Here is a 55,500-nt window from a genome sequence, read left to right on the forward strand (position 1 = left end):
GGTCAACTCCTGCTCTCGCGCCAGCCGCACGGCTTGCTCCCGGAACTCCTTCGTATACTTCGGTCGCGGTAACCGTTCCATCCCACACCTCCAGACCTCAGATCATAGGTTGAAGGCGTCCACTTTTTCGAGCCTAGCTCAAACGACACCTCGTCTGCGACTTGCACGAAGGCGCATCTCTTAACCCTTCTCCCCCAAGGGGCTGGGGCTTAATGCGAACATTGCCGGAGGAGCGCGGACCCTTCGAGGTTCTGCTAAGAGGGAAAGCGGAAACTGACCGAGTCTGCGAGGGAATTTCCGAAGACTTCCGCTTAGCGGAGCCCGAATGGGTCGCTCCGGGAGGTGCGAGAGCAGTTGAGCCCCAGCCCCACATCCCCTCTCCTTGCCCTTCCGTATGGCCTTATGTAAGGATTACCTCCGTCGTTCGACTGACCATCACACTCCCTCTCTGATGCGATCGATAAAGGAGAAGCTCTATGCCTCCCAAAGTTGAAATCCCCGCCATTGTCAAAGTGACGAAGGCCGACGATGAATGGAAGAAGCTCTTGTCGCCGGCGGCCTATCAAGTCTTGCGCCATGAAGACACGGAACGGGCGTTTACGAGCCCGTTGCATGAGAATCACGCTTCCGGCATCTATTACTGCGCGGGCTGCGATCTCCCCGCCTATTCGTCGGAACATAAATTCGACAGCGGCACCGGCTGGCCCAGCTTCTGGCAGCCGATCGATCCGAAGGTGATCGAGACGCGCACCGATTCGAAATTCTTCATGACCCGCGTCGAAGTCCACTGCGCCCGCTGCGGCGGCCATCAGGGCCATGTCTTCGATGACGGTCCGAAGCCGACCGGACTCCGCTACTGCATCAACGGCGTCTCGCTGAAATTCATTGCAGGCTAATCGTCTGCTCCTTGTTCGTCATTGACGTGAACCTCCCTAGGTTGTTCCTCTCAGGCACTACCCGCTCCCCCCAATGGAGCGGGTAGCACATGCCCCGCGATCCATGTACAATCCCTTTCACATCTCTCTGGAGCCTGTATCTGTATGTCTCGCTGGTTCTCGTTCGGCAGTCTGTGCCTCTCTAGTCTGACCCTCATCTCCTGCGGGAACGGCATGTCGCCGTTCGCCTCGAACACCGACCCCTGTGCCCTAATTACGTCGGCAGAGGCCGAACGCGCGCTGGGCGAACCGGCCCAGGAAGGCCAGCGCACCGATGCGACCACCTGCATCTTCAAATCAACCCGCGACAGCGCCAATGCCGTGACGGTGCAAGTAGACGAAACCCCGGGCAAGGACCGGCGCGCCGGATTCAACAAGGACCGGCTCAGACGCGACAGCGTGCTCGTGGCGGGCCTGGGAGACGGCGCCATTCGAATCGACTCCCCGCCCTCGCTGTCGCGACTGACCTTTTTGAGCAGCGACAATCTCATCACCGTCATGGTCTCCTCCATTCATGCGACGAACCTTTCAGACTCCGTGATGACCATCGGCAGAAGCGCGGCGGAACGGTATGGGGCTGCCGTCGTGGCGTCCCGGATTCCACCGGCCTCTCCCGCGTCCTCCACGGATGCGGCCATGGCCGATCGCCAGACCGGATCCTCGTCGCTCTTGCGCACTTCGCCGGTGACGGTCACGCAGACACGACATGTGGGTGAAACGGACTCGACCGGCCCCACTAAAGCCTCGACGATCGACACCGGCACGCTGGTGGGCACCTGGCAGGCACATGCCCTCCAGGGCACGACGAAACATAATTACTTGCTGGTGATCGAGCAGAATCACTCCTGGGCGCTCTCGTCCCTGACGCAGTTCGATGGGGTGCTGGATGCCGAGTCCGGCCGGTGGTCGCTGGACCGGGCGAACACGTTCAAGGGCCAATCGTGGAAGGGCACCTACGTCACGGGGCAGCCTGATTCGTTTGTGACCACCGGCAGTCTCCACAGCACCTGGACCAGGCTGGACGGCGATCAGCCCCCCAGCAAAATCCCGGCTGAATTGTGGAGCCTGCGGAAGAACACCACGAGCGTGCCGGTGTTTCAACTCAAGAGCGTGGATCGCGCTCTGGTCGGAGTCTGGGAAAGCACCGGCACCTATGCCGGAGGGCCGGCCACCTTTGTCTGGACCATTAAACCCTCCGCGGCCACGGATCTGTTCATCATGGATCAAACCCGCGGCACGGTGGTGACGAAGGGCGGTCTCGTGCAGTTGCAGCCCACGCAAAAGCGGCAGCGGAGTTTGGGCATCGTCGCCACGCAGGAAGGCGGCTTCACCACCAGCGACGGAAAAACCAGCCTGCGCTGGACCCGCCTCGCGCCACCACCGGAAACCCCACAACCACTCTAGTCATACCGGGCACGCGAGATCCCCGTGCCCCTGTAGGGAGCTACTGCGATGTCCAACACGCATGAGACGATCGGATTTGTCGGCGTCGGTCGCATGGGCGCGAACATGGCGCGCCGCCTGAAAGACTTCGGCTTTCCCATCTCCGCCGTCTACGACCGGAATACTGCCGTCGCCACGGAACTGGCCAAGGAACTCGGCTGTCAGGTCGCCGCCAACCCGGCGGCCGTCGCCGAATCCTCGCAGACCGTCATCACGGTCGTCACCGACGATGCGGCGATGGATCAGATCTTTGCCGTGGGCGATGCCACCGGCCTTCTCGCCCACGCGAAGGACCGGCTCTTCATCAATTGCGCCACCGTCTCTCCGTCGATCCATCGCGACGTGGAACAGCGGGTGACCGCACTCGGCGGCGCCTCGCTCGAAGCCTGTATGGCGAGCAGTATTCCGCAAGCGCGGCAGGGCACGCTCTATCTGATGTGCGCGGGCCGGAAAATGACGTTCGAACGGGCGAAGCCCATGCTGCAGACGCTGGGGAAGACCGTCCGCTATGTCGGAGCGAGCGGGACGGCGGCGGAGGTGAAGGCGCTGGTGAATATGGTGATGAACTGCAACACGGCGGCGCTGGCGGAAGGATTGGGGTTAGGCCAGGCGCTCGGGCTGGATCTGACGATGCTCCGCGAGGTCTTCAGCCAGACCGGCGCGAACTCGCGCGTCCTGGAGACCGACGGAGAAGATATGCAGCAGCGGGCCCATGACTGCTACTTTTCTGCGGCCCACGCCGCGAAAGATTCCGGCATCGCCGTCGCGCTGGGACGCGCGGCCGGGCTCTCACTTCCCGTAGCGGACGCAACGCTGGCGCAATATCAACGGCTGGTGGCGAGCGGGAAAGGCGAGCTGGATAAATCGGCCATCGCCGAACTCACCTTCAAGGACCGGCTGGGCTAGGAGGCCATCTCGGACTTCGATCCAAATGTCGCCAACACATCGCGGACTTTCGACGCCAGCATCGAGGGAGAATAGGGCTTCTTCAGCATCCATCCACCCATGACACCCTCAAAATTCGAGTACGATACCAGACCCGACACAAACAGGACCGGCAACTCCGGCCGCTGGATGCGTAACAGATGGGCCAATTGCGGTCCGGACATCTTCGGCATCACGATATCCGCCACTAGAATGGATATCTCATCGCTATTTTCATCGAGCAACGCCATCGCCTGTTCGCCGTTTTCAGCATAGAGCACCCGATACCCGTGCATCTCTAACATCTGGCCGGTCACATGGCACACGGCTGCGTCGTCATCGACGACCAAGACCGTCCCCTGCGTGGTGGATTCTTCCGTCGCACTCGGCTGCACACAACCCGAACCGTTCATGGCACCTCCTTGAGTAAACCGCTCCAGATGTACCATGGAAGCCAGGAGGAACCAAGGACAAGATCGGTTATGACCGGCCCGGCTCTCGCTCTGCTGGATTCCGGCAAATCGGCTCCAGAGGCTGACCGCCACCCACAGCACGAAGGCGACAAGACCGAGGAGCAGCCCCACTGTCCCGGCGATGATTCCAACGACATAGGACCAATCGGCGTGGGTGCCCCTGGCTGCTTGCGTCGCCGCCTGACGCAGCAGATCCGCATTCCGGCTATTGCTGCGAAACCAGACGGAGAAGAGATCGCCGAGGATGGGAATCGCCCCGATGGCGCCGTTGATCAGCAGGTTCAGGCTCATTCGGGCGATGACGATACGCGGCACTTCCAGACGCGCGGCCATCCCTAGGATGACCGTCCCGATTAGATTCGCCAACACATCGCCGATGCCCGGAATGAGCCCGATGAGGGGATCGAGTCCGAGGTAGAGCGAGGTCCCGGGAATCTTAACCGTGGTATCCAACACTTTCGCCAATAATTCTGCTGCCTCGACCAACGCCTGGCGGTGGATGGCCTCTCCTGAGGGCTCTGGCGGAGGAATCGCTGAGGAATTATTCATGCGCTCGCCACGCCAGATGGTCCTTCAGCCAGCAGCGATCCATCACGACCGCGAGGCCGGCCTCCCGCGCGAGCTGCGCCGCGGCTTCGTTGATGACACCCTCCTGCATCCAGATGGCTTTCGCGCCACGCGTGATCGCTTCTTCGACAATCGGCAGGACGTCTTCGGACTTCCGAAAGATATCGACCAGCTTGATCGGACCCGGCACAGCCGTGAGCGACGGAAAGGCCGGCTCGCAGACGACGGTCTGTTCATTGGGATTCACTGGAATGACCCGGTAGCCTTGCGCCTTCATATAGGCCGCCACATGATTGGATGCGCGAGCGGGATTGGATGACGCGCCGACCACGGCAATCGTCCGGCAGTCCGCCAGAATCTGCCGAATGGTCTCGCCTTCTGACTTGTTCATGGCCCCCACCCTACCATGAGCTACGGGCTGCGGAAAACGGGTGAAAGGATCGGCCCCTTGACGACATATCCGGGATAGGTCATATCACCTACGCCCAGGATCGGATCGATCCAGGGTGACACTTTTGACGATGGAGGCTCCCATGCGACGTGGCTGGCGTGCAGTGTTCTCTTCGGTCGTGCTCTCCTGTGCCGGTTTCTCCGCCCTGCTGGCTCCTGCGCCAAGCCCGGCCGCAGACACGGCGGTTGCACTGCCCTTATCCAAGATCGTCCTCTACTTCAGCGGGGTCGGCTATTTCCAGCATGACGGCACGGTGACCGACCGAACGCAGTGGGAGCTGCGGCTCCAGACCAATCAGATCAACGATCTCTTGAAGAGCCTCGTGGCCCAGGATTTTGGCGGCGGGAAGGTTTCCACCGTCACCTACGGGTCGCGCGACCCGGTGACGAAAACCCTCGGCAGCTTCGGCATCAATCTCAACGGACACCCGACCCTGGGCCAGATTCTGACACAGGTGCGCGGCGAACGGGTCGAGGTGACGGCGCCCAATGCCCTGCTGGGCACTATCCTCGGCGTGGAGAAGAAAACGGAATCGCTGAGCGACGGCCAGACTCGTCGAACGATCGAGCAGGAATATCTCAACCTTCTGACGGACGAGGGCTTTCGCTCGCTCCCCTTCGCGCAGATCCAGCGGGTCAAATTATTGGATGCGGCCTTGAATGCCGAACTGCAGCAGGCGCTGGCCACCCTGGCGACCAACCACGATGCCCAACGTAAGACGGTCTCCATTGTGTTCGACGGCACGGGTAGCCGCCAGGCTCGCGTCGCCTATCTGACCGAAACACCGGTCTGGAAAACGACCTACCGTCTGGTGCTCGATGAGGAGAAAGCGCCGTACCTGCAAGGCTGGGCCATCGTGGAGAATCAGACGCATCAGGACTGGCAGAATGTGAAGCTCTCACTCATTTCCGGTCGGCCCATTTCCTTCACGATGGATCTCTATCAGCCGCTCTACAATCCCCGACCGGTCGTGCAACCGGAGCTCTATGCGAACCTGAAACCTCACACTTACGGGGACGCCATAGATGAGGCGAAATCCTCCTCCCCCGCTGCCGCCGCTCCGGCCAGAAGCGAGACGAAGAAGGATCGGTTACTGGGGAAGCTGGCCGAAGGCTTTGCCGGCGGCCGCGCCAACGCGCCGGCTGAACCGGCCATGGCCGCGGACATGGAGATGGGGCGCATCGACCAGGGCGTCGCCGCGATGGCGATGGCCGAAGACAAGGGGGAGCTGTTCGAATATCGCCTGGATCAACCGGTGACGCTGGGGAAACATCAGAGCGCGCTGCTGCCGATCATCGGCCAATCGCTCCAGGGCCAGAAACTCGCCGTCTATAACCAGTCCGTGAATGCCACACATCCGCTCAACGGCTACCGCCTCAAAAACAATTCCACCCTCCATCTCATGCAAGGCCCCATCACCGTATTCGATGGCGGCACCTACGCCGGGGATGCGCAGATCCACGATCTGGCGCCGGGACAAGATCGGCTGATCAGTTATGCGCTCGACCTGAAAACGGAAGTCGAGCCCAAGCTCGAAGGCGGCACCCAGGAGCTCGCGACCGTCTCGCTCAAGAAAGGCACGATGTTGGTCTCTCGCCGGCTGGTTGAGGATCGGACCTACCTCGTCAGGAATCGCGACCACAAAGCCAGAACGGTCTTGATCGAGCAACCCTATCGAGCCGATTGGAAACTGGTCGAGCCGAAAGAGGCGACGGAACGGACCAGGGATCTCTATCGTTTCAGCGTCGCGGTGGACGCCGGCAAAACCGCGACCCTGCGCGTGAAAGAGACGCTCCCGATCCAGGAATCGATTCTCTTGTTGGAAAGCGGCCTCGACCAGATCGTCTATTTCCAACAGGCCAAAGAGGTCAGCGCCAAAGTGAAAGAGGCCCTGCAACGGGTCGTGCACCTCCGCAGCAAACTCGATGACACCCGTGCGCAACGCACCAGACTCGAACAGCGGATCGGCGAGATCACCGCAGAGCACGGCCGCATTCGCGAGAACATGCAGCGGCTCCAGCAGAACTCCGATCTGTACAATCGCTATGTCAAAAAGCTGGATGGACAGGAAACGGAGCTGGAGAAACTCCGGAAAGAGATCGAGTCGCTGAAAGGAACGGAAGAGGAGCACCGGCGGGACTTGCAGAACTACGTCATGACGCTCGACATCGGGTGATGTCAGTCCGGCAAACTGAAGAACGCCTGAATCTGCTCGGTCGGCACACACCCGACCAGCAAAACGCCTCCCGGTGAAACCACCAGGGGAACTCCGGCCTGGCCAGTCTCGTGCCAGACCGCTTCCCACTCCCCCATCATCTGGTCGAGATCACTCCCGTCTGGAACCCCGAATTCATCTAGAACGAGGGGGTTCGAGATGTCTTGTCCTTTCACCCAGAATGCGTGGTACAAGGCGCGCACCATCTGCATTCCTGCCTCACGATCGCGCTGGAACCGCGATGCGGCCAGGGCAATTGCCGGCCCGGTGTTCGGTTTGCCGGGCGGCAGCGCGATCGGCAGTCCCGGTGCCAACCGCTGCACGACGGCCACCTCATGGCGCAATTCCGCCCCTAACGACCCTCCCCACGCCTTCATCGGGCGCGGCAGATGCGGCGCATGTTGCACGCCCCGCCACGCACAACGATCGAGCAACTGCAACTCATGCAGTCGTTCATGCAGCGCATAGCAGAAGGGGCAATTGAAGTCGCCATACAGCAGATAGTCGTGCGCCACCAGTCATCCCCCCATTCCGATGGGCAAACGTACCCGATGACGACGCGATGCGTCCAGTGGCCAGAGGAAGCGGGCCTGTCGGGGAAGATGCGAGCGAGACGATCCCTATTCGCGCCGAAGAATCCGGTCGAGGATCCCGCGCAGCGCCGGAAGCGTCACCGGCTTCGTGAGGACGCCATCCATCCCGGCATCCAAGCAGACTCGTTCGTCGTCTGCGGAGGCATGACCCGTCAGGGCGATGACAGGAATGTGTCGATCCTGGCCGGTCTCCCGCTGCCGGATCGCACGGGTGGCGTCATAGCCGTCCATCTCCGGCATCTCGCAGTCCATCAGGATCGCGTCGTAGGGTGTTCTCGACGCGGCTTGCAGCGCTTCACGACCATTCCGGGCGATTTCTACTTCGAAGCCCAGCTTCTGGAGAAACTTGCACGCCACCACCTGGTTGATCTCGTTATCGTCGGCGACCAGAATGCGCTTCGTACTCCCGGCTCGTAACTCCGGATTGGACACCGCTGTGACCACGGGTTGAACCTGTTCCCGCTGAATCGCCGGTAACACCAGAGTGGTGTACCGGAACGTGGTCCCCTTCCCGGCCTGGCTTTCGACTGCGATCTCGCCCCCCATCAGCTCGACAAGCTGGCGGCAGATCATCAGCCCGAGGCCCGTCCCGCCGAACTTCCTGGCGGTCGATGCCTCCGCCTGCGAGTAGGCCTGAAACAGTCTGGCCTGCTGTTCCTCTGTCATGCCAATGCCCGTGTCCGTGATGCTCCACGCCAGGAGGATGCTCTCCGGCAGATGGGAGGGCGCTTGCTGCAACGTCACCGCAACCGCCACGCGGCCACGCTCGGTAAATTTGATCGCATTGCCGACCAGATTGAAGAGAATCTGGCGCAGGCGCACCGGATCCCCTCGCAGGCTTTCCGGGACCTCCGGCGCAACCTCCACCGTCAATTCCAGGGATTTCTTCTTCGCCAGTTCAGAGACGAGGGTCAACACATCGTCGATGAGTGAACGAAGATGCACGTCCGCTGTTTCCAGAGACATCTTGCCGGCTTCGATCTTTGAGAAATCCAAGATGTCATTCACCAACACCAAGAGCGCTTCGGCAGACCGATGCATGGTTTGAAGCAATTGCCGTTGCGCATCGGTCAACGACGTGTCCTGTAACAACTGTGTGCAGCCCAACACGCCGTTCATCGGCGTCCGGAGTTCGTGACTCATGGTGGCGAGAAAGATCCCCTTGGCACGGGCAGATTCTTCGGCCACTTCCTTCGCTCGACGCAGCGCCACGTCGGCCGTCACATCCAACCCATAGGCTCGAATCTGATCAAGGTCACCCAGGGGGAAAAACGACCAGGCAAGGATTCGATCGGCGATCGCATGCTCAATTCGACAGGTCGCCGAGCGGGTGCGCAGACAATCCTTGAGAATGCCTTCAAGATCGGGAGGAAGCATTGCCTCGATCCCACGCTCCAGCGCCCCGCAGACGGTCAGGAGCTCGACCATCGCCGTGTTGGCATAGAGCATTCCGCCGGCGCCATCGAATTCGACAATCGGATTCGGTGAATCCTCGGCCAGTCGCGCTACGCGCTGCACATCCCGCTGCACTTCCATCGCAGAGGTCAGATCCCGCGTGACGATGACCGCTCCCACTCGCTCGGCCAGCTGCACTCGGGGCCAAAACGTCGTCGAGAGCTCAAACCGGGTCCCATCCCCTCGCGTCCACTGCTGGGATGGCACCATCGTAACTTCTCCGGTTTTCATCATCTGTTGGAACGGAATACCTCCCGATCCATTCGGCTCCGGCAACCGGCAATCCATCAGGTCCTGAAACGACTGGCCGATCACATCGCGGGTACGTCCGACCAGTTGCTGGGCCATCGGATTCACGGACAGGATCCGCCCGCTTCGGTCGGTGACGAAGACGGCGTCGCCCGACGCTTCCATCAAGAGAAAGGTATCTTCTCGCGTGGGCAACCAGGACATCTGTCCCGCCCCGCGCGCGTTCGGCTCCGGTTGAGGCTGGGCGCTCATGCGGCCACCTGCCTGAGAATCGCTTCCACATCGATTCCTTCCCGTCGTGGGTCCCGGATGTCATGAATGCTTCGGCCGCCCTCAGGTTCCTGGGCAAGATCCAATTCCTGGGGTGGGGCACAAGACACACCTCTCGCATCCCGACAGAGATACAGGATTGGAAGGTGCGCCTTGCCGGGGGTAATGGATCCCACGACGCCGACCTCCCCTGATTTCAACGCCACGAGACTGTAGAGAGGAAACACACCGATCGCTCTGATCAGATACGACACGTGATCGAGCAAATAGGGCTGATCACGGTAGCGTTGATACAACTGCATCATCGCTTGATTGGACGACAGCGGTGGCCCGCCCGTTTGGCCCGTCAGCAATTCGTCATACTGGTCGACAATCCCCACCAGCGCAGCATAGGCCCAGTCTTGTCCTGCCTCCCCTTCGGTACCGACCGGACCTGTCGGTGCGGCATGATGGTGCTTGACGATGGACAGGACCTCCGCATCGCGGACCCCGCTTTTCTCCAACAACACGAGGCCCTGCGCCGGATGGCTATCGTAGAGAGCTTGCTGGGCCGGCGGTATTGCCTTGGTGCGTTTCAGAAGGTTCTTGGGCAGACGGACAAGACCCACATCATGGAGCAGCGCGGCCACGCCCACGTGTTGCAGCACTTCGCGAGGATAGGATAACGCCTGCCCGATAATGACGGACAGCGTGCACACGGTGAGTCCATGCTCATGCAACGTCGGGTCTTGCTCCCGCAGGCCCATGACGGCGTAACAGGCGGCTTGGCGTTCGAAGATGAAACCGATCATCTCATCAACAAGCTGATTGGCTTCTGCGTATGACACCAGCCCTGTCGCCCGCGTGCCGTCAAATATGTGATTGAGCCGATTGATCCACTCCGTCCGCCGCTGCTTCGCCAGCGCAAGATTGTCCGCCAGCATCACCGCCGTACGTTCTAGAGAAACAGGATTTGTGGCCGGCTGACTGGGCGCCAAAGACTGAGCCTCACAAACAGGGGCAGGATCGGACGGTGTCACCTCAGGAACCGCCACATCGAGGCCCCGACCGGTATCGATGGTCACCTGAGCAATGCCCGATGCCCACAAGGTGTCGATTTCCGATTGCGCGCTGATTTCAAATTTATGCCGAAGAAAGGGCGTGTGAAGCCAAGAGCGGTCCACCCCGATCAGGTACATCCCGACTTTCAGGTCGGAGAGCGGAATTGTGCGATGCGCCATATCGAACAGTATCCTTCACGCGGACCACAAACGTTCAGCTCTCATGTTTCGGTTGATTCAGGCACAAACTTGAGGGTCTTCCCTTAGTGTTCATGGCCGTCTGTATCCGTCTTTGAAGAGTGCTGTGCGTTTTGTTGGATTCAGGGATTTACGCGTTCCCGACAGACACGTATGATGACCGACGCACATGCCTCACCAGCAGAGCTTCGTAATATCGGGAGAACGACGATGCATGGACATAGGCTGTCGGGGGACCGCTTTTCGGTCGAGTACCATCTCACGGGGACTGAGTCGCAGGGGCGGAACATGGCCGAGCGCCTGTGCGCCGATCAGACCATAGAAGCCCCGCTGTCCCTGCTGCGCACCTGCCCAATTCCCGAAGGACTCCTGGGCCGGGTCGAGGATTTCTCACGAGTGGAGGAAACGCGGCATCGGGCCCTGATCAGTTTTCCCGTTGAACTGTTTGGCCATTCGTTCGCGCAGATGCTGCACACCCTGTTCGGCACGGCCAGTCTCAGCCCCCAGGTCCAAGTCGCCGACATTCATCTCCCCACCCAGCTGCCGGAAAGCTGGCCCGGCCCTCGGCACGGTATCTCAGGCATCCGTACAATGACTGACGTGGCCCATCGTCCATTGGTCTGTGCCGTCTTGAAGCCACTAGGGCTCTCTCCTGAGGCGCTGGCGGAATTGGCCCACAGCTTCGCACTCGGCGGCGTGGACATCATCAAGGATGACCAAGGTCTTGGAGATCATGCCTTCTGCCCCTCCGAGGAACGCGTCCAGCGCTGCCTTGCCGCCATTCGTGATGCCAGCCGCTCCACTGGCCGCAGATGCCTCTACTTTACTCACGTCGTCGGATCGCTCGAAGACATATGGACACAAACACAATTCGCCAGGCAGGCAGGCGCGGATGGAATCCTCCTCTCACCGGGGCTGGTGGGATAGCAGGCGCTTCACGATCTGAATCGTCACGCGTCTGACGCGCTGCCCATCATGTCTCATCCGGCATTCCTCGGCACCTACGCCATGGCTCCGACACAGGGGCTCGCTCCAAGCGTGCTCTACGGTCGTCTTCCCCGACTCGCCGGCGCAGACATCACCATCTATCCAACCTACGGCCTCAATTGTCCGATCAGCCGCCGAGACTGCACGCAAATTGCGGCCGCCTGCACAGAGTCCTGGGGACCACTGCGGCCCATCTTCCCCACCGCCGCGGGTCGCATGGGAGAAGACCGCATCAGAGAGATGTGCGAGGTCTACGGCCGTGACTGTGTCTTCATTCTGGGAAGCCAGATACGGGAATCACCGGAAAGCATCGCTGCATCCTGCGAGCATTTCATGCAACGTCTCGATAAACTTTCCGCTGCTCATTGAGGCCGGTTGTTGCTGCTTCCTCGCCGGTCAGCTGCACTGCGGTCCCGCAGAATCTGCTACACTTAAACCAGTTGAAACAGAGGCCAGGTTGATCAATCCCGATCAATGCCGGCCACGTGACAAGGGCAAACCACTCGAGAGGGTGGGACGCAAAGCCAAGGGACCTAACGAGGGACGTATGTTCCAGGGTCAGCCTAGCCGCCACAACGCAGTCCTCTTCCAGCGCCACTGGCGTGCCAGCTCTCTCCCGGAACAGTATTCCCTCCGCAGGCACCGAGGCGGTTATCTCGGAACGGGACTGGGAGGTGCTTTATGATGTCCGCAATCGACACAGCCTTATCGGGCCTGACGAATTTCGCCAAGAAGCTCGATGTCTCCGCCCATAACGTGGCGAATGTGAATACCGACGGATTCCATAAATCAAGGGTTGAGTCCGTCGAGGTCGGAACCGGCGGCGTGTTGCCGGTCGTCCAAAAGGACGATTCCGCCGGACCGAGCGTGCTGAAAGACCGCGGATACGGTGCGGCCCAGGTCGAATTGTCCAATGTCGATCTCGGAGAAGAAGCCGTCAGCCAGATCGTCGCCCAGCGCGGATTCGAAGCCAATCTCCGCACGCTGAAAACCGCCGACGATATGCTGGGGAGCATTATCGACACGAAGCGGTAAGTTCCAGCGCCAGCCATCCGTGCCATCAGGCCCGGCGACATAGCATTCCCGCCTGACAGTATGCTATGTCGAGGTCATGACCGCGCCCCGAGTCCTGTTACTGATTCCCCCGCTGACCCAGCTCAATACCCCGTACCCGTCCACCGCCTATCTCTCCGGATTCTTGCAGTCTCAGGGAATCGCTTCTGAACAGGCCGATCTTGGGATCGAGATGGTCTTGCGGCTGTTCAGTCCCGATGGACTTCGGGAGGTCTTTCGTCTTGTGCGGCAACAATCAGACGATCTTCCCCCACAGGCCCTCGCCATGCTCGCGGACGAAGACGCTTACCTGAGTACGATCGACACAGTGGTGACGTTCCTGCAGGGCAAGACTCCAGGGGCAGCCAGTCTGCTCGTTCATCCTGGATTTCTTCCGCAAGGTCCGCGGTTCGACGGCAAGACGAGATTTCAGAAATCTGTTCCGATTGAAGATCGAGCGAAGCACTGGGGCACGCTGTATCTCGAAGACCTCGCCGACCTGGTCCAAGCCACGGTCAGCCCATCCTTCGCCCTCAGCCGCTACGCCGAACATCTGGCTCACTCCGCATCCTCATTCGACCGATTAGCCTCGGCTCTCGCCGAGCCGCTCAGCCTGACGGATGAATTCCTGCTGGATGCCCTGTGGCCACACCTCGACCGTGTGGATCCGACCCTCGTGGGTCTGTCAGTCCCCTTTCCCGGCAATCTCTATGGCGCATTTCGGATTGCCCAGGCGATGAAGCAGCGGAGGCCGAATCTCCCGATTGTGCTCGGCGGCGGCTATGCGAATACGGAGTTGCGTCGTGTCCGCGATCCTCGAGTGTTCGACTACGTGGACTTCATCACCTTGGACGACGGGGAGCGACCGCTTCTCTCGCTCCTCGAACATCTCACGGGCCAACGCCCGAAAACCGGGCTCTGCCGAACGTTTTACAGAGACGAGCATCGCGTCCGCTTCGCCGACGATCGGTCCGTATCTAATTACAGCATGAATGACGTCGGATGTCCGACCTATCGAGGATTGCCGCTGGATCGCTACCTGACAATCCTCGACAGCACGAATCCCATGCATCGCCTCTGGTCCGAAGGTCATTGGAACAAACTGACCGTCGCGCACGGCTGTTATTGGAAGCAGTGCACGTTTTGCGATGTCGGGCTCGACTACATCAGCCGGTATGAAATGACGCCGACTGAACGGCTGATCCAACAAATCGAGCACCTGATCGCCGAAACCGGGCAACGCGGATTCCACTTTGTGGATGAAGCCGCCCCGCCTGCGGCGCTGAAGGCGCTGGCACTGGGATTACTGGAACGGAAGCTCGCGATCACCTGGTGGGGAAACATCCGGTTCGAAGAGGCTTTTTCACCGGATCTATGCAAACTCTTAGCCGCCTCCGGCTGTATCGCCGTGACCGCAGGACTGGAAGCGGCCTCGGATCGTCTGCTCGACAAGATGAAAAAAGGGATTACCGTCGATCAGACCGCACTCGTCGCGGCCGCCTTCAAAGAGGCCGGCATTATGATTCATGCGTATCTCATGTACGGATTCCCCTCGGAAACGATCCAAGAGGCAGTGGATGCTCTCGAACGCGTGCGGCAACTCTTCAAAGCAGACCTGATGCAATCGGCCTTCTGGCACCGCTTTACCACGACGGCCCACAGCCCGGTCGGCCTCAATCCCAAAGCCAACGGACTGCGCATCCTTGGACCGACATTTGAAGGTTTTGCTGACAACGATCTGATTCACCGCGACCCTGTCGGGAAAACCCCAGCCTGGCTGGGCGAAGGCTTACGTCGCTCCATGCTGAACTTTCTGGAGGGGCGAGGGCTCACGATGGATGTTCGTCAGTGGTTCGACCATGACGTGCCTGAGCCGCACGTCCCCAAGACCTGGGTACGGAGCCTTCTCCGCAAACGACTAGGGGCCGATCAGCTACCACTTGAACGCCGGCTGGTATGGCTCGGCGCTCAGCCAATCGCAGTAGCACAAACCAGACGGGTGAAACTGACACTGCAGGGACAATTTGCCAAGGCGGTCATCCAGCTCCCTCACTCACAGGGGCAGTGGCTTCACACCGTCATCAAGCAAGCGACCCCGCGCAAAAATAAAGCAACACCTTATCCATGGGTTCGAGACATACAAGCCAGCTTTCCAGGTACAGCGAACGATTTCGTCACGTTTTTAGAAAGTCCCGGCTGGAGAAACGCCCGTACCGCTGGTCTGTTATTGGTCTAGCGTTTCACCAGACTTATTGTCCCCAGACAAAAAGGGCGGGAGATGCTCAGCACCTCCCGCCCCTTGCATCACATATGGACGCTCGTTACTTATTCGGCTGCGGCGTATAGCGCAGGTACGGCTTCACCGTCTTAAACCCCTTCGGGAAGAGCGTCTTGGCTTCCGCGTCATTGACGGCCGGAGTGATGATGCAATCTTCGCCATCTTTCCAGTTCGCCGGAGTGGCGACTTTGAACTTTGAGGTCAACTGGAGCGAATCGATTACGCGCAACAACTCATCGAAGTTACGGCCACATGAAGCCGGATAGGTCAAGGTCAGCTTGACCTTCTTGTCGGGTCCGACAATGAACACCGAACGGACAGTCATGTTATCGATCGCATTCGGATGGATCATGTCGTAGAGGGTCGCCACCTTCTTATCCGGATCGGCGATGATGGGATAATTCATCGTGGTGTGCTGAGTTTCGTTGATGTCGTTGATCCAGCCCTTATGGGAGTCCAACGGATCGACACTGACCGCAATGACTTTCACTCCCCGCTTCTTGAACTCAGGAGTGATCTTGGCCACGGTCCCTAATTCAGTCGTACAGACCGGCGTATAGTCTTTCGGGTGCGAGAACAAGATCCCCCATCCACCGCCAAGCCATTCATGAAAGTTGATCGGGCCTTCGGTCGTATCGGCTGTAAAATTCGGGGCTTCATCTCCTAAACGGATCGGCATATGACACTCCTTTCATTAACTTAGAGACCTACAAGTTCGTTTATTGAACCACACACCTAAGGCTCTACATTACTGAGTTCGGACCAAAGAGTTCAACCCCTCCCCCGTCAGGCAGACCAACAGGCCTTCCCCGCTTAAGCATTCACCTGCCGCATCCGATATAGGCCAGAGCCCACCGGCATAGGAGGATGTATGGAGCAGGCAAAGCCTAGTCCGATCGCACTGCGGATCTCAAACGATCCGATGTACAAATTGCTCCGCGAAGGCTGCATTAAGGAGTTCAACGTCAAGAAAGCCGCAGGCGACAAGTGCGACTTGAAAAGCTGCGATCTGCGAGGCCTGGATCTCCGCGGCCTGGATGCCACCGGGCTGGATTTCAGTGATTGCTATTTCCGCCAATCCGATCTTCGCGGCATCGATTTCAGCCAATCCAACTTGCGGGGCGCCTCCATCAACGCCTGCAAGATCTCCGGTGTCCTCTTTCCTGAAGAGCTCTCCGCCTCAGAGATCGAGCTCTCGCTCTTGCAGGGCATCCGGATGCGCTACTCGAAGTAGCCACTTGCCTGGATGTGGCCACTCCAGTGCTAACAAGGCGCGGCTCCGCCGAGCCTAGTGCGCGGCCATCGCGAGGGGCGTTGGCACGGTGGCTCCGCTCCCGTCCTTGAACCCTGCCTCCAGGATGAAGACTCGCGCCTCTTCGACCTGCCCCTGCTGCGTGAGCCACTCCCTGATCCGTTCCGCTCGGCGTTGGGCTAGAAGGCGGAGCGCCCCCTCTTCAATCGCGATCGTCTGGAGTAAGCGCGTTTTCATCACAGCAACAGAAGGCGGCGGGGCGTCCGGCTGACCTGCCGCCGGAGGGAATTGATGGGCATACCAGGCAATCGTCAGCCGTGATTCTTCCTCCGGTGAGAACGCAGGCGCAGGAACCGGCTCATTGCCTGCCGGCTTGCCGGCCTCCTCGAGCTTGAGCTGCCGCAACCGCTCAAGGAACTGCTCTTCGGCCAGCGCCCGCCCATCGACCTGCTTATCGGCCATGCCTGCCACATCCAAGGACAGAGCCGGACGTTCCGTGAGCACCGTCACCAGCGTCGTCAGCTTTTTCGTTTCGGCTTCCGCAAGCTCATTGCGGCCGGGCGCAAATTCGATCGCGTGCAACTCTTCACCGCTGCCTCCGACAAGCGACCCAATCAGGGCAAACGGCGAAGCCACGGCCTTGCCCAGCAGATTCAGCACCGTATTCAACAGGAGCTTCCCGTACTTGAAGTCCGGATCCTTCAGATCTCCGCGCACCGACAGATCGATCGCAATCTGGCCTTTTCGATCCTTGAGCAGCGCGACGACCAGGGGAACCGGCAGTGAGGTGGCATCGGGACTCTCGGTCTTCTCACCAAAGCCCAATTGATCGATGAGCACCTTGTTCTCCGCCTCCAGCTCATGCTGCGACAGCTTGTACGCCAAATCCAGGAAGAGCTTGCCCTTCCTGATGGAATAGCCCACATACTTCCCGCTATAGGGACCAGCCGTGGTCAGATCGATATTGTCGAACTTCACTGAGATGTCAGTGTACGCGTCCTCGCTGAGCGGATTGATCTTGCCCACAATCCGTAGTGGGGCCACCCGGCCGAGCTTGCCCGACAAGTCGACGTCCGCCTTCGCCACCTGCTTCGAGGACAACCCTTTCACCGTCCCGGCCAATTCTTCGAGCCCCGTCCGCACCGACGGTACGATGGAGTCATCTTGAAACGTGACGGCCCCCTTCATCAGCTTCACCGTTTTAATCGTGATCTCTGGCGCCGGCTTTGACTTGCCCGGAGACGGTTCAGGCGCTGGCGCCGGATTCGCCTCAGTCTCCTTTTTGGCTTTGACCAGGTGCGCCAGATTCATCGTGCCATCCGACTGCACCACCAGTTGAACACGGAGCTGGTCGAGACCGACTTCGTCCAACGCCACCGTCGTCGGATCGACGGTCAGCGCGATCTGCTTCAGCAGAAGATGCTTCCAGGAGGCAAACGGGAGCCCCTCCTCCCGGTTCACCAGCGCCAACGCTTTCACACCAAGATTTCCCCGAAAGGTCATCAGCGGAGCCTTCGGATGTTCGACCGCCAGATGAAGGGAGCCATCGATATCCAACGCCCCGTCGTCGATTCCGACGCGGGTCGCCTGCTCCAGATAGGGTTCGAACGGCGCCAATCCCAGGTTCTTCAATGCCAGCGTAAAGTCCGCCTGAAAGGGCGACGCCACTATCTGGCCGTCGAGCGTGAAGGTGCCGGTGTCATTGATGGTCTGGTCGACGGTGAGCGGAATCGGTCCTGTGATCGGCCAGGCCAGATCATGCGACCGTGCAGATTTCACGACGACCTTGGCCTGCATGGTGGAAGGAAGAGAGCGATCCTCAAACCGAATCGTATGATTCTTGATTTGCACTTCTTTGACGGCCACCGACCAGGGAGGAGTTTCCTTAGCCCGCTCTTTAGGCAAGGCTGCCGGAGCAGGCTTCTCGGCCGCCGGCGCGGTCTCCACTGGCGCGAAGAGCGCTTGCAGATTCAGACTCTTATCGGGATTCAGCCAAACCCGGTCCGAAGCGTTCGCCACGCTGATCGATGCAATTGACACCTTGCGCTGCCGCAGATCCACCTGAATGCCGTCGATTCCAAACGCTGGGACGGAGATCACCGGATCCACATCGCCTTTTTCAACCAGGTTGACATCCGCAAGGCGCAGAAACCCTTCCGAGACGGTAAAGTCCATCGGAGCCGTCCCCATATCAAACCGGTACGGCACCTTCGCATCGATCGTGCCGGTGGGAATGTCGAAATTGAATTGGCCCTCCACAGACTGAAAGACGGTGGGGATCTTGACTCCGCTCAAGGCCAACGTGCCCTCAGAGCGAATCGGCTCCAAGGTGATGGTGCCTTTCCAGTCCAGCACTTCTCCTTTGCCCAATTCCGCGGCAAACGAATAGGTATTGTCTCCACCCGGCTTCGTATGAAAATTCCTCAGCACGATGCCGATCGGCACAATATCGATCGCCACCGGCCTGGGTTTGGATTCATCTCGGAATTCCACGATGCCCTGGGCAATCTCAAACACCCCGATCTGTACCGCAGGAATCCCTCCCGGCTGCTCCGGCGTCTTGGCAGAAGGCGGTTGGTCCGCCGGCGCATCCGGAGGAACCAGGTCGAGCAAATTCAGGTGGCCGTTCGGCGCCACCTTCACCGCCACATAGGGCATCGTCAGACGGATGGCATCGAATACATAGGCCAGACGGAACAACGAGACCGCCTGGAAATTCACGAAGAACTCCTCAAACCCGACCATGGGCGTCTGATCGGGCTCACGAATTTCCAATCCGGCGATCCGCAAAGACAATTCAAAGGGATTCACCGCCACCTCTCTCACGACCACCGGGTGGCGAATCGTCTCGGCGACCTTCGGCACAGCGTAGGTCGTGATGAGGTACGGCAACAGGAAAAAGCCGAGCAGTGTATAGAGCAGCAGTGCGACGCCACCGATGACAGCGAGCGGAAGAGGACGGAAGATTCTACGCATGAATGGCTGACCAACGTGGTGCGCCCGGCTGGAATCGAACCAGCGACCTACGGCTTAGAAGGCCGTTGCTCTATCCAACTGAGCTACGGGCGCGCAGAAAATCTGAGTGGCTCACGTACCGCGCACAATAGAAAAATAGAAATGAACATGCGGCACGCACGAAGTGCGGTTTGGTCGGGGCGAGAGGATTTGAACCTCCGACATCCTGCTCCCAAAGCAGGCGCGCTACCGGGCTGCGCTACGCCCCGACGATGCTCTCAGACTGCCGTGCGCGAAGGAGTTCCTTGGCTTGCAGAAACGCCTTTGCGCGATGACTGATACGATTTTTCTGCTCAGCAGAAATCTCTGCTAGCGTCGCCTTCAAGTCCGGCACATAGAAGACCGGATCGTATCCGAATCCTTTTGACCCGCTGGCCTTGTCCGTAATATACCCGGTTAAAACCCCCTGCGTCACCTGAACGGGTTCGCCCGGTACGGCGATGGCCGCTACCGTAATGAATCGAGCGGTCCGTCGCTCGTGCGGAACGCCCTCGAGCTCCTGAACCAACTTGCGACAATTATCTTCGTAGGTGGCGTGCTCCCCCGCATAGCGGGCTGCATAGACGCCAGGCCTGCCATCCAGTGCGTCCACTTCCAGCCCGGTATCATCGGCCACGGCCGTCAACCCCGTTGCCCTCGCAATCTCGCAAGCCTTCTTGATGGCATTGGCCTCACAGGTCGCACCGTCTTCTTCAACTTCAGGTGCGTGCGGAAAATCAGCCAGCGTGCGGATCCGAATGCCCAAATCGCCAAGCAAGGCCGCCAATTCTTCGACTTTGTGCCTGTTTCTCGTCGCGAGGACGACTTCTGAAATCACAGCGACCTGCTAGTCTAAGGAACCGATAAGTTCTTTTTGAATGGCCGTGAGCCGCTGAATGGCCTGCCATCCAAGATTCAAAAACTCGTCCATATCCTGCTTGGCAAAGGGAGTCTTTTCCGCAGTTCCTTGAACCTCGACATACCGACCTCGGCCGGTCATCACAAGATTCATATCCACTTCGGCCATGGAGTCTTCGGTATAGGCCAAATCCACCATGACTTCCCCGCCGACTTTACCGACACTAATCGCCGCCAAATAGTCAGTCAGCGGAAGGCGCCTGATCATATCTTTCTTCTTCAGCACCATGAACGCGTCTGCCAAGGCAATAAACGCCCCGGTAATCGACGCGGTCCTGGTTCCCCCGTCGGCTTGAATCACGTCGCAGTCGATCCAGATGCTCCGCTCACCCATTTGCGTCATGTCGGTCACGGACCGCAACGCGCGGCCAACCAGCCGTTGGATTTCCAGCGTTCTTCCGCCCTGCTTTCCTTTGACGGCTTCCCGGGAAGTCCGCTCATGGGTCGCACGGGGAAGCATGGAATATTCGGCCGTCACCCATCCGCTGCCTTTTCCTTTGAGAAACGGGGGCACTTTCTCTTCGATCGACGCCGTGCAAATGACCTTGGTATCCCCCATTTCAATGAGGACCGATCCTTCGGCGTGTTTGGTAAAATTCCTCGTCACTTTGACCGGCCGATGCTGGTCCTTCCGTCTGCCATCAAATCGTACTAATCCGGCTGCCGCACTCATCGCATACTCCCCTTCTCGTCTTCAAAAGTAAGAGCGGGATTATAGTGGAGCCCTATCCAAAGCGCAAACCAACACCCACCGACTGCTTCCGAGCAATTTCTACTCCGCCAGTCCCTCTCTATGTACGAAATACGCCTACGCCGCAGACACATTCTGTACATATCGCTGTTGAGTCGACCGCCTGGATCCTCGTCACACAACGAACAGAAGATTTCGTCTGAAAGACACGAACGGCTTGCTGGTAAAGACATTTCATGCGACGCTCAGTCCCATGGATCACAGTCTGCAGAGGGTCGAAACATCCGGCGCGTCGACGCCATTGATTGGCACAAAAGGTGCAGAATATCGGGCAGTTCACGTGACTCTCAAGAGTCCACAAAACAAGCCGATAATGATTCTACACAACAGCCTTCGCTCAACCTCAATGCCGCAATAACTCCATGCCTACTTCGCCTGATCGGGATACACAACAAGCTCTCCTTGAAAACCGGAATATTCTGGTCGTCGACGATGAGGAACCGATTCGCCGCCTACTGGGCTACATGCTCCAAACCCATGGCTATACCGTCACACTTGCCGCCGATGCGCGTGAAGCCCGCCAGAAGATTGAGGAACAGCCCTTCGCCTTGATGCTGTGCGACGTGAACATGCCCGGAGAATCCGGCATGGATCTCGTCCGTAACCTGCTTGTGGACCGTCCCCACATTGCCGCCATCATGGTCACCGGACTCGATAGCTCCGTGCTGGCAAACGCCGCTCTCGACATGGGAGCGTTCGGGTATATCGTCAAGCCATTCGAATCAAACGAAGTGCTTATCGATGTCGCCAATGCCTTGCGCCGTCGCCGCTTGGAAATGGAAAACCGCTTACATCGAGACAATCTTGAAGACATCGTCAGAACCAGAACGATGGCTTTGCAACAGGCCCTTGAGTGGCTGGAACGCAGCGAGAAAGAACTCCGCCTCTCCCGGGAAGAAACCATCGAACGATTGGCGATCGCCGCTGAGTTCCGTGATAGCTCGACCGCCCAGCATATCCAGCGGATGAGCCACTATTGCGAATTGCTGGCACGCAAGGTAGGTCTGGCGCCTGAGCGGGTTGACCTGATTCGGACCGCCAGCCCGATGCATGATATCGGCAAGATAGGAACTCCGGATCACGTGCTTCTTAAGCCGGGGAAATTCACCGCGGCGGAGTTTGACGTCATCTCCCAGCACGCAGAGATCGGTTATAAGATTCTCTCTGGATCTGACTCGGAGCTCCTGAAAGTCGCCGCAATCATTGCATGGACACATCACGAACGGTATGACGGAACCGGATACCCCCGCAAGTTGAAAGGCGAGGAGATCCCCATCGAGGGACGCATTGCCTCTATCGCTGATAACTTCGATGCCATGACCACGGCCCGAGTCTACAAACCGGCCTTTGACTTCGAACACGCCCGCGACTTGATGATCAAAGAACGCGGCAGACACTTCGACCCGCAATTACTCGATCTCTTCCTGTCATCCCCCGAGGATCTCCGCCGCATTCACGAGCAATACGCTGACCATTCACGGCAAGATCCCACAGCCGCTTAGCGCATTCTTCGCAATTCGTTGACCCCTTTTCACCTCACCGATATACTTTTTTCATTCCACCGGAACCACGCACCACTACGTTCCGAAAGCTGTCCGATACCGACATCCGTGATGAGATGAAAGGGTCGCCGATCATGGCCAAGAAGACCACTGCGGTCCAGAAGCGGACTGCGAACAGAAATTGGATTGCCTACCTTTGTGAAGCGTTGGTGACATCCGGTGTCATGCCGACGTGGGAAGCCGCCACGTATCTCACCGAAAACCTCTTCGGAGAAAAGCCCAACCCTCGACTCTTGAGTCCCTCCCATGCGCATGAGATGACCGCCCAGTTTCTGCGTCGACTCTACGCACCGATTGCCGAAGCGGCCATGCGAGACAGCCATCTTCCGGCATCAGAGAAGCTCCACGTATTCACCGACATTAGCCTAACCGGGAACTCGGCCGTTCTCGTGGTCCATCTCTCAAGGGCCGACCACACTCAGCACCTGTTGCTCCTGGATCCCGCAAAAGCGTGGGACCTCGTGTTTGCCGACGCAGAATCGTTCAACTCGTGGGCTGAGGCCCGCTACCGTTCGATCTTCCAAGCGCTCCAAACAGCCCGTCTGAATGCATCCAAGGATGTGCTTGAGACAGCCGTCTAGCCTCTGCCCCAACCACACTCCTCACGCCTTGCGCGCGATCCAACAGGATTTTCAGGACTTAGGAACCGGAAACCGCTAGGAGGATTCGTAGTTGAGATTCGGCGAGAGCCAGCGCTCGACTGTGCGCAAGTCCATCCCTTTTCGGCTGGCATAGTCTTCGACTTGATCCTTTCCGATCTTCCCCACCGCAAAATATTTCGCCTCCGGATGAGCGAAGTAGAACCCGCTGACGGCCGCAGCCGGCAACATGGCAAAGCTCTCGGTCAGCGTGATGGCGGCGTTCTGTTCGACCTGAAGCAGATCAAACAAGAGCCGCTTCTCCGTATGGTCGGGGCAGGCTGGATAGCCTGGCGCCGGTCGGATGCCGCGATATTTTTCGCGAATCAGCTCTTCGGTAGATAGCGTCTCCTGTGTTCCATACCCCCACTCTTCGCGGACACGTTTATGGAGATACTCCGCAAACGCCTCGGCCAGTCGATCCGCCAGAGCTTTTGCCATAATCGAGTTATAGTCGTCATGATCCTTATCGAAACGACGACACAATGCATCCAGGCCGATGCCCGCCGTCACCGCAAATGCCCCGAGATGATCCTTCCGGCCTGATTCCCGGGGTGCCACATAGTCGGCCAGTGCGAGATTCGGTTGCCCCTGAGGCTTTTCCGACTGCTGTCTGAGCGTATGGATAGTTGTGACTCCCTGGCTCTGCGCACCATCGTGATAGAGTTCAATGTCATCGCCCGCACTTGCTGCGGGGAAAAATCCGTACACGCCCTTCGCGGTCAGCAGCTTCTTCTCTATAATCTCATCCAGCAGTCGACGTGCATCATCATAGAGTTCTTTTGCCTTCGGACCGACCGTGGCGTCCTCGAAGATCCCCGGATACCGGCCCTTTAACTCCCACGTATGAAAGAACGGCGACCAATCGATAAAAGGCAGCAATTCCCTCAACGGTTGGTCATTGATTGTCCGCACGCCCAGGAAGGACGGCACAGGAATCTCCACGGTCGTCCAGTCGGTACTGAGGCTATTGGCGCGTGCTTTCGCGATCGGCAAGACCGGCTTGGTCCCGCGATCTTGATGCGCCTGCCGCATCCGATCGTAATCATCTCGGACTTGTTGCACAAACGCGGCCTTCTGCGACGGACTAATCAGACTGCCCACGACACCGACCGCCCGTGAGGCATCCAACACATGGACCACCGATGGCGTATAGGACGGGGCGATCTTCACCGCCGTGTGAGCCTTGCTGGTTGTTGCGCCGCCAATGAGAAGCGGCACGGTAAACCCTTCGCGGGTCATTTCCTTGGCGACATGCACCATTTCGTCCAGTGAAGGCGTAATGAGCCCACTCAACCCGATCACATCGACCTGAAGCTCCTTGGCCGTTGCCAGAATTTTCTCACAGGACACCATCACGCCAAGATCGATCACCTCATAATTATTGCAACCCAACACCACTCCGACGATGTTCTTCCCGATGTCGTGCACATCGCCCTTCACCGTGGCGAGCAAGACCTTCCCTTGCGCCTGATAGCCTCCCGCTCGCTTCTTTTCTTCTTCCATATAAGGCATGAGGTAGGCGACGGATTTTTTCATGACCCGGGCGCTCTTCACGACTTGCGGCAGGAACATTTTTCCGGAACCAAACAGATCCCCGACGACGTTCATCCCGGCCATCAACGGCCCCTCGATCACCGACAAGGGCTTCGGATACTTCTGCCGTGCCTCTTCCGTATCCTGATCGATGTAGTCCGTAATGCCTTTGACGAGGGCGTGCGAAAGGCGCTCCTCAACCGTCCCTTTGCGCCACTCGTCATCTTTGACGACCGCCTTTCCCTTTTGCTTCACCGTCTCGGCAAAATTCACGAGCCGTTCGGTGGCATCCGGACGCCGGTTCAGCAGCACATCTTCTACAAGTCCTAGCAGGTCTTTGGGAATCTCTTCATACACGGCCAATTGACCGGCATTGACAATCCCCATATCGAGGCCGGCCTTGATGGCATGATAGAGAAAGGCCGCATGCATCGCTTCACGGACCACGTTGTTCCCGCGAAATGAGAACGAGATATTACTGATGCCGCCGCTCACTTTCGCACCAGGCAGATGCTGCTTAATCCACCGGGTGGCCTCGATAAAATTCACCGCATAGTTGTTGTGCTCTTCGATACCGGTCGCAACGGTTAAAATGTTGGGATCGAAAATAATATCGGTCGCAGGCAAGCCTACCCGTTCCGTTAAAATCTTATAGGAGCGCGCGCAGATTTCTTTCTTTCGCTCCAATGTATCGGCTTGCCCCTGTTCGTCGAATGCCATGACGACGACGGCAGCCCCATACCGATGGACCAGCGTCGCCTGCTGGACAAACTTTTCCTCGCCCTCTTTGAGGCTGATGCTGTTGACAATGGCCTTCCCCTGAATATTCTTCAGACCCGTCTCCAGCACCTCCCACTTGGAGCTGTCGACCATGATCGGCACTTTGCAAATATCCGGTTCCGAGGCGATGAGACGGAGAAACTTCTCCATCGCCGCCTTGGAATCCAACATGCCTTCATCCATATTGATGTCGATGATCTGCGCGCCACCTTCGACCTGTTGTCGCGCCACAGAAAGGGCCGCTTCGTAGTCGCCGGCCAGGATCAGCTTTGAAAAGGCCGGCGAGCCGGTCACGTTGGTCCGCTCACCGATATTCACGAAGTTCGAATCCGGGCGGAGCGTGACGGCTTCCAGCCCGCTCAAACGCGTATAGGGGGCGATCGTGGGAATCGGCCGTGGCTTCAGGCCTCGCACGACTTCAGCAATCTTCTTGATATGGTCCGGTGTCGTCCCGCAACAGCCGCCCACGATATTGAGCCAGCCGTTCTGCGCCCAGTCCCGCAACTGGGGCGCCAGCGTGTCCGGTGTCTCGGGAAATCCCGTGGGCAGGAGCGGATTGGGCAATCCGGCATTGGGATGCGAGCTGATATAGATCGGGGCGATCTGCGACAGCTCTTCGATCAACGGCCGCATTTCCTTCGGCCCCAAAGCGCAGTTCATTCCGACGCTCAGTAACGGCACATGGGAAATTGAGTTCCAGAAGGCTTCAACCGTTTGACCTGTCACACCCCGATTGCTGCCGGCTTGGATGAATGTCACGGAAGCCATGACAGGCACCCGGCGGCCACCCTGGTCGAAGACCTGTTGGATGGCAAAGAATGCCGCCTTGGCGTTGAGTGTGTCGAAGATCGTTTCGACGAGCAGCAGATCAGCCCCGCCGTCGAGCAGGCCACGCACCTGGTCACTGTAGGCCGCGACAAGCTCTTCGTAGGTCGTTCCCCGAGCCGCCGAGTTGTTGACGTCCGTCGAGATCGATGATGTTTTGGTCGTTGGCCCGATAGCCCCGGCCACGAAGCATTGCCGACCGGGCTGAGCCGCCTGCACCTTGAGGACCGCCTGCTTGGCGCATTTGGCCCCGGCCTTAGACAGTTCGTAGCCCAACGTCCCCATGTGATAGTCCGCCAGGGAGATCGCTTGAGAATTGAACGTGTTCGTTTCAACAATATCGGCTCCGGCTTCGAGATACTGCCGGTGAATATCTTCAATAATGGCCGGCTGCGTGATATTCAATAAATCATTGTGGCCCTTGAGGTCCTGCTTCCAGTCTTTGAACCGCTCGCCGCGAAAGGCCGCTTCATCCAGCCTCCGCTGTTGAATCATGGTCCCCATCGCTCCATCGAGGATCAGGATTCGGCTCTTGATGAGCTGCTCGATCGACGTCTGTGAAGAATTGCCCACTGGTGCATGTCTCCCGTGACAAATATTACAAGAATACCATGATACTGAAAGGGTATCGGACCAGCAAGCCAGGCCGCTTTCTTGACAGACCTTCAACCCTGTCGATACGATACCCGCACTAGACGGAGGATACCATTGCCGACTCGACCATCTAGGTACCGCCTCACGTGGTTGCTCCTACTCGGCGCTCTGCTGTGCATCCCGTACACCCTCACGGCCGCACCCTACTTTGAAGACGGTTTCCTGGGCCTGACCCAACGTGAACTTCACGAACGGCTGGGGATGCCGCAGGCGGTACGGGATAGGAAGTCGGCCCTTCGGGTCTTCAGCTATTACCCTATCACCGACTGGCAAAAGTACTTCAGCAAACTGGTGTCGCCCGAAAATGGCGAAGACGTCTACACGTTCACCAGAAGCGGCATCGACGTCCGGTACTCCTTCGCCTACGCCGTCGACCCCAACGATTCGAGCGAGACTCGCCCCCTGTATGTCCGGCTTGTAGATATTGAATTCACACCGCCGGTTCCCATTGCGCAAGTCCCCTCGCTCGTTCCCGAGTTCAGCCCTTCCAACGATTCCCAGGCACCGGCCTTTCGATCGAACATCTGGGTCCTGCTTTTTAAGGGGCCCCCGTCAGACGCCGCGCGCTTTTTGATTAAAGAGAAAGGAAAGGAGCAACTGGACTGGACACTGACCTATCAGCTCTTTTCGCTGCAAGGCCTGCCTGATCGCTTGACCACGAAGGCAACGATCGACCGCATGGAAATCAGCACGCAAAGCCTCCAATTGGTCAAACAGCGCCAGCGTCATACCCACGAGGCCATCGTGAACCCCTACTCGCCTGAATTTTCAGAACGGATGACTCCTTCGCCCGCTCCCCAACCCAAGAAGATTCCGGTGCCCCACTACGCTGAATAGAACGCCTCATTAAGAGAGACTGGCAGGGCGTGTCCGCCTACGGCCCGACCTGTTTGAGACGATCTTGTTGAGCTTGTCCCACTGCCGTCACGCGTCCCTTCATACTCGTCATTGGACCATTGTCACTTACATAGAGCAGAACCGGTGTCGCCACGCCAAGCGTCACCAGTAGGCAGAGAGCCAGCAGACGCATCAATTGGCTCTTGCTAAAATACATCAGCAGCAAAAGCACAACCGCTGCCGCACCGGCATAGTTCACAATCTGCGATTGCGATGAGTTCATGTCTGATGATGGGGCCGTTGATGGTACCGAGACTGTTTTCGTGGAAGCAGAGGGAAATGCGATACCGAACCCCTGAAGGAGTTCCGTCACTTTCTGCTTCATTGCCGCAATCGGCGGCAATGCGATGGCCTTCACGGAATCAAATGCTGACGGGGGACGCTCCTGGGGCGCCGCCTGCTCATGGGTCTTCACTTTGGCCCGGTACTTCTCCGGAATGTTTTCCATCGAATCGCTAAACCGGGGATTGCCTTGCTCGTCGATATAGGAATAAATCGTCGTCGCATGGGCCTGGAAGGGATACGGATCCATGCCAAGCAGCAATAATCCGGCCAGCATGATCCATCCCAACCTCGGCCGAATTGATCCGGTCCGATACGCAAATCGTTTCATCGTTGACCTCATCCATGCTCAAGGGGTCGCACCACGACCGTCGTGTCCTTGGCCAGGGCTACCCTGCTAAATTATCCTGAGTTCATGCCCTCTTAGCTTGACTCGCCCTACCCCCCTTAGTTAGCATGCGCCAGCTCATTCAGGAAGCAATTACGACTATGGAACAGACGCCTTCTGCCTCCGAACAGGTCCCCGTCCACCAGGACGAGCCATCGTTTATTCGACGCCCCCTCGTCCGTAAAATCATCTATGCAGGGCTGGCTCTCTCGTTCCTGATGATGGTCGTGGTCCCTCTTGCCGTTCAGCTGAGAGATCCTGATTTTCAGAAACATATTGAGCAGCGCCGAGTGATGGCCGGCATGTCGAAAGACCAGGTCCTCAAAGCCTGGGGAGGGCCGCAGACGATTAATACGTCCTTCACGAAGGACGGACTACGTCGCGAGGAATGGATTTTCGAAGATTGGATCAGTGCGGCCGAGGTGAAGCACCGGTATCTCTACTTCGAAGAAGGCCTGCTGATCGGCGGGTGGTATGAAGGATCCGGGGAACGTAAACCCGTCGACCTCCCGGCCGACTCTCCCCATCCAAAAATTCCGCGATGACCGAGGCGTGAGAGCGAGTGGTCACATGCGATCCGCTACGGCGATGGTGCAACTTCTCGAATCGACAGACGCAAGCGGCTGATCAGCGCGGTTGCCCGCTCCCATTCGGATTCGTCCACCATCACCTGGCAACACAACTCGAAGACACCAGGATACAGACTGCTCACGTGTTCATCCTGAAATAAGCATGCAATGCCGTTGGCCTCGCACAGGCTTTTGATGATCCCAAGCTCCCCGATATCCTGAGCCGTAGTCAAATACCGCATTCGCATGAGGAAATTACCGCTCCTTACCCTAAGGATCGAGGAGAAAACCTTGCGGGCATTTGCACTTTTTGCAGAGCCGCTTTACACTCAGACATCAGTTAGGGCGTTTCTCTGATTTGCACGCGACGCTCTCGGCCACCGCCGGAAACCGTCAGGACTCGTTTCCACTCACGAATCTGATAGATTGCCCAAGCATTTGGCTGGCCTTTATAAAATGCTGTGGCGTCTTCACCCGTGGCGTTGAGGAAGATGGGTTCTGTAAACCCTTCTTCGAGCACATAGTCCAGCAGGCAATCCGTGGAAAAGCCGGGCCCCTGCAAGGCGATATCGGCCAGTAGGGTCAGGATCTCGTCGGGGTTTTGAATAGTAATTGGATTCATCGCTGTCCTCTCAGAATCTGAGGATTCTAACGAGACGGCCTTCAAGAAGGCAAGATACGATGGCATCACGACTGACACAAGCCCGCTTTCTCGACGCATTGCTCAAAGTCATGGACGGCAAACACCATTGGGCATGGGATCACTTCGCCACCGGACGATTGACCAAAGACCAGCTCAAGGTTCACTTTCAGCAGGAATACTTTGTGTACGTCCGCGATTTCCCCGTCTTCCTCTCCCGAATTCATGGCCACAACCCACCACCATCCGTTCGGCGCATGCTGGCGGAAAATATCTATGAAGAAGACACCGGGGGGCTCTCACTCGGTAAATCTCATCCAGAACTCTTCCTCACGATGATGGACGGGCTAGGATTCTCCGCAAAAGATTTCGAACAGATCCGCCCCTTGCCCGCCAGCCGAGCCTATCGCGCCTGGTTAGACCGGGTCTCTAAACAGCCCACCTGGGTCCTGGGCGCCGCCGCCCTTACCATTTTTGTGGAAGGCAGCGTCAAAGACCGGAAAGAACTGCGGGAGCCCTCCAAGCCGAAGACGGCGGAGGAGATCGAGACGACCATAAAAAACCATCCCCTTGTCCGCTATCATGGCAACTCTCCGGATTGCATGGATCTCATTCGGGCTCATCAGCTCGTTGAATCCGGTCATCGGCACGATGCCTACGACATGGTTACTCAAAACGCTCCATCTGCGACAACGCAACAGGCCATTCTCAGCACAGTGAAGCGCAGTCTGCGACTATGGCTCACCTATCGTGATGCAGTCTCCAAAGCCTGCGGCCTCAAAAAGCCCTAACGCCGGTAGGAATGAGAGGCCTTCTCCATACTCTCCTTATCCTATGTTCGATACTGCCCGCTTTGGGCGCCGACGCTCCCCCTGAGATGGCACTGATCCCCTCCGGGGAATATCGTATGGGCACCGCGGAGGGTAGCGACGGCCTCACCGACGAACATCCCGAGCGGCTGGTCTTCCTCCACGCATTCCTCCTTGACCGGTTCGAAGTGACCAATGAGGACTATGCCGCTTTTGTCCAATCGACCGGTCACCGCCCGCCGGCAAACAATAATCCGGCGTCGACGATCTGGGACGGCGCTACCTATCTACACGCCATCGCCAAACACCCCGTAGTGAATGTGAGCTGGGACGATGCCGTGGCCTATTGCCAATGGTCTGGCAAGCGCTTGCCCACCGAAGCCGAATGGGAAAAGGCCGCGCGAGGAACCGACGGACGCCGCTATCCCTGGGGCAACGACTGGAGTTGGACGAAAGCGAATAGCGCCAGCTATTGGGCCGGACAAACCATTGAGTTTCAAAGCGGCGCCGATTGGGAGGCGTTCTGGATCAAAGGCGATGGCGCACGGCTGGTTAAAGAGAACGGTATCAAGGGAGAAGTTTTGACCCTGCCCGTGGGAAGCTTCCCTGACGGAGCCAGCCCGTACGGTATCCACGACCTCGCCGGCAACGCCGCCGAATGGGTGCACGATTGGTATGATCCGAACTACTACCGGTCGGCTCCACTCAGTGACCCAAGCGGACCCGAGCGGGGTGCCATTAAGTCCATGCGAGGCGGATCCTGGTTGAAACCGGCGATCAGCTTACGGACCAGCGATCGCGACTGGGGAATCATGGACAGCCGCCCGAGCGGCACAGGGTTTCGATGCGCCAAAGATAGTTTCTGACGACGGCTTCTCCATCGAGGCTAAGCCGCTTGTGACCTCACGTTCACGCCCTGCGAGAGTGTGCTGAAAAACTGACTCAATTGGGCTGCAGGCTCCGGCTCCATCCGTTCAAGTTTCACCCCGCACTCCCCCCCCTCTACCCAACGCACAACCGCACGGGCAATCGGTAGTGACGAGGCCGCACCGGGCAACGTGATGTCAAGGCTCAGCATCGTTCCTGGGACCAATGCTTCCTGTCCTTTGAGACGCCATCCCTCTCTTGTCATATCCACCACAACGCCCTCTCTGATCTGCCCATTGATGCAATACCGAACAGGACAACGAATCTCGTACCGATAGCGTCTCCGCACATAGTGGAAATAGGCTGGCGTCGTTTCACTCACATAGTCTGTTTTCCATCTTTTTGTCGAGGCTCTACGGGATCGACTACCACCAGTCCACATCAGAGCGCGATGCCAATCCAGATCAGCGACCCGTGCAAGGGCATAGGCCGCAATCGTCGCCACCCCCAAAATGCCAAGCAACTCAAGAATACTCATTCTCCAGCCTCCCATAGCAGACACGAGCCAGATAAAATCGTGCTGATAGAGAGAACTGTACCCTGGAAAGCTAGCTTTGGTTAGAGTGCAGAATGGTTAGTTCGAAAGGGGGGACTAATAGGAGACGACACGTACCAACGCCAACCAATACAACTGCTGGCTGGTAGTGCTAATCCCTCAGGGACAACGACAACCGCCCATGGCAAGCATCTCCCGGCCACGGCCACTAGACGAACAGCCCGACGGGCGTATGGACATGGCCGGGCAGGACAGCGCCGAGCTCCGAGGTGCTGGCGCCAAAATGCTTGACCAGCACATCAGCAAACACGTCCCTGAATTCCACCGTCGGTCTGATGTACCGCCCTTCATCGAGATTGGCCTCCGTTAATGAACTGGGCCAGCCTGCAGCGCCTTTGTACACCCCACCCTTCACCGATCCCCCAACCAGAAACCATGCCGAAGCCTTGCCATGGTCCGTCCCCCCGCTCGCATTTTGTCTCACGGTCCGACCGAATTCAGTACAGGTCAGCACCACCACATTATTCATTAACGGCCCCAGATCATCGACAAAGGCACGGATGCCTCCGGAAAAGTCCGCGAGTCGCCCGGCTTGACGATTGGCTGCCGCGCCACCTGCCCCCTGATCGTCATGCGTATCCCACCCGCCAATATCCACGGTGGCCACCTCAAGCCCGAGGCCCGAACGAATAATATGAGCCAGATCCCGCATTTCCCGTCCGAACGTCGTATTGGGATACGTGGCACCGTTTTGCGGAGCAGCGGCGCCAATTCCCTCGATCGCAGCGACTCGATTCATGAGTTCAGGCCCCAGTGCGTGCACCGCGGATCGAGCTGGGTTCGTCGTGCTCGACGCCGGATCTTGGGCGTACATTGCGCGTAGATTCGCCTCCAACGCGGCCTTGGATGACCCAAGTCGGGCGAAGCTGAACGAGGACACATCGGTCAGCGAAGGAACCAGCACGGTTCCACGCAGAGACTTGGCGACATCGTCGCCGATCGCAGCGGCTCGAATGGTGGACGCCCCTGCGGCCGGCACGGCAGCCAGATAACGATTCAACCATCCGTCTCGCTGATCCGGGAAACCATGCTCGATGGTGTCCTGGTCCGTAAAATGCGACTGCGTACTTCCAGCAAATCCCGCCGCCGGCAGAATCGCCAAACGATTGCTGGTGTAGAGTCCGTGTAAAGGAAGAATGGAGGGATGCATCGCAAAGCCAGTCCCCGCTAGGTCAAGTCCGGACCCATCGCCGGATCCCGGCGGCAAGATACCGATGCCGCCATTGGTTGATCGGGGACGCATCACATAGTACTGGGGATCCGAATAGGGCACGATGGTATTCAGACCGTCGTTACCGCCGCGTTGAAAGACGACCACCAGCGTCTTGCCCGCATTGCTCGCCGCATGCGCCCGGCTCTGAAAGAGCATTTCCAACGGAAACATGTTGGCGGCCAACGCGGTAGCGGCCAAACCCATGGCCCTTTTCAACACAGTCCGACGTGATACCTGTTGGAACGCCGATGAGCAGCAATGACCGTGATCCATGATTGTACCTCTCGATGATCGTCCAACTATTGATAGAGATAGCGCGGATTCGTAAGGATGCTCGCCAGCGTTCGATCCAGCGCCGCCTCTGTGCTGGAATTGTCCAAATTAAACGTTCCGCCACCGCTTCGCAGTGTGGTCAGATAGATCTGATACTCCGTCGCCGTGGCCACCCGATCCGTCGTAAGATTCAGGAGAAAACCTAAGACCTCCGCCTCGGTCCTCAAACCAAGATTCTTCAGCCACAGACGTGTCTGTCCCCCGCTCGTATCCGATCCGAATCGGATGGTCGAGCCATACCCGGGGATGGTGGCTTCGTAAGCCATGGCCGTCTCATGAAACAAGACGTACGTGTTCAACCAATGCTCGGATTTTTCTTTATATCCAGTCGGTGGAGGCATTTCGAACAACCCCTGCCCGGTCGCCGTCAACCGCCGACGGATAGGCTCATGCGATGACCACACTCCAAGATTGCGATAGAGCCCGACGACGTACTCCAAAGGCGTCTTCACGAGACTTCGATAGTTGGCCACATTATTGAAGTCCGCCGACGTGACGATGGCGATCAGCACTTTGCGTATATCGCCTCCTGAATCGCTAAAGACCGACGCCACTTCGGTGATCAGCGCTGAAGACGGTGTTTCACTGACGAAATATTCGCAAAGCTTCTCCGCCAAATGCCGCGCGGTTGATGGATGGCTGGCCGCAATCTGCAACACTCGCTCCCCTTCGGTCGGTCCACTCCCATCAAACGCCACCGACTGCCCCAGCACCGTTTTAGTTCCCGGACTGTGCCGACTGGAAATAAATCTGAAGCCAGGCGCCGAGCCTTCCGGCACCGTCCAACCGGTAAACGCTTTGGCGACCTCATCGATATCCGTCTGCGTATATCCCGCTGGATGGCCCTGCTCATCCACTCCAAGAGTGTGAAGTTCCAAGACCTCGCGCGCATAATTCTCATTCGGATTCTCTTTCTTGTTCACATCAGTATTCAGGTACACCATCATAGCCGGACTCTTGCCGCTGGTAATCAACAAGTCCACAAACCTGCCATAGGCTCGAGCCCGGAAGGCTTCATTCTCATAGACTTCGTATTGGCCCAGGAAATGCGACCGATAGTCGGTATTGAAATGGTTGTCCCAGAAATAGACCATCTTTTCGAGCAACTGACGCCGGCTATAGAGCTTCCTGATGAGATCATGGTCCTGCACTTGCTGAAGCTGCGGCTTCAATACAGTCGGCTCAGGATCGTCTTTCTTCCAAGTACCCTGCGCAGCCGTCAAACGAAAGTCTGTATCGGTATCCACGATTGGAATCGCGGCAGGTAATGGGGAAGTTGAATGGAGATTCGTCGGCCAGGGCTGTCTCGGATCGAGGCCCAGCTGTTCCTTCATATAGCCAGTAGCCCATTCTCTAGCCTGGGCCGCTGTCATATGAGACACCATATTGAGTTGATTGGGAGTGCCTCCAAAGGTTAGACGATTCAAGACGTGATAGCCGAACCAGTTTGCCGGCGCTGCCGGAAGCCCCGAGGTAGGAGGGTCGAGCGGAGGGGCCGGCGTTGCGATCGTCTCAGGAGGAAGCGGGCTGGAGATCACGCGCGTGAGTCCTGGAATTCCGGCGGACAATCGCTGAATGCTCTTAGTGGATGGCCTCGACGCCCCCCCAACAACCGAACTGGCCAATGCGCTGGATGCAGGTGCAGCCGCTGCCATCGCAGGGCCGGCACTCGGTGCGGCGGCAGCCATGGCCGTAATCCCACTCATCATCGTAGACAGACCGGCCCCGGCCATCGCCGGCGCTCCGGATGGAAGGGAACTCCCTGGTTTCATCCCACTCGTACTCTCTTCCATCTTCGCTTGTGCCTGCGCCCTTGGTTCTATCGCCGATAATCGCTGAGACTCAGCAGCCGGTGTCTTGATGGTCGCCTTGGCTTTCTTCTTCCTGGAAGGCTTCTGGACAGGTTCTGAAACCGGGGAAGTCGTTGCCCCCTCCTTCCCCCCCGACAGGCCAGAATCAGCCGGCCGAACAGGTTTGAGAAGCGAGTGTCGCGGTGCAGAAGCAGAATCTGAAACCGGATGCACTCCCCCCTCATGCGCGTAGAGAGAAAAGCTCCCTCCACCTAAGGACCATAGTGAGAGGGCCACGATAATGGAGATTCGACTGGGTCGCCGCCACATCGATTCGGCAATGCTTGACAACATACTGTTTTGCTCATCCTTGACTGACGCCATAACTGACCTCCTTCAGGAAACCGAGGTCTCATCCTGTGGTGCGTTGGTTGAGCAAGACCAATACCCTGCATCTCGTTCTTCGATGCTCGCCTGGCATTCCTATATGAATCGAGGTGTTATCCTGCCGAATCAGACCCCACTGAGGAGCATTCCCTACAGCTGATGTATGGGAAGCGCCTTCGGATCACGTCCACAATGTGACGCACCCTGGCTGGCTCTTCATACAATGAACAGTTGAACCTATGCCTGATCTACTACGTACTAGTGACTACGCCTGGCGGGCAGATGCATTCGATGGGACGAGGGAAGGATGAGGAAAGAATCGCCTGCAACTAAGGAGAAAGTACGTAGTGCACCGCCTCAACTCTGATGACAGGCATGATGAGACCGAGCCCTTCTTGATCGTGGGAGAAGTCGTACACAATCGATTCATCCGGAATAAGTCGGCCGATGATGATGACGGCAAGTTCTACAGTCTTCCCAGCGGCCATCTCGCGCAGCAATCGATCCAAAGAGTCCGCCGGCGGGACGGCTTTGAGCTCACCCGGAAAATCCTCAGATTTGAAGCGAACCTGCCCCCATCGAGTAGAGGTCAATACAGGACCGAGGGCCACAGAAAACCCCTTCCGCTCCGGATCAAAATGAGATAACTCCCCCGACCACCGAAACGCGACTCGCCGAGCGAGCGCACGGTTCCTAGCACGACGGTCATCGCGCGCTCGATTCACCTGAAAGAGGCGGTCGTCATGTCCAGGATCGTGGTGCCCTTCTCCATAGATCGCGGGCCAGTCAGGTGGATAGCCCTCCAATGCTTCAAGAAACCCTTCGATAGCGATCGCATCGTCAAGTAGCTGAATATCACCGGGGAGAGCGGCAGCGAATTCAGAAAGCGCCACGAATTGAATGGGGCTGATCCCCAGATCCTCCTGAGCGCCCGCCGAGGAAGCTGGATAGAGGATGGAGAGGATGAGCAGAACGAACAACGTGGGCATGGCCACTACCGCTATCCGACGGGGGCCTGGGAAAAGGCCTGCGAAAAGGCCCTCTCAAGTCCTTGCACGGAAGGGTGATCGGCCTGTAAGACTCCGGCGTCCAGTAACACGGCCACACGTGGGGCCGGGTCGAGTCGACGAAGGGCCCCTTGGGTCAGCCCCTCCATCTTCAACGCCTTCTCATAGGTCCCGAACCACGCCTCAACTACCACGCGCAATCCGGCATCCCCCGGCTTCATCTTGCCCATCCTCACTTGCTGAAGCAGCTTGATGATCGGATCAGATTGCGCGATGGTATTCATCGCACGCTGAAACAGTTCTTCCACATCCATGACGGTTGCCTAGTTCGATGAACAGGAGCCAGGTCCACGAGGATCGCCGCAGCTCCCGCAGGACCCACCGGATCCGGCACCGGGAGATGCCCATCCTCCAGTCGCGCCGACCCCGAACGAAGAGATCTGCTGTTCCAGCCTCGTTGCCTGACATTTCGGGCACGCAGCTTCATCCGACCGGCGGATCAACAGTTCAAACCGATGTTTACATTCGCTGCAGACATATTCGAAGATAGGCACGTTACACGCTCCTTGTTAGGGGCCATTATAAAATTCCCCTGTCCAGATCGCAATGAGAGGCACCTATGCATCGTGAGGAACAGTCTTTCAACCTCCGGTTCAGCGTGGAGGCCAGCTTCCCTGATGATTACGAAGGGGACGAGGATCAGCGCGCTTGGACCGGCGAATGGGAAGCGCGGATCAAACCGGACATTCTCAAGATGGTCTTCGAGTCACTACGCCGTCAACCTGGCTGGGCAGCGCACATTCGCAATCGGGGGAAATCCGCCCAGGACGAAATTGAAGTCGTCGTTGAAAAAGACTTCGGCAACCCTCCACCATTCAAGATCTAGCGCATGCCGCAGGAAAGAGACATCGGGCTCTATCTCCACGTTCCGCTCTGCCGCCAGCGCTGCCACTTCTGCGCCTTCTACTTGGAGATCGCCACGCCGGCTCGCATCGACGCCTACCTTTCAGCGCTCGAACGTGAACTGACCCTCTATCGCCAGCAGAATCTCCTTGCTGGACGCGCATTTCAGAGCATCTACTTCGGAGGGGGGACACCCACGGTGATTCCATCGCTTCGGCTGGCTGCACTTCTAAACCATATTCGAAACACCTCTTCCGTCACGCCGGATGCCGAAGTGACCGTTGAAGCTCATCCCTCAACGGTCACACTTGCTGATTTGAGAGCCCTCGCCAAAGCCGGCTTCAATCGGATCAGTCTGGGAGCTGAATCCATGGCTCCCCAAGACTTCATTCCGATTGGCCGCCCTGGCACGGTATCCGAAACCGAGCAGGCAGTCGAACATGCCCGAACTGCAGGATTTTCCAATATCAATCTCGACCTCATGTACGGCCTGCCTGGACAAAGTCTTGTGTCATGGACAACCACCGTACAATCTCTTCTTCGACTCAATCCAACTCATATCTCTTGTTATGCCCTCACCATTGAAGACGACACCAAGCTGGCGCACGATATCGCCAAGGGACTGGTCCCTGCACCTGATGAAGTGCTTCAAGTTGAGATGGAAGCAGCAGCCGAAACGGTGCTGACACAAGCCGGCTTTACTCGCTACGAAATTTCCAACTACGCCAGGCCCGGTTACGCCTGCCGCCACAATTTGCTCTATTGGACCGGCGGCGACTACCTTGGCCTCGGTCCAAGCGCGCAGTCCTACGTGGCCGGATGCCGATTCGGCAACATTGCACATCTCGATACCTACACAAGCCAGATGGAGAGGAATCAACTTCCAGTGACAGATCGCCAGCTGCTCAGTGTCGAGGACCAACGACGCGATGCCCTGATCTTCGGCCTGCGTCTCTTGAACGGGGTCCCCAGCTCACTTCTTGCTGATGGGCAAGCCGACCGGGAACTCTTCGCCCAACTCAGGGCAAAGGGCCTGATCGTCGAAGAGGGTAGCCGAACCAGGCTGACCCCGTTGGGCCGCCGCTTTGCCGACAGCGTGGCATCAGACCTGTTCTGACCTAATCCCCCGCGCCCAGCCATTGACAAGGAACCAGACGGAAAGAGACACTATAGGTCTACACGCGAGGTGACCAATGCCCGTCAATATGGATCCAGCAACGAAGCGCAAGTCCGGCCAAGCGGAACCGACCGTAGCCTCACAGCCGGTCCTCGAACCCACAGAGGCAGCACCGCTCGCGTTTGGAACCGAAACCCATGCTGATCGAGAGAAGGATCTGGCCGATGCCGAGTGGAAGAATTTGTGGGATGCCACTGAAGTGATCGATATGGATAAGGTGTGACCGGCGCCGATCAAGCCGGAAGAAAATAGAAGGCAATTGCCAGCATCGCATAGACCCCGACCAGCATGGCGCCTTCCATCCAGTTCGACTCCCCGTCGATCGCGACGAAACCCACGACAAACACCGAGATCGTCACCGCCGCGACTTCGAACGGCGTAAAGATCAAGTCCAGCGGGGTACCGAAGAGATAGCTCGCAAAGACCAGCACCGGCGCGACTAAGAGAGCAATTTGCAGACTTGACCCCACGGCAATCCCATAGGCCAGATCCATTTTATTCTTCATCGCCATGAGCACCGCCGTCGAATGCTCCGCCGCATTACCGACCAGCGCCACCAGGATCACGCCGACGAAGACCTGCGTCAGACCCAGTTTGTGCGCAGTCGGCTCGATCGCCCCGACTAACAGTTCACTCATCACGGCGATCAAAGTGGTGACCACGGCCAGCACGGACACGGACATGCGAAAGCTCCAGGGTTGCTCTCCCAGATCTTCCGCGTCGTGTGATTCCCCTGCATACAGATGGCGATGGGTCTTCAGGGAGAACATGAGGCTGAGCCCATACATCACGAAGAGCACGATGGCGATCTCCAGGCTCAGCTCCCGTTCGATCGTTACTCCCCTGTCAGCAGCGGTGAAATGAAACAGCGCGGGTATGATCAAACCGACCGCCGCCAACAGGAGCAGGCTGGATCCCATCCCTGCCGCCGTTTGGTTGAACTTCTGCCGTTCAAACTTCAATCCGCCGGCAACCATAGACGCCCCGAGAACCAGCAGGACGTTACCGAGAATGGAACCAGTGAGTGATGCTTTGACCACATCATGGAGCCCCTCACGAAGTGCGGCGAGTGCTATGATCAGCTCCGCGGCGTTCCCCAGTGAGGCATTTAACAGACTGCCGATCCCGGCACCGACATGCGATGTGAGATGCTCGGTCGCGCGGCCCAACATCCCGGCGAGCGGAACAATCGCGAAAGCGGACGCGGCAAAGACATAGAGCGGATCGGCCTTGACGACCGCAAGGGCAATCGCCGTCGGAATGAACACAAGCAATACATCGAGCCAAGACGTAAAGATTTTTTTCATGAGCGAAACCTAACATGAGTCTCTGTGAATGTCGATGAACGCTGCACCGCTAACTGAGGCCTTGTTCTACCCGTTCCACCTCTGCCATGCGGAGACGCTGCACCGCCTCCTCGCGCGCTTTCACCGGGTCCACTTTCGCGATTATATGGCGATCCAGCTCAGTCCCTTCACAGGGACCACCGCCTATGCCGATCGCATGGGAGGAACATTTCCAGAATTGGTGGCCACCGGAAGGCTGGTTCAAGGTCATAATGTCAGCGGCCCTCTGAGCGAGGCCAGCCGGATCTCCATTGACCGTGACTTGGCCGATACTCGGTGGCGAAGACTCTTCCATGAGGCGATCCGTGAAGACCGGAGATTTCAGCGGGGACTCTTCGATCCCACACATGCCATGACGATTGGCCAGGATGTCTTGCCAGGGCCTGCGGCACTACTCCGACTCATGGATGAGGAGTTTTTCCACCAACCGTTCACCGTCAAAGCCATACAGCAGTTGAGCCAGGAACGGCTGAGCGGAGACGACGCCTTTCGTTTCGAATATGGTCTGGCATTGGTCAAAACCGCCGCGGCCCAGTACTATACGATGCAACTGGCACACAACCTACAGCTAACAACGGCGACAGATTCGCCCGCACATTTTCAGCTTTTCAGCCGAGCACTCGACCGAGAAAACGAGCGGCTTCCCAACCATCTGATAATCAGAACCGGGTATTAACCTCCTCTCAAGACTCTGCTACACTTTTCGGCCATGGCGAAACCATCCTTTCCGCTGACTACCCCTGACGTGACTGAAGAGACCGGTACAGGGACCAGTGACGGCCTTGAAGCCCGGGTGATTGTCTATAATTGTGACTGCCACACCTATCAGCAAGTGATCACATTGCTGTGTAAGTATGTGCCGGGCATGACCTCGTCACACGCCTTTGAACTCGCCTATCAGATCGATCATGAGGGAGAGGCGATGGTCTTTGAGGGAGAGACACAGCAAGCCGAACAGATTGCGTCAGGGCTCGCAAGCGGAGGACTGCGCGTAGTCGTACAGTAGGTCCCGCACCCACGCGGGACGGAGATGAACTACTTGGCTTTCCGTTTCGCCGGTTGCTTCGTGACTTTCTTGGCAACAGATATCGCAGCCTTTGCTGCTTTCACCGGCTTGGTGGGTTTGGCTGCCTTCGCGGGCTTTTCCGGCTTGGCTGCTTTCACCGGCTTCGCCGCCAGAGCGGGTTTCGCCGGTGCACCGGGTTTTGTGGGAGGCTGCTTGCCCGACTTGGCTGACTGCCGGCTGGATCTCGACGATCCTGATTTCACCGGTATCGGCATGGCGGCATACACTTTATTGATCTTCGTCAGCTGATCCGGGTTCATCACCCGCACTTGATACAGCTCAAACAGTTTCCCGATGGCTTTCTGATCACCCCGCTTCGCCGCATTCAACAGCTTGCGGCGTTGGTTCATTTCTTCTTCTTCAGTATGGGAAGCGGCGCGTCGTTCCATTCTACTCCATCCTCTTCTAGCATCCCTTCAAACAGACACCAGGCCTGCCGAACAGGTAAAAACTCGCGGGACTATATCAGAAATCACACGAATGTTGAAACAGGCTACACGCACCATAAAATTCAGGCACCAGAGGCCCGCCAGACGCGCATACCTCCATTGGTAGATGAATAGACTCTTCCCCATTGAGCCCCGTCAAACCCGGTAGGTATAATCGCTCCACTACATTCACAGGAGACTTGATCATGTCCATGCATACAGCCCCGCAATCCACCGTCGCTGACGATCCCAAAGCCCGTGAGGTCATGCGGCAAGCATTCGAGAAGACCGCCCGCTGGCCGAAAGATTTTAACGGCTTCACCGCTGATCTAGCCGTCAACATTAACGGGAAGGTGACCACCGGTCCCGTCATGGTGAAGGGCCCCCGTGAGGTGTCGGTGCAACTCGGAGATGCCGACGTAGAAAAGTGGGCTCAGGAACAGCTCAGTATGATTGCCGTCCACCGCGGCCCCCGGAGCTTCGAGGAATCAGACGGCAAGTACTCCCTCACCATGGAAGAGGACGGCCACCCCTTCGGCACCAAGCTCGATATCCACGGATCGAATTCCTTCTACCGGGTTAAAGATAACCGCATCACCCAGATTAACCGGAAGATGGCCCATCCGGGCATGACCCCGTTTGCCTTCTCGATTAATGTCGAAGAAAGCTCCGTCACCCAGGATCAAAAGAACCTGACCACCAAATACACCGTCTATTACTACTCCCCCACTGACGGCAAGTTGAACAACGTCGAGAGCTTCACCGACACTCATGTACGCGTGGGAGCGGCTGATCTTCCCGCCACCCGCCGCATCATTGCGTTTGAGAACGGCCAGGTCATCGTGAAGAATCTCACTTTCACGAACCATAAGCTGGTCTAACCCCATTCTCTCCCTACCCTCTCCCCTCCAAGGGGAGAGGTGAAGGTGAGGGGTGCTTCTTCGGTCACTCTATGGACCTGCGAATATCATTCCCACGAAGCATGCGGATCACACTCGCAGGCTATGTTCATCTCGCACGCATGATCGACAAATGCCGTGCCGTCCTCGCCGGGACGGAAGGTGAGTACCTCTATCCCTGCCCGATGGATGAACGGCTTTTGGAGTTCGCGGGGATCACCAGCGATCAATTCACAGCTGCCGTGAAAACAAATCCGGCAGATGAAGTAGTCGGCGCCTGGTTTCGACAGACTGCCAGGCCGCATCCGACAGCTAAGTTGGATGAATGGAACGAGAAGCTCTTGTTGCGCGGTCCCAGCTCCCCCGAGAGCCTGGAGAAGTTCAAGAAATACCGCGATGCCGTCGATCCTTCACGGACCGATCTGACCGCCTGGTCTGATCTGCAAGACCTGGAAGAAGGACGAGACGTCCCGCGACGAATGGTGACTGCGTAACCGACTACCGAGCCAGAGGACACCACGACATGAACATGACAACAGCAACCTATGCGTGCCTATTGGTCGGATTGACCAGCGCCGGCTGCGAAACCGACCAGCTCATGCTCCAAAAGAGCGCCTTGACCACAGAGCTGCGAAAAGAGACCACCACCGGCATGGCACTGCCCGCTGGTTGCCCGACGCTCATCAAATCTTTTCCTGCCACCCAAACCAGCCTGACAGTCTCCTACATCGAGCCAACGAAGAGTCAGAATGGCGTCCTGCTCACTGATCTCGCCTACACCACGATCTATCTGAATGCCAAGGAAGCTCCAACAACTGCCATTCGCGTGTGGACCAATGACCCTCACGGCGGAGCACAGGTCACCATCAGCGATATTCCCGTGGCCACATCCGAGATAGGCTTGTGCGTCACCGCAACCAATTGGGCGCGGAAAGAATCGGCCCCGATCTCACCCAAGCCATAAGATTCTCTCACGAACGGTTGGTCACGTGGCATCCTTCAAGAGCTTCGAATGGGAGGCATCTTCAGAAGGTGCCTCGACAGAGAAGCCAGCCCTGCGCGCTACTTGCCCTTTTCTCTCTTCGCCGCTTTTTTTTTCTGCCATCGACTTAGCAGGCTTCTTCTTCGTCTCTTTTTTTTTGTCCTGACCTTTGCCCATGATGATGCTCCTTCTTGGGTTAAATGCCCTGCCTACTTGTAACCTTCCCCGCTCGTCCCGCCGCCAAATCCGCCCCAGTTGCCGCCGAATCCACCCTGCCCCGTGCCCCAATATTCGCCACGTTGAATGCGGCGATAGGGATGCCGCAAATCCGGGCGGCTGATCCACCAAAAGAAAGACATCGCACCAAGACTCGTAAAGAGAGTGATCCAGAAGCCGACGCCTTTGAAATGATGCTTCGGTAACGTCCCGACCCGCACCTCTTGAGCCGGAGTCGCGAGCGCCACCACTGTCCGGTACAGGCCTTCACCGAAATGCCCGAGCTGAATCGCGGGAAGCAACGTGCCGCCGCCGACGTCGGTCATGATGGTCGGTGTGATAATGGGGAGCATCTGGCGCCCCAACGTCATCGCCGCCTGCCGCTCTTCGACGGAAACCAGCACCATCACTCCATGTTCTTGCTGCGCCGATCCGATCCCCCATTTTCCATAGAGGGCCGCTGCATATTCGTTGGCTGAGAGAAACGGCTTGATCGACGGCACGGTGACCACGACCATCTCCACCCCGGTCTTCCGCTCAAGATCCTGACAGACGGAACGAATCCGTTCTTTCCATTCCGCATCCAGCACGCCGGCGTGATCGCTGACATACCCCATTGGGCCGGGCAACGGCGCGCGTTCCTTCGGACGATCATAGAGAGCCCCGTGCGCAGATCCGATCACAACGAGCCACAGCAGGCTCACCGACGCCATCGCGGAAACGAATTTCCTCGGTAGGCCGATCATGCCGGCTCCTCCGTCAATCGGGCTTCCACGGATTGCACCAGCCGTTCAAAACTCTCAAGATACCGTTCCATGAGGCGAGGCACTTCCTTCTGCCCCGGCGAGATCTGCCCGCGCTTGAGAAACCAGGCGTCGCGCAGGCCCGACAGATCGACGGACAGGAATGTTTCGAAATCCTTCAGGAGCGGCTCACCGTGGGACAGCACCGGTCGCTCCAGCAATCGCTGCACCCCGCGTAAACAAGGCAGCAGCGCCGTCAAGGACAGAGGCAAGAGGATCGTAATGGCCTCTTCGGTCCCCCCGCCCTCGATAAAACGCTGGCGCACGCGGAACAAATTCCCTCGCAAGCTTTGCAACACTTCGGCACGGAGATGACGCTGATCGACCTTGAACCCGACGAACGGATCCTGACCGGCGAGGAGCCGATGCTGTTCCTGCATTTCCAGATACTCGAGAGGAAACACCCGCGCCATCGCCGGCAAGTCGGCTTGCGTCACAAACAACGGCACGACAATCTGTTCCTTAGCCCACCGGCGATGGAGCGGACCATACTTCTTAAGTTGGTCCGCCTTGGTGGATGTCACCACCAGGACAATATTCAGATTCGAACGGCCCGGCAGAAACTCGCCGCGCACGGCGCTGCCATAGAGCAACACCCCATCGAGCGAGTCGCCATACACTCGTTGCACGTCTTTTACATAGGCCCGCAAGTGCTGCTGATACTCATCCGGCAATCCGTCGATCACCCATTCGTTACCTGCCATCGTGTAACCTCGCCATTCCTGCTGCCGTATTCCGGGCAAACGGATCCGGCAGGAATCCTGCTGCCATGACTCGATCGATCAATGAAAACGGCGGCGATTGCCGCAGCCCCGCAGTCGTAGACAAGACGCGATACCGCAGCCGGGGATTCCGATCCAGCGTGCGAAACACCCGGTTACGGAGAAATCCAATCACAGGATTTGCCGTGTTCCAGAACAAGACCTGCTCATCCGCCAATCGTTGCAACATGGTGACCTGGGGACGCCGGGCATCCTCGTAGGTTTTCAGTTTTGCCGCGGAGAAATTTCGCTCTGCCAGACATTCCGGCAACAAGTCCGCGAGCGTCATCGCATCGACCATCGCTTGCATACGGCCTTGCGACGCGTGCGGGTTCATGGCATGAGCCGCGTCGCCGATCAGCACCGCGCCGTCCGCCACCCAGGTCGGCGTCCGCACACGCCCAGTCGGCATGAACGCCGTCTGACTCCAATCCGTCAATTGCTGAAACAACGGCTTGAGCGCGGGATCAATGGCCGTCCAAGCCTCCTGCACGGCCGGAAGGCCCTGCGCCTTGATACGATCATAGGTGCCGGTTGGGATCATATAGAAACAATAAACCTTGCCGCCCGCGGCAGGAAAGAGTCCGAGAATCGTTTTCTTTCCAACGTAATACTTGGCTTCAGTGATCGGCAACGGAGAATCGAGAATCGCGATCAGATACCCCTGCGGATAGAGATGCACTTCCGCCGGAATCTGCAGGGCCTGCCGAACCTTGGAAAACGCGCCATCGGCCCCGACAACCACCTTCGCACGAATCGTCACCTCTTCCCCGCCGCGCGTTGCGGTCAGACCGCTCACCTGCATCCCCTCCTTCACCAGACTGACAAAGCTGGCGCCATACCAAAGTGAGACCGACGGTTCTGCCTGGATCGCATCGAGAATGGCGTGGTGCGCCACATTCGGCAACGTCACGACGGCGTGATTATATGGCGCGGGCAACTCCTCGTAGTCGACGGTGCACAACCGCTCTCCACCCACCCGGCAGAAATGAAACTTGCGGATCGGCCTGGTCGAATCCACCGGCAACTTCTTGAGCAATCCCAACCGATCTAATACTCGTTGCCCATTCGGCTGAAGAATTTCTCCACGTAGCCCCTGCGGCGGACCTGAGGCCTGCTCGAGCACGATCGTCTTGATCCCCTGCTGAGCCAACGCAAGCGCCAATACGGCCCCTCCGCCTCCGGCCCCGACGACAGCAATATCTGTTTCGACGATGGTCCCTGCCACGTGCGTCCCGTTTATGGTTTCCAGAGATGGTAGCGCTGCGGATCGTTCCACATCGTCAAGAACTTCTGTTTCGCCTGAGCCGTAATGGCGTGATCGTGAATCACATCAAGCCGCTCATCATTGTACCGATTCCCGCTGCCGGTATGGTTCATCGATCCAGACGCGTTGATCTCGTCATCGATTACCACTTGCTTGAGATGCATTAGCCCGTCGTGCTGATTGACGAGGATGGGAATACCGGCCAGGTGCAAGGTCTCGACGGCGGTCTGTTGCTTGTGATCGTCGAGTCTCTCCCGATCGGTAATGACGCGCACATCCAGGCCGCGCTTCTTCGCCTCGACCAGGCCTTTCACGGCCAACGGCGAAGTCAGCCCATACACGGCCACGTAAATATAGCGCGAGGCATGATCGTAGATCTTCGACAGTTTCGTGAGCGGCTCATCTTCGGGTGCGTAATACACTTCGATACTGGTAGCCCGGGCTGTATTACTCACGCCTCCCACGAGACAGGCAATCGAAAGCCCACATCGAAGAAGAGATTGGGAGAAGGCTGGCCAGCACCGCCTCGTCATTCGACTTCGAAGAGATCTCGAAAGTGATCGTCGGACGCGTCCCACGCCTGAGTGGAATGGGTACCGAGCCAGCCGCGCAGGAATGCTTTCTGGCCAGGCGTCAGCTGTTGCTTGATCTGGTGCGACCGCCCTTGAAGAGGCTGAAGAAATCCCACCCGTTTCTGAAAATCCAGCGTGGCGGTGCGAACATAGACGCCGGTATACATCGACGGCTTGTCATCCTCCCCCTCGCCTTGAATCCAAACGGATAAAAACTTCTCTAACTGTAGTCCAGCACTATCCATGGCCGGGTCAGTTTCATGAAACAGCTCTTGCTCGGACTCCTTGAGAGGGGTTGCCTCAAGAGCTCGAAACATAAAATTTTGTTTCCACATCGACGACTCCTCCGAGAGGGTCGCATAGTGTATGGGGAGCCAAATGAAAGTCAAGCAATGTGCCAGGCCCGCGTTGCCTTGACAAGGGCGGAGACTCTTTGTTAACGTCCTGAAATTCCTTAATCTCTAGGCCAACTTGGGAGAATCCATGCAGGTCAAGGTCAACGGGAAATCCGAGGACATCCAGAGCGGCAGCGTCCTCGATTTGCTCACGCTCAAGAAGATCGATCCGCAAATGGTTGCGGTCGAGGTCAATGACAAAATGATCGATCGGGAACATCTCGCCACCACCACCCTCAAGGAGGGCGATCTGGTCGAATTCCTCTTTTACATGGGAGGAGGCCGGTGACGATGATTATGCACAAAGAAATTACCGAATTGATCGGCAAGACTCCGCTCGTCCGGTTGAACCGGCTATCCAAACCCGGCTCCGCGACAATCTATGGCAAAGTGGAGTTTTTTAATCCGGGCGGCAGCGTCAAGGATCGCATCTGCCTCAACATGATCAATGAGGCGGAACGGCAGGGCAAGCTGAAACCGGGCGGCACCATTGTGGAGCCGACCAGCGGTAATACAGGCATTGGCCTGGCCCTGGTCTCAGCCGTACGCGGCTATAAGCTCATCCTCGTCATGCCGGAAAGCATGAGCATGGAACGGGCAAGCCTGCTGTCCTCCTACGGTGCACAACTGGTCCTGACCCCAGCCTGGGAAGGGATGAAGGGTTCGATCAAGGAAGCCGAAAGTATCCTGGCCCAGAACCCGAGCTATTTTATGCCGGATCAGTTTTCGAATCCGGCAAATCCGGCGATGCACCGGATGACCACGGCCCCTGAGATTCTGGATGCCCTGGACGGTAAGATCGACGCGTTTGTCGCGGCGGTCGGCACAGGCGGGACGATTACGGGCTGCGGAGAGCTGTTCAAGGAAAAGAATCCGAACGTGCAAGTGATTGCAGTGGAACCGGCGGGCTCGCCGGTCTTGTCCGGCGGTGATCCGGGACCACATAAGATTCAAGGCATCGGGGCCGGGTTCATTCCCAAAGTCTTGAACCGGAAGATTCTCGACCGCGTAATTACCGTCACGGACGATGAGGCCTATCAAACAGCCAAACAGCTGTCGAAGAAAGAAGGCTTGCTGGTCGGCATTTCAGCCGGAGCTAATGTCTTCGCCGCTCAGAAAATCGCCGAAGAGCTTGGCCCAGGGAAGAATGTCGTGACCATCCTGTGCGACACCGGCGAGCGCTATATCAGCATCGAGAAGTATTTTAATATCTAGGTGCAGTGAGGGTGATGCGTGATCGGTGATGAGTCAACTCCATCAGTGGAACAGTTGAAGCATTCTCTCATCACACATCACTGATCACACGTCACAGGCTCATATGGAATTCACTGAAGAACAGATAAACCGATACAGCCGGCACATTCTCCTGCCTGAGGTCGGCGGCAAAGGCCAGAAGAAGATCGCCAAGGCGAAGATTCTCCTGGTCGGCGCCGGAGGTTTGGGTTCACCGGCTGCGCTCTATCTGGCCGCGGCCGGCGTCGGCACCATCGGTCTCATCGACAGCGACGTGGTGGACCTGACAAACTTGCAACGACAGATCCTTCACCATACGTCCGATATCGGGCGCCCCAAAGTCGTCTCCGGGAAGGAAAAGATCGCGGCGTTGAATCCCGACGTCATTGTGAAGACCTACGAGGAGCGCCTGACCGCGGGGAATGCGCTCAAGATTTTCAGTGAATACGATGTCATCATTGATGGCGTCGATAACTTCACGGCCAAATTTCTGATCAACGATGCCTGCTTCTTTGCCGACAAACCGCTGATCCATGGCGGGATCCTTCGCTTCGATGGCCGCGTGACGACGATTGTGCCGAAGAAGTCGGCCTGCTATCGTTGCGTATTCAAGACCCCGCCGCCGGTCGGCCTGGTCGCGTCCTGTCAGGAAGCAGGCGTCATCGGCGTGTTGGCCGGGATTATCGGTACAATTCAGGCCACCGAGGCGTTGAAACTCATTCTCGGCATCGGACGACCGCTGACCGATCGGTTGCTCGACTTCGACGCAAAAAAGACCCTGTTCCGGGAGATCAAAGTGAAGCGCAATCCTCACTGCGCGCTCTGCGGTGACCATCCGACGATCACCGAGCTGTTTGATGATGGGGACCCGTTTGCCGGCTGTGCCGTTCGTCCGTAGCGTTTAACTTTTTACGTATATGGTGTCGCAATGACCAAAATGAAAGCCCTCGTGTGCCGGGAATGCGCGAAAGAATATCCCACTAAAGCGATCCACGTCTGCGAGATGTGCTTCGGCCCCCTCGAAGTGAAATACAACTACGAGGAAATCAAAAAATCGATTTCGCGCAAGAAGATCCAAGAGGGTCCCCACAGCATGTGGCGCTATATCGATCTGCTTCCGGTCGAGGGCACGAACTTCGTCGGCCCGCATGCCGGATTGACGCCGCTGGTCCGCGCCAAAAATCTCGGCGCCTATCTCGGCCTCGATGAGCTCTACATTAAGAACGATACGGTCAATCACCCGACGCTCTCCTTCAAGGATCGTGTCGTCGCTGTCGCGCTGACACGCGCCCGGGAACTTGGATTTGAGACAGTGGCCTGCGCTTCGACCGGCAACCTGGCAAATTCCGTGTCCGCCCATGCGGCAGCCGCCAACCTCCATTGCTACGTCTTCATCCCGGGAGATTTGGAAGCCGCGAAGGTATTGGGCAACCTCATCTATAAACCGCATGTGGTCGAGGTCGAAGGCAACTACGACGATGTGAACCGGCTCTGCAGCGAAATCGCCGGCGAACACGGCTGGGGCTTCGTGAACATCAACATCCGCCCCTACTATGCCGAGGGCTCCAAGACGCTCGCGTACGAAACGGTCGAGCAATTGGGATGGAAGACGCCGGACCAAGTCGTCATTCCCATGGCCTCTGGCTCGCTCCTGACCAAGATCTGGAAGGGGCTGCACGAAATGAAATACGTGGGGCTCATCGACGACGTCCACACAAAGCTGAACGGCGCCCAAGCGGAAGGCTGCTCCCCGATCTCCACCGCCTTCAAAGCGGGACGCGACTTCTTCAAGCCGGTCAAGCCGAAGACGATCGCCAAATCGCTGGCCATCGGCAACCCGGCCGACGGCTATTACGCCTTAAAGGCGACGGCCGAGAGCAAAGGCGCCATGGAGATGGTGACCGACGAAGAAGTCGTCGACGGCATCAAGCTGCTGGCGCAGACCGAAGGCATTTTCGCCGAGACCGCCGGCGGAGTGACCATCGGCGTGCTGAAGAAACTGGTCAAGCAGGGGGTGATCAAGAAGAACGAAGTGACGGTCGCCTACATCACGGGGAACGGATTGAAGACACAGGAAGCAGTCATCGATGCAGTCGGACGGCCGACCCGCATTCAGCCGAGCCTGGTGGCCTTTGAAAAAACCTTTAAGTTGGGAAAGAACGGTGGTGGTGACGCATGATTAAAGTCCGCATCCCTACTCCCCTCCGGCCGCTGACGAAGAACCAGGGGGAAGTTGAAACGACAGCCGGCAGCATCACGAACATGATCGAGTCGCTGAACAGCGCGCACCCCGGCATCAAGGATCGCCTCTGCGATGAGTCCGGTGAATTGCGCCGCTTCGTGAACATCTATGTGAACGAGGAAGACATCCGATTCCTCAAGGGCAAAGAGACCATTCTGAAGGATGGCGACGAAGTCTCCATTGTGCCCGCGATTGCAGGAGGCTAACCATGTCACATTTACGCTTTCATGTGCGGTTTCCTGAAGACAAGGTCAAAGAGCCGATCATTTATCAGATCGGCCGCGAGTACAATATCGTCACCAACGTGCGCCGCGCCGATGTGCGTGAAACCACCGGCTGGGTCGATGTCGAGCTCTCAGGCGAAATTGCCGAGATCGAACGGGCGCTCGACGGCCTTCGGAAAAAAGGCTGCGTCGTCGATCCCATCGAACTAAACGTGGTGGAATAAGGAAAGCAGCTTCCGGCAATCGGCATTACATCATGGAACTTACAGAACTTCAGATCCAACGTTATAGCCGTCACATCATCTTGAATGAAGTGGGTGGCAAAGGGCAAAAGAAGCTCTCTCAAGCGAAAGTCTTGCTGATTGGAGCCGGGGGGCTGGGATCACCGGCCGGGCTGTACCTGGCCGCTGCGGGCATCGGGACGATCGGATTGGTCGATGGCGATGTCGTCGACCTCTCCAATCTCCAGCGACAGATCATGCACTCGACTGCCACGGTCGGGATGCCCAAGGTCGAGTCCGGCAAAAAGACGCTGACGGCGATCAACCCTGAGATCACGGTCAACGCCTATCACCAGTTGGTCGACGCCGACAATATTCTTCCGCTCATCTCGCAATACGATATCGTCCTGGATGGCTCGGATAATTTCTCGACCCGGTTCCTGGTGAACGACGCCTGCTTCTTCGCCAAGAAGACGTTGATCTCGGCCAGCATGTTCCGATTTGAAGGCCAACTCACGACCATCAAGCCGCACGCAGGCTACCCCTGCTATCGCTGCCTCTATCCTGAGCCACCCCCTGCCGGGCTGGTTCCCAACTGCCAAGAAGCCGGAGTGCTCGGCGTACTCGCCGGCACAATGGGGATTCTGCAGGCCTCAGAAGCCATCAAGGAAGTCCTGGGTATCGGCGACACCATCGCCGACAAACTCGTGATCTACGACGCGCTCGAAATGAAGTTCCGTAAGGTCAGCCGTCCGAAAGATCCGGCCTGCCCTCTCTGTGGACCCAATCCGAAGATCAAGGATCTCGGGATGGATTATGCTGTCAGCTGCACCATCTAGTAACTATCGTGGCTGATCTGATCATTCCCCAGCCCATTCTCGATGACATGGTCGCCCATGCGAAGGAGCTCGCGCCCTACGAGTGCTGCGGATTGCTCGCAGGGACAGGAAACACCGTCACCAAGATCTATCGCATCAAGAATGTCGTCGCCCTGGAGGGTGCCCAACAACTTGCCTCATTCGATCCGGCAAAAGTCGCACATCTGGCGCGCCTCAGCCCGGCTGAACGGGCCGAGATCGCCTTTGTGATGGATGCTCAGGACCTGGCCCTCGCGCAAAAAGATATGCGACGTAGCGGCCACACCCTCCAAGTCGTCTACCATTCGCATCCGCACGATCCGGCCCGCCCTTCGGTCACCGACATCAAGATCGCCACCGACTACGAAGATTATTGGGGCAAGATCAATCTCCCCGTCCCTGCCTATCTTCTCGTCTCCCTGATGCACCAGACACCCGACATCCGCGCCTACTGGATCACAGGCGGCGTGGTGTCTCCTGCTCAGATCGCCGCAGAGTAGTTCACACACCGCTCAACCCCGCTCGGAATTTCATATTTCCATTCTTCCATTTTCAATGCGATAATGTCGCCATTATCGACTTCATTAGAAGGAGCAATCGTCATGGCATTCATCCGTACGATACTTCTCGCTGTCGCCCTCCTCATCATCGTGACCGGTCAGAGCCTGGCTGAAGACAAGAGCTACTACAGCCCCGTCATTAATATCGATGCTGAAAACCATCGTGTGCTGATTTCAAAGCTTGGCGGGGTATTCTATATCGACGTCCCGGAAATCGCGCGTCCCCATATGGAGAAACTCCCGGTTTCCGGCCTGGTCGATTTCGTCGTGGAAATGCGCGGCGAAGGAGAGATGCCCGTGATCAAAACCTGGAAGGTGAAATCAGGCGAATCCACCTGCATGTTCTTCAACGGGAAAGAGTGTAAGTAACCAGGACCCGCTCTACCAATCAGCCTACTCCGAACTGCCCAGCATATCGTCGATCAGCGGGCGATTGATGTCGGTACAACCCAGGCAGATGGTATCGAACAGGGATTCGTGATCTGCGACAAAATTCCTCGCGTCGGGCAGTTTCTCGGCATAGACCTGCTCGAAGCAGGTCTCACAGAGCATCATGAGTCCCCGCGAGACTGAGACGGTTTTCCGGCCTGCGCTTCCCGCCATAACTACACCGATCCCTTCTGTCGTGCGATCCAAAAGTCTTCCGGTTCCAGGTCGATGCCGCAGGCCGCGCATTCATAGACTGACTGCCCTTCCGGCAGTTGAATTTCCGTGCGAATAATGCGGCCTCGACACACATGATAGAAACGCCCTCTGGCGTCCTCATCATCCAGCGGATCACTTTCGTATATCAGCACCATAGTTGTATGACGTCCTTGTGATTCGTGAGGGGAAGTATACTGACCTGCGATCGATGGCCGCAACCATTCAGAGGCCCATCCCTATTACACCTGAAATTGTGCCTCGTACAGGCGTGAGTAGACGCCTCCGCGAGTGATCAAGACCTCATGCGTACCTTCTTCGACCACCCGCCCGTGCTCGACCACAATAATACGATCGACCTCATTGATGGTCGATAGCCGGTGCGCAATGATGATCGTGGTCCGGCCTTTGGTGAGTTCATTCAACGCCTCACGGATCTTGACCTCGGTCTCCGTATCGATATTGGAGGTCGCCTCATCGAACATCACGATCGGAGGATCTTTAAGCAGGACACGCGCAATCGACACCCGCTGCCGCTGCCCGACCGATAGCTTCACACCACGCTCCCCGATCCAGGTGTCGTACCCTTCAGGAAGCTTCACGATGAACTCATGGGCGCGGGCTGCTTTGGCAGCCGCTTCAATGGCTTCCTGTCCTGCCGAGAGATCGCCGTAGAGAATATTTTCCCTGACCGTTCCGTTGAAGAGAAACGGCTCTTGCTGTACGAGACCGATCTGATTCCGTAGAAACGCCAGCGGCATGCGCCGGATATCCACACCATCGATCGTAATCGACCCGCCGGTGACATCGTAGAATCGATTCAGCAACTTCAGCGTGGTGCTCTTTCCTGCTCCGCTGGGCCCCACCAGCGCCACCCGTTCGCCGGCTCGCACGGCAATGCTGACATCCTTCAGAATCGGCGCGTCGCTGCGATAGTGAAATTGCACATGATCGAAGATCACGGCCCCGGTACAGCGGGCCACCGGCGCTTGAACGCCTGGCTCGTCACGCACATCCGGCACGATATCGAGGACATCGAACACCCGTTCGCTCGCCGCCAGCGCGTGCTGCAGCATGTGGTTGACGGAATGAATCTGGTTGATCGGCACATAAAACAGGGCCAGATACGACGTGAACATGACGAGCTCACCGACCGACAGATGCTTGGCCAACACCTCGGCCGTCCCGAACCACAAGACCAGTGCGCCGCCAAGGCTCCCGATCAACATCATCCCGGGTGAGTAGTAGGACCAGAGATACATGGCCTTCAAGGTGTCCTTCCGGCATTGATCGCTCTTGCGGCCGAATCGATCCTGCTCAAAGGGTTGGCGGTTGAATCCCATGGTCTCCCGAATACCGGCCAGCGAATCTTGCAACAGCGCATTCAACTCTGCCGCGCCCTTCCGAATCTCACGGTAATACCCGTGGACGCGCTTCGTGAAGAGTGCCGCCCCGATGATCAAAATCGGGATCGGTAACAGCGCCAACAGGGCTAACTTCCAGTTCAGCCAGAACAAGACCACCATGATTCCGATCAGGGTCAGCCCGGCGGTAATGATTTCTTCCAGTCCGTCGACGAAGATCCGCTGCATATGCTCAGTATCATTCAACACCCGCGACATGATCTCGCCGGTCGGACGATTTTCAAAAAAGCTGATGGAGAGGCGCTGCAAGGCGGCAAAGACCTGCACGTGCAGATCGTGCACGACCTGCTGTTCCAAGGAATTATTGAGGCGGATGCGCATTGAGCTGCAGAGGTTGCGCATGAGGTAGGATCCGGCCAAACCCACGAAGACCCATGTCAGGAGCTCGACTCGGTTCGCCTGAATGACATCGTCGATCAGAATCTTGATGAGCCACGGGGGAA

At 57.7% G+C, this 55,500-nt stretch carries 61 protein-coding genes, 2 tRNA genes and 1 riboswitch (1 of these 64 only partly in view); of the genes, 32 read left to right on the forward strand and 31 right to left on the reverse strand.

Going from position 1 to position 55,500, the window contains the following annotated elements; all coding sequences use genetic code 11:
- Positions 1-476 precede the first annotated feature (476 nt).
- The 3 genes from msrB to Q8N04_03310 all read left to right on the forward strand — a co-directional run bounded on the left by msrB (position 477) and on the right by Q8N04_03310 (position 3,284).
- On the forward strand, positions 477-896 hold the full coding sequence (gene msrB / locus Q8N04_03300; GenBank protein MDP3089677.1) for a peptide-methionine (R)-S-oxide reductase MsrB: 420 nt from the start codon (positions 477-479) through the stop codon (positions 894-896).
- A gap of 144 nt (positions 897-1,040) precedes the next feature.
- On the forward strand, positions 1,041-2,339 hold the full coding sequence (locus tag Q8N04_03305) for a hypothetical protein (GenBank protein MDP3089678.1): 1,299 nt from the start codon (positions 1,041-1,043) through the stop codon (positions 2,337-2,339).
- 48 nt (positions 2,340-2,387) lie between these two features.
- Positions 2,388-3,284 carry an NAD(P)-dependent oxidoreductase gene (locus Q8N04_03310; protein MDP3089679.1) on the forward strand — a complete coding sequence of 299 codons (897 nt, stop codon included), beginning with the start codon at positions 2,388-2,390 and terminating at the stop codon, positions 3,282-3,284.
- Here Q8N04_03310 and Q8N04_03315 read toward each other — a convergent pair.
- Together Q8N04_03315 and Q8N04_03320 are read right to left on the reverse strand one after the other, a co-directional pair.
- Positions 3,281-4,324 carry a DUF4112 domain-containing protein gene (locus Q8N04_03315; protein MDP3089680.1) on the reverse strand — a complete coding sequence of 348 codons (1,044 nt, stop codon included), beginning with the start codon at positions 4,322-4,324 and terminating at the stop codon, positions 3,281-3,283. The genes Q8N04_03310 and Q8N04_03315 overlap by 4 nt on opposite strands.
- On the reverse strand, positions 4,317-4,733 hold the full coding sequence (locus Q8N04_03320; protein MDP3089681.1) for a CoA-binding protein: 417 nt from the start codon (positions 4,731-4,733) through the stop codon (positions 4,317-4,319). The genes Q8N04_03315 and Q8N04_03320 overlap by 8 nt, the downstream gene beginning before the upstream one ends.
- Positions 4,734-4,875: 142 nt before the next feature.
- Here Q8N04_03320 and Q8N04_03325 point away from each other — a divergent pair, with 142 nt between their 5' ends.
- Complete coding sequence (locus Q8N04_03325) at positions 4,876-6,969, forward strand: hypothetical protein (protein MDP3089682.1); 2,094 nt, start codon at positions 4,876-4,878, stop codon at positions 6,967-6,969.
- Positions 6,970-6,971: 2 nt separating this feature from the next.
- Here the strand turns inward: Q8N04_03325 and Q8N04_03330 are convergent, their stop codons facing one another.
- The 3 genes from Q8N04_03330 to Q8N04_03340 form a co-directional block, all read right to left on the reverse strand.
- Positions 6,972-7,523 (reverse strand): DsbA family protein, encoded by a 552-nt coding sequence (locus tag Q8N04_03330; GenBank protein MDP3089683.1) that lies wholly within the window; start codon positions 7,521-7,523, stop codon positions 6,972-6,974.
- Between the two features lie 105 nt (positions 7,524-7,628).
- Complete coding sequence (locus Q8N04_03335; GenBank protein MDP3089684.1) at positions 7,629-9,557, reverse strand: ATP-binding protein; 1,929 nt, start codon at positions 9,555-9,557, stop codon at positions 7,629-7,631.
- Positions 9,554-10,795: a DUF3391 domain-containing protein gene (locus Q8N04_03340; protein MDP3089685.1), complete on the reverse strand. Its 1,242-nt coding sequence runs from the start codon at positions 10,793-10,795 to the stop codon at positions 9,554-9,556. The genes Q8N04_03335 and Q8N04_03340 overlap by 4 nt, the downstream gene beginning before the upstream one ends.
- A 228-nt stretch (positions 10,796-11,023) precedes the next feature.
- Between Q8N04_03340 and Q8N04_03345 the strand changes: the two genes are divergently transcribed.
- The 4 genes from Q8N04_03345 (at position 11,024) to Q8N04_03360 (ending at position 15,089) form a co-directional block, all read left to right on the forward strand.
- Positions 11,024-11,740, forward strand: a complete 717-nt coding sequence (locus Q8N04_03345) for a RuBisCO large subunit C-terminal-like domain-containing protein (protein MDP3089686.1) — start codon at positions 11,024-11,026, stop codon at positions 11,738-11,740.
- Between the two features lie 48 nt (positions 11,741-11,788).
- Positions 11,789-12,169, forward strand: coding sequence for a hypothetical protein (locus Q8N04_03350; protein ID MDP3089687.1), 381 nt, complete (start codon positions 11,789-11,791; stop codon positions 12,167-12,169).
- A 114-nt stretch (positions 12,170-12,283) separates the two neighbouring features.
- Positions 12,284-12,375: riboswitch (cyclic di-GMP riboswitch) on the forward strand.
- 106 nt (positions 12,376-12,481) lie between these two features.
- Positions 12,482-12,835, forward strand: coding sequence for a flagellar basal body rod C-terminal domain-containing protein (locus Q8N04_03355; protein ID MDP3089688.1), 354 nt, complete (start codon positions 12,482-12,484; stop codon positions 12,833-12,835).
- Between the two features lie 76 nt (positions 12,836-12,911).
- Positions 12,912-15,089 (forward strand): radical SAM protein, encoded by a 2,178-nt coding sequence (locus Q8N04_03360; GenBank protein ID MDP3089689.1) that lies wholly within the window; start codon positions 12,912-12,914, stop codon positions 15,087-15,089.
- Between the two features lie 85 nt (positions 15,090-15,174).
- Here Q8N04_03360 and Q8N04_03365 read toward each other — a convergent pair whose 3' ends face one another.
- The gene (locus Q8N04_03365; GenBank protein ID MDP3089690.1) at positions 15,175-15,810 is read right to left on the reverse strand and encodes a peroxiredoxin; all 636 of its coding nucleotides are present in this window, start codon (positions 15,808-15,810) and stop codon (positions 15,175-15,177) included.
- A 192-nt stretch (positions 15,811-16,002) separates the two neighbouring features.
- Between Q8N04_03365 and Q8N04_03370 the strand changes: the two genes are divergently transcribed.
- Positions 16,003-16,365 carry a pentapeptide repeat-containing protein gene (locus tag Q8N04_03370; protein ID MDP3089691.1) on the forward strand — a complete coding sequence of 121 codons (363 nt, stop codon included), beginning with the start codon at positions 16,003-16,005 and terminating at the stop codon, positions 16,363-16,365.
- 54 nt (positions 16,366-16,419) lie between these two features.
- Here the strand turns inward: Q8N04_03370 and Q8N04_03375 are convergent, their stop codons facing one another.
- From Q8N04_03375 to rph, 5 genes are all read right to left on the reverse strand, one after another.
- Positions 16,420-19,359: a DUF748 domain-containing protein gene (locus Q8N04_03375; protein ID MDP3089692.1), complete on the reverse strand. Its 2,940-nt coding sequence runs from the start codon at positions 19,357-19,359 to the stop codon at positions 16,420-16,422.
- Positions 19,360-19,375: 16 nt separating this feature from the next.
- Positions 19,376-19,452: transfer RNA gene (locus Q8N04_03380), tRNA-Arg, on the reverse strand.
- 78 nt (positions 19,453-19,530) lie between these two features.
- Positions 19,531-19,607 (reverse strand) — tRNA-Pro (locus Q8N04_03385).
- Positions 19,598-20,215 carry an XTP/dITP diphosphatase gene (locus tag Q8N04_03390; GenBank protein MDP3089693.1) on the reverse strand — a complete coding sequence of 206 codons (618 nt, stop codon included), beginning with the start codon at positions 20,213-20,215 and terminating at the stop codon, positions 19,598-19,600. The genes Q8N04_03385 and Q8N04_03390 overlap by 10 nt, the downstream gene beginning before the upstream one ends.
- Before the next feature lie 9 nt (positions 20,216-20,224).
- On the reverse strand, positions 20,225-20,968 hold the full coding sequence (rph, locus tag Q8N04_03395) for a ribonuclease PH (protein ID MDP3089694.1): 744 nt from the start codon (positions 20,966-20,968) through the stop codon (positions 20,225-20,227).
- A gap of 440 nt (positions 20,969-21,408) precedes the next feature.
- Here rph and Q8N04_03400 point away from each other — a divergent pair, with 440 nt between their 5' ends.
- Together Q8N04_03400 and Q8N04_03405 are read left to right on the forward strand one after the other, a co-directional pair.
- Positions 21,409-22,548: a response regulator gene (locus tag Q8N04_03400; protein ID MDP3089695.1), complete on the forward strand. Its 1,140-nt coding sequence runs from the start codon at positions 21,409-21,411 to the stop codon at positions 22,546-22,548.
- Positions 22,549-22,682: 134 nt separating this feature from the next.
- Positions 22,683-23,189 carry a hypothetical protein gene (locus Q8N04_03405; protein MDP3089696.1) on the forward strand — a complete coding sequence of 169 codons (507 nt, stop codon included), beginning with the start codon at positions 22,683-22,685 and terminating at the stop codon, positions 23,187-23,189.
- 75 nt (positions 23,190-23,264) lie between these two features.
- On the opposite strand, the gene metH is transcribed toward Q8N04_03405, so the two are convergent.
- Positions 23,265-26,960, reverse strand: coding sequence for a methionine synthase (metH, locus tag Q8N04_03410; GenBank protein ID MDP3089697.1), 3,696 nt, complete (start codon positions 26,958-26,960; stop codon positions 23,265-23,267).
- Between the two features lie 135 nt (positions 26,961-27,095).
- Between metH and Q8N04_03415 the strand changes: the two genes are divergently transcribed.
- Complete coding sequence (locus tag Q8N04_03415; protein ID MDP3089698.1) at positions 27,096-27,878, forward strand: hypothetical protein; 783 nt, start codon at positions 27,096-27,098, stop codon at positions 27,876-27,878.
- A gap of 37 nt (positions 27,879-27,915) precedes the next feature.
- Here Q8N04_03415 and Q8N04_03420 read toward each other — a convergent pair whose 3' ends face one another.
- Positions 27,916-28,551, reverse strand: coding sequence for a DUF4124 domain-containing protein (locus Q8N04_03420; protein ID MDP3089699.1), 636 nt, complete (start codon positions 28,549-28,551; stop codon positions 27,916-27,918).
- A 158-nt stretch (positions 28,552-28,709) separates the two neighbouring features.
- Here Q8N04_03420 and Q8N04_03425 point away from each other — a divergent pair, with 158 nt between their 5' ends.
- A complete protein-coding gene (locus Q8N04_03425; GenBank protein ID MDP3089700.1) occupies positions 28,710-29,153 on the forward strand; it encodes a hypothetical protein in 444 nt (147 codons plus the stop codon).
- Positions 29,154-29,188: 35 nt separating this feature from the next.
- Here Q8N04_03425 and Q8N04_03430 read toward each other — a convergent pair whose 3' ends face one another.
- Complete coding sequence (locus Q8N04_03430; protein ID MDP3089701.1) at positions 29,189-29,425, reverse strand: DUF2007 domain-containing protein; 237 nt, start codon at positions 29,423-29,425, stop codon at positions 29,189-29,191.
- Positions 29,426-29,517: 92 nt separating this feature from the next.
- The gene (locus Q8N04_03435; GenBank protein ID MDP3089702.1) at positions 29,518-29,799 is read right to left on the reverse strand and encodes a hypothetical protein; all 282 of its coding nucleotides are present in this window, start codon (positions 29,797-29,799) and stop codon (positions 29,518-29,520) included.
- A 59-nt stretch (positions 29,800-29,858) separates the two neighbouring features.
- On the opposite strand from Q8N04_03435, the gene Q8N04_03440 reads away from it, so the two are divergent.
- Together Q8N04_03440 and Q8N04_03445 are read left to right on the forward strand one after the other, a co-directional pair.
- A complete protein-coding gene (locus Q8N04_03440; protein MDP3089703.1) occupies positions 29,859-30,608 on the forward strand; it encodes an iron-containing redox enzyme family protein in 750 nt (249 codons plus the stop codon).
- Between the two features lie 86 nt (positions 30,609-30,694).
- Positions 30,695-31,492, forward strand: a complete 798-nt coding sequence (locus tag Q8N04_03445) for an SUMF1/EgtB/PvdO family nonheme iron enzyme (GenBank protein ID MDP3089704.1) — start codon at positions 30,695-30,697, stop codon at positions 31,490-31,492.
- Positions 31,493-31,512: 20 nt separating this feature from the next.
- On the opposite strand, the gene Q8N04_03450 is transcribed toward Q8N04_03445, so the two are convergent.
- From Q8N04_03450 to Q8N04_03470, 5 genes are all read right to left on the reverse strand, one after another.
- The gene (locus Q8N04_03450; GenBank protein MDP3089705.1) at positions 31,513-32,031 is read right to left on the reverse strand and encodes a PilZ domain-containing protein; all 519 of its coding nucleotides are present in this window, start codon (positions 32,029-32,031) and stop codon (positions 31,513-31,515) included.
- A gap of 226 nt (positions 32,032-32,257) precedes the next feature.
- Positions 32,258-33,526, reverse strand: coding sequence for a DUF1501 domain-containing protein (locus tag Q8N04_03455; protein ID MDP3089706.1), 1,269 nt, complete (start codon positions 33,524-33,526; stop codon positions 32,258-32,260).
- A 95-nt stretch (positions 33,527-33,621) separates the two neighbouring features.
- Entirely contained in the window at positions 33,622-35,427 is a 1,806-nt protein-coding gene (locus Q8N04_03460; protein ID MDP3089707.1) for a DUF1800 domain-containing protein, read from the reverse strand.
- A gap of 734 nt (positions 35,428-36,161) precedes the next feature.
- Complete coding sequence (locus Q8N04_03465) at positions 36,162-36,821, reverse strand: hypothetical protein (protein MDP3089708.1); 660 nt, start codon at positions 36,819-36,821, stop codon at positions 36,162-36,164.
- Between the two features lie 11 nt (positions 36,822-36,832).
- Positions 36,833-37,153: a hypothetical protein gene (locus tag Q8N04_03470; protein MDP3089709.1), complete on the reverse strand. Its 321-nt coding sequence runs from the start codon at positions 37,151-37,153 to the stop codon at positions 36,833-36,835.
- Between the two features lie 305 nt (positions 37,154-37,458).
- On the opposite strand from Q8N04_03470, the gene Q8N04_03475 reads away from it, so the two are divergent.
- From Q8N04_03475 to Q8N04_03485, 3 genes are all read left to right on the forward strand, one after another.
- Positions 37,459-37,725, forward strand: a complete 267-nt coding sequence (locus tag Q8N04_03475) for a hypothetical protein (GenBank protein ID MDP3089710.1) — start codon at positions 37,459-37,461, stop codon at positions 37,723-37,725.
- 3 nt (positions 37,726-37,728) lie between these two features.
- Positions 37,729-38,859, forward strand: a complete 1,131-nt coding sequence (hemW, locus tag Q8N04_03480) for a radical SAM family heme chaperone HemW (GenBank protein MDP3089711.1) — start codon at positions 37,729-37,731, stop codon at positions 38,857-38,859.
- Positions 38,860-38,947: 88 nt separating this feature from the next.
- Positions 38,948-39,142 (forward strand): hypothetical protein, encoded by a 195-nt coding sequence (locus Q8N04_03485; GenBank protein MDP3089712.1) that lies wholly within the window; start codon positions 38,948-38,950, stop codon positions 39,140-39,142.
- 10 nt (positions 39,143-39,152) lie between these two features.
- On the opposite strand, the gene cax is transcribed toward Q8N04_03485, so the two are convergent.
- Positions 39,153-40,226: a calcium/proton exchanger gene (gene cax / locus Q8N04_03490; GenBank protein ID MDP3089713.1), complete on the reverse strand. Its 1,074-nt coding sequence runs from the start codon at positions 40,224-40,226 to the stop codon at positions 39,153-39,155.
- Positions 40,227-40,254: 28 nt separating this feature from the next.
- On the opposite strand from cax, the gene Q8N04_03495 reads away from it, so the two are divergent.
- Together Q8N04_03495 and Q8N04_03500 are read left to right on the forward strand one after the other, a co-directional pair.
- Positions 40,255-40,941, forward strand: coding sequence for a hypothetical protein (locus Q8N04_03495; protein MDP3089714.1), 687 nt, complete (start codon positions 40,255-40,257; stop codon positions 40,939-40,941).
- A 33-nt stretch (positions 40,942-40,974) separates the two neighbouring features.
- Positions 40,975-41,271, forward strand: coding sequence for an ATP-dependent Clp protease adaptor ClpS (locus tag Q8N04_03500; protein ID MDP3089715.1), 297 nt, complete (start codon positions 40,975-40,977; stop codon positions 41,269-41,271).
- Positions 41,272-41,300: 29 nt separating this feature from the next.
- On the opposite strand, the gene Q8N04_03505 is transcribed toward Q8N04_03500, so the two are convergent.
- A complete protein-coding gene (locus Q8N04_03505; protein ID MDP3089716.1) occupies positions 41,301-41,720 on the reverse strand; it encodes a hypothetical protein in 420 nt (139 codons plus the stop codon).
- A 245-nt stretch (positions 41,721-41,965) separates the two neighbouring features.
- On the opposite strand from Q8N04_03505, the gene Q8N04_03510 reads away from it, so the two are divergent.
- From Q8N04_03510 to Q8N04_03520, 3 genes are all read left to right on the forward strand, one after another.
- A complete protein-coding gene (locus Q8N04_03510; GenBank protein ID MDP3089717.1) occupies positions 41,966-42,640 on the forward strand; it encodes a DUF3386 family protein in 675 nt (224 codons plus the stop codon).
- A 101-nt stretch (positions 42,641-42,741) separates the two neighbouring features.
- Positions 42,742-43,152, forward strand: coding sequence for a DUF5069 domain-containing protein (locus tag Q8N04_03515; GenBank protein ID MDP3089718.1), 411 nt, complete (start codon positions 42,742-42,744; stop codon positions 43,150-43,152).
- 29 nt (positions 43,153-43,181) lie between these two features.
- Positions 43,182-43,622: a hypothetical protein gene (locus Q8N04_03520; GenBank protein MDP3089719.1), complete on the forward strand. Its 441-nt coding sequence runs from the start codon at positions 43,182-43,184 to the stop codon at positions 43,620-43,622.
- Positions 43,623-43,643: 21 nt separating this feature from the next.
- Here the strand turns inward: Q8N04_03520 and Q8N04_03525 are convergent, their stop codons facing one another.
- The 6 genes from Q8N04_03525 to Q8N04_03550 form a co-directional block, all read right to left on the reverse strand.
- Positions 43,644-43,817 (reverse strand): hypothetical protein, encoded by a 174-nt coding sequence (locus Q8N04_03525; protein ID MDP3089720.1) that lies wholly within the window; start codon positions 43,815-43,817, stop codon positions 43,644-43,646.
- A gap of 32 nt (positions 43,818-43,849) precedes the next feature.
- Positions 43,850-44,602, reverse strand: coding sequence for a TPM domain-containing protein (locus tag Q8N04_03530; protein ID MDP3089721.1), 753 nt, complete (start codon positions 44,600-44,602; stop codon positions 43,850-43,852).
- On the reverse strand, positions 44,599-45,363 hold the full coding sequence (locus tag Q8N04_03535; protein MDP3089722.1) for a hypothetical protein: 765 nt from the start codon (positions 45,361-45,363) through the stop codon (positions 44,599-44,601). The genes Q8N04_03530 and Q8N04_03535 overlap by 4 nt, the downstream gene beginning before the upstream one ends.
- A complete protein-coding gene (locus Q8N04_03540; protein MDP3089723.1) occupies positions 45,353-46,699 on the reverse strand; it encodes an FAD-dependent monooxygenase in 1,347 nt (448 codons plus the stop codon). Before Q8N04_03540 ends, Q8N04_03535 begins: the two co-directional genes overlap by 11 nt.
- Positions 46,660-47,142, reverse strand: a complete 483-nt coding sequence (locus tag Q8N04_03545; GenBank protein ID MDP3089724.1) for a phospholipase D-like domain-containing protein — start codon at positions 47,140-47,142, stop codon at positions 46,660-46,662. The genes Q8N04_03540 and Q8N04_03545 overlap by 40 nt, the downstream gene beginning before the upstream one ends.
- A 74-nt stretch (positions 47,143-47,216) precedes the next feature.
- Complete coding sequence (locus tag Q8N04_03550) at positions 47,217-47,594, reverse strand: hypothetical protein (protein MDP3089725.1); 378 nt, start codon at positions 47,592-47,594, stop codon at positions 47,217-47,219.
- Positions 47,595-47,742: 148 nt separating this feature from the next.
- On the opposite strand from Q8N04_03550, the gene thiS reads away from it, so the two are divergent.
- From thiS to Q8N04_03595, 9 genes are all read left to right on the forward strand, one after another.
- A complete protein-coding gene (gene thiS / locus Q8N04_03555) occupies positions 47,743-47,943 on the forward strand; it encodes a sulfur carrier protein ThiS (GenBank protein ID MDP3089726.1) in 201 nt (66 codons plus the stop codon).
- Positions 47,944-47,945: 2 nt separating this feature from the next.
- Positions 47,946-48,869 (forward strand): cysteine synthase A, encoded by a 924-nt coding sequence (gene cysK, locus Q8N04_03560; protein ID MDP3089727.1) that lies wholly within the window; start codon positions 47,946-47,948, stop codon positions 48,867-48,869.
- Positions 48,870-48,972: 103 nt separating this feature from the next.
- Positions 48,973-49,785 (forward strand): molybdopterin-synthase adenylyltransferase MoeB, encoded by an 813-nt coding sequence (gene moeB / locus Q8N04_03565; GenBank protein ID MDP3089728.1) that lies wholly within the window; start codon positions 48,973-48,975, stop codon positions 49,783-49,785.
- 30 nt (positions 49,786-49,815) lie between these two features.
- Entirely contained in the window at positions 49,816-51,066 is a 1,251-nt protein-coding gene (gene thrC, locus Q8N04_03570; protein ID MDP3089729.1) for a threonine synthase, read from the forward strand.
- A complete protein-coding gene (locus Q8N04_03575; GenBank protein MDP3089730.1) occupies positions 51,063-51,335 on the forward strand; it encodes a MoaD/ThiS family protein in 273 nt (90 codons plus the stop codon). The genes thrC and Q8N04_03575 overlap by 4 nt, the downstream gene beginning before the upstream one ends.
- A 2-nt stretch (positions 51,336-51,337) precedes the next feature.
- The gene (locus Q8N04_03580) at positions 51,338-51,577 is read left to right on the forward strand and encodes an NIL domain-containing protein (GenBank protein MDP3089731.1); all 240 of its coding nucleotides are present in this window, start codon (positions 51,338-51,340) and stop codon (positions 51,575-51,577) included.
- 32 nt (positions 51,578-51,609) lie between these two features.
- Positions 51,610-52,413: a molybdopterin-synthase adenylyltransferase MoeB gene (gene moeB / locus Q8N04_03585; protein ID MDP3089732.1), complete on the forward strand. Its 804-nt coding sequence runs from the start codon at positions 51,610-51,612 to the stop codon at positions 52,411-52,413.
- 8 nt (positions 52,414-52,421) lie between these two features.
- Positions 52,422-52,931, forward strand: a complete 510-nt coding sequence (locus Q8N04_03590; GenBank protein ID MDP3089733.1) for a M67 family metallopeptidase — start codon at positions 52,422-52,424, stop codon at positions 52,929-52,931.
- 102 nt (positions 52,932-53,033) lie between these two features.
- Positions 53,034-53,360 (forward strand): hypothetical protein, encoded by a 327-nt coding sequence (locus Q8N04_03595; protein MDP3089734.1) that lies wholly within the window; start codon positions 53,034-53,036, stop codon positions 53,358-53,360.
- A gap of 24 nt (positions 53,361-53,384) precedes the next feature.
- Here the strand turns inward: Q8N04_03595 and Q8N04_03600 are convergent, their stop codons facing one another.
- From Q8N04_03600 to Q8N04_03610, 3 genes are all read right to left on the reverse strand, one after another.
- Positions 53,385-53,594: a hypothetical protein gene (locus tag Q8N04_03600; GenBank protein ID MDP3089735.1), complete on the reverse strand. Its 210-nt coding sequence runs from the start codon at positions 53,592-53,594 to the stop codon at positions 53,385-53,387.
- 2 nt (positions 53,595-53,596) lie between these two features.
- Positions 53,597-53,791, reverse strand: a complete 195-nt coding sequence (locus tag Q8N04_03605; protein ID MDP3089736.1) for a hypothetical protein — start codon at positions 53,789-53,791, stop codon at positions 53,597-53,599.
- Positions 53,792-53,875: 84 nt separating this feature from the next.
- Positions 53,876-55,500, reverse strand: partial view of an ABC transporter ATP-binding protein gene (locus tag Q8N04_03610; protein ID MDP3089737.1) — the 3' portion only. The gene runs 100 nt beyond the window's last position; the window shows 1,625 of its 1,725 coding nt (coding positions 101-1,725); its start codon lies beyond the right edge, outside the window; its stop codon occupies positions 53,876-53,878.

This window comes from Nitrospira sp., assembly GCA_030692565.1.
Classification (GTDB): Bacteria; Nitrospirota; Nitrospiria; order Nitrospirales; family Nitrospiraceae; genus Nitrospira_D.

What these genes read in the sequence shown, in the direction of transcription:
- msrB (MDP3089677.1), top strand. Translation starts at nt 477, where the DNA reads ATGCCTCCCAAAGTTGAAATCCCCGCCATTGTCAAAGTGACGAAGGCC.
- Q8N04_03305 (MDP3089678.1), top strand. Translation starts at nt 1,041, where the DNA reads ATGTCTCGCTGGTTCTCGTTCGGCAGTCTGTGCCTCTCTAGTCTGACC.
- Q8N04_03310 (MDP3089679.1), top strand. Translation starts at nt 2,388, where the DNA reads ATGTCCAACACGCATGAGACGATCGGATTTGTCGGCGTCGGTCGCATG.
- Q8N04_03315 (MDP3089680.1), bottom strand. Translation starts at nt 4,324, where the DNA reads ATGAATAATTCCTCAGCGATTCCTCCGCCAGAGCCCTCAGGAGAGGCC.
- Q8N04_03320 (MDP3089681.1), bottom strand. Translation starts at nt 4,733, where the DNA reads ATGAACAAGTCAGAAGGCGAGACCATTCGGCAGATTCTGGCGGACTGC.
- Q8N04_03325 (MDP3089682.1), top strand. Translation starts at nt 4,876, where the DNA reads ATGCGACGTGGCTGGCGTGCAGTGTTCTCTTCGGTCGTGCTCTCCTGT.
- Q8N04_03335 (MDP3089684.1), bottom strand. Translation starts at nt 9,557, where the DNA reads ATGAGCGCCCAGCCTCAACCGGAGCCGAACGCGCGCGGGGCGGGACAG.
- Q8N04_03340 (MDP3089685.1), bottom strand. Translation starts at nt 10,795, where the DNA reads ATGGCGCATCGCACAATTCCGCTCTCCGACCTGAAAGTCGGGATGTAC.
- Q8N04_03345 (MDP3089686.1), top strand. Translation starts at nt 11,024, where the DNA reads ATGCATGGACATAGGCTGTCGGGGGACCGCTTTTCGGTCGAGTACCAT.
- Q8N04_03350 (MDP3089687.1), top strand. Translation starts at nt 11,789, where the DNA reads ATGTCTCATCCGGCATTCCTCGGCACCTACGCCATGGCTCCGACACAG.
- Q8N04_03355 (MDP3089688.1), top strand. Translation starts at nt 12,482, where the DNA reads ATGATGTCCGCAATCGACACAGCCTTATCGGGCCTGACGAATTTCGCC.
- Q8N04_03360 (MDP3089689.1), top strand. Translation starts at nt 12,912, where the DNA reads ATGACCGCGCCCCGAGTCCTGTTACTGATTCCCCCGCTGACCCAGCTC.
- Q8N04_03365 (MDP3089690.1), bottom strand. Translation starts at nt 15,810, where the DNA reads ATGCCGATCCGTTTAGGAGATGAAGCCCCGAATTTTACAGCCGATACG.
- Q8N04_03370 (MDP3089691.1), top strand. Translation starts at nt 16,003, where the DNA reads ATGGAGCAGGCAAAGCCTAGTCCGATCGCACTGCGGATCTCAAACGAT.
- Q8N04_03375 (MDP3089692.1), bottom strand. Translation starts at nt 19,359, where the DNA reads ATGCGTAGAATCTTCCGTCCTCTTCCGCTCGCTGTCATCGGTGGCGTC.
- rph (MDP3089694.1), bottom strand. Translation starts at nt 20,968, where the DNA reads ATGAGTGCGGCAGCCGGATTAGTACGATTTGATGGCAGACGGAAGGAC.
- Q8N04_03400 (MDP3089695.1), top strand. Translation starts at nt 21,409, where the DNA reads ATGCCTACTTCGCCTGATCGGGATACACAACAAGCTCTCCTTGAAAAC.
- Q8N04_03405 (MDP3089696.1), top strand. Translation starts at nt 22,683, where the DNA reads ATGGCCAAGAAGACCACTGCGGTCCAGAAGCGGACTGCGAACAGAAAT.
- Q8N04_03420 (MDP3089699.1), bottom strand. Translation starts at nt 28,551, where the DNA reads ATGAAACGATTTGCGTATCGGACCGGATCAATTCGGCCGAGGTTGGGA.
- Q8N04_03425 (MDP3089700.1), top strand. Translation starts at nt 28,710, where the DNA reads ATGGAACAGACGCCTTCTGCCTCCGAACAGGTCCCCGTCCACCAGGAC.
- Q8N04_03430 (MDP3089701.1), bottom strand. Translation starts at nt 29,425, where the DNA reads ATGCGAATGCGGTATTTGACTACGGCTCAGGATATCGGGGAGCTTGGG.
- Q8N04_03435 (MDP3089702.1), bottom strand. Translation starts at nt 29,799, where the DNA reads ATGAATCCAATTACTATTCAAAACCCCGACGAGATCCTGACCCTACTG.
- Q8N04_03440 (MDP3089703.1), top strand. Translation starts at nt 29,859, where the DNA reads ATGGCATCACGACTGACACAAGCCCGCTTTCTCGACGCATTGCTCAAA.
- Q8N04_03445 (MDP3089704.1), top strand. Translation starts at nt 30,695, where the DNA reads ATGGCACTGATCCCCTCCGGGGAATATCGTATGGGCACCGCGGAGGGT.
- Q8N04_03450 (MDP3089705.1), bottom strand. Translation starts at nt 32,031, where the DNA reads ATGAGTATTCTTGAGTTGCTTGGCATTTTGGGGGTGGCGACGATTGCG.
- Q8N04_03455 (MDP3089706.1), bottom strand. Translation starts at nt 33,526, where the DNA reads ATGGGTTTGGCCGCTACCGCGTTGGCCGCCAACATGTTTCCGTTGGAA.
- Q8N04_03460 (MDP3089707.1), bottom strand. Translation starts at nt 35,427, where the DNA reads ATGAAACCAGGGAGTTCCCTTCCATCCGGAGCGCCGGCGATGGCCGGG.
- Q8N04_03465 (MDP3089708.1), bottom strand. Translation starts at nt 36,821, where the DNA reads ATGCCCACGTTGTTCGTTCTGCTCATCCTCTCCATCCTCTATCCAGCT.
- Q8N04_03470 (MDP3089709.1), bottom strand. Translation starts at nt 37,153, where the DNA reads ATGGATGTGGAAGAACTGTTTCAGCGTGCGATGAATACCATCGCGCAA.
- Q8N04_03475 (MDP3089710.1), top strand. Translation starts at nt 37,459, where the DNA reads ATGCATCGTGAGGAACAGTCTTTCAACCTCCGGTTCAGCGTGGAGGCC.
- hemW (MDP3089711.1), top strand. Translation starts at nt 37,729, where the DNA reads ATGCCGCAGGAAAGAGACATCGGGCTCTATCTCCACGTTCCGCTCTGC.
- Q8N04_03485 (MDP3089712.1), top strand. Translation starts at nt 38,948, where the DNA reads ATGGATCCAGCAACGAAGCGCAAGTCCGGCCAAGCGGAACCGACCGTA.
- cax (MDP3089713.1), bottom strand. Translation starts at nt 40,226, where the DNA reads ATGAAAAAAATCTTTACGTCTTGGCTCGATGTATTGCTTGTGTTCATT.
- Q8N04_03495 (MDP3089714.1), top strand. Translation starts at nt 40,255, where the DNA reads ATGTCGATGAACGCTGCACCGCTAACTGAGGCCTTGTTCTACCCGTTC.
- Q8N04_03500 (MDP3089715.1), top strand. Translation starts at nt 40,975, where the DNA reads ATGGCGAAACCATCCTTTCCGCTGACTACCCCTGACGTGACTGAAGAG.
- Q8N04_03505 (MDP3089716.1), bottom strand. Translation starts at nt 41,720, where the DNA reads ATGGAACGACGCGCCGCTTCCCATACTGAAGAAGAAGAAATGAACCAA.
- Q8N04_03510 (MDP3089717.1), top strand. Translation starts at nt 41,966, where the DNA reads ATGTCCATGCATACAGCCCCGCAATCCACCGTCGCTGACGATCCCAAA.
- Q8N04_03515 (MDP3089718.1), top strand. Translation starts at nt 42,742, where the DNA reads ATGCGGATCACACTCGCAGGCTATGTTCATCTCGCACGCATGATCGAC.
- Q8N04_03520 (MDP3089719.1), top strand. Translation starts at nt 43,182, where the DNA reads ATGAACATGACAACAGCAACCTATGCGTGCCTATTGGTCGGATTGACC.
- Q8N04_03525 (MDP3089720.1), bottom strand. Translation starts at nt 43,817, where the DNA reads ATGGGCAAAGGTCAGGACAAAAAAAAAGAGACGAAGAAGAAGCCTGCT.
- Q8N04_03530 (MDP3089721.1), bottom strand. Translation starts at nt 44,602, where the DNA reads ATGATCGGCCTACCGAGGAAATTCGTTTCCGCGATGGCGTCGGTGAGC.
- Q8N04_03535 (MDP3089722.1), bottom strand. Translation starts at nt 45,363, where the DNA reads ATGGCAGGTAACGAATGGGTGATCGACGGATTGCCGGATGAGTATCAG.
- Q8N04_03550 (MDP3089725.1), bottom strand. Translation starts at nt 47,594, where the DNA reads ATGTGGAAACAAAATTTTATGTTTCGAGCTCTTGAGGCAACCCCTCTC.
- thiS (MDP3089726.1), top strand. Translation starts at nt 47,743, where the DNA reads ATGCAGGTCAAGGTCAACGGGAAATCCGAGGACATCCAGAGCGGCAGC.
- cysK (MDP3089727.1), top strand. Translation starts at nt 47,946, where the DNA reads ATGATTATGCACAAAGAAATTACCGAATTGATCGGCAAGACTCCGCTC.
- moeB (MDP3089728.1), top strand. Translation starts at nt 48,973, where the DNA reads ATGGAATTCACTGAAGAACAGATAAACCGATACAGCCGGCACATTCTC.
- thrC (MDP3089729.1), top strand. Translation starts at nt 49,816, where the DNA reads ATGACCAAAATGAAAGCCCTCGTGTGCCGGGAATGCGCGAAAGAATAT.
- Q8N04_03575 (MDP3089730.1), top strand. Translation starts at nt 51,063, where the DNA reads ATGATTAAAGTCCGCATCCCTACTCCCCTCCGGCCGCTGACGAAGAAC.
- Q8N04_03580 (MDP3089731.1), top strand. Translation starts at nt 51,338, where the DNA reads ATGTCACATTTACGCTTTCATGTGCGGTTTCCTGAAGACAAGGTCAAA.
- moeB (MDP3089732.1), top strand. Translation starts at nt 51,610, where the DNA reads ATGGAACTTACAGAACTTCAGATCCAACGTTATAGCCGTCACATCATC.
- Q8N04_03595 (MDP3089734.1), top strand. Translation starts at nt 53,034, where the DNA reads ATGGCATTCATCCGTACGATACTTCTCGCTGTCGCCCTCCTCATCATC.
- Q8N04_03600 (MDP3089735.1), bottom strand. Translation starts at nt 53,594, where the DNA reads ATGGCGGGAAGCGCAGGCCGGAAAACCGTCTCAGTCTCGCGGGGACTC.
- Q8N04_03605 (MDP3089736.1), bottom strand. Translation starts at nt 53,791, where the DNA reads ATGGTGCTGATATACGAAAGTGATCCGCTGGATGATGAGGACGCCAGA.